Origin of the sequence: Psychroflexus lacisalsi, from assembly GCF_020164495.1 — a bacterium.
GTDB lineage: Bacteria > Bacteroidota > Bacteroidia > Flavobacteriales > Flavobacteriaceae > Psychroflexus > Psychroflexus lacisalsi.
The window spans coordinates 173,015-230,685 of the sequence record NZ_JAIQYZ010000002.1; the positions used below are offsets into that span (position 1 = coordinate 173,015).

Annotated in this window: 62 protein-coding genes, 1 tRNA gene and 1 pseudogene (2 of these 64 running past the window's edge); 26 read left to right on the forward strand and 38 right to left on the reverse strand. The window is 35.9% G+C overall.

All coding sequences use genetic code 11. From position 1 onward, the window contains the following. The 5 genes in view from LB449_RS08055 to LB449_RS14040 are tightly spaced (at most 39 nt apart) and all read right to left on the reverse strand, a layout consistent with a single transcriptional unit that may run on beyond the window. Positions 1–336: the start of an ABC transporter permease gene (locus LB449_RS08055; RefSeq protein WP_224454584.1), read on the reverse strand. The gene continues 771 nt to the left of window position 1, outside the view; only the first 336 of its 1,107 coding nucleotides appear in the window; it begins with the start codon at positions 334–336; its stop codon lies off the left edge, out of view. Continuing rightward, positions 333–1,052, reverse strand: a complete 720-nt coding sequence (locus LB449_RS08060; protein WP_224454585.1) for an ABC transporter ATP-binding protein — start codon at positions 1,050–1,052, stop codon at positions 333–335. Before LB449_RS08060 ends, LB449_RS08055 begins: the two co-directional genes overlap by 4 nt. A gap of 3 nt (positions 1,053–1,055) precedes the next feature. Next, on the reverse strand, positions 1,056–1,961 hold the full coding sequence (locus LB449_RS08065) for an ABC transporter ATP-binding protein (protein WP_224454586.1): 906 nt from the start codon (positions 1,959–1,961) through the stop codon (positions 1,056–1,058). Positions 1,962–1,964: 3 nt separating this feature from the next. Then, positions 1,965–2,423, reverse strand: coding sequence for an OsmC family protein (locus LB449_RS08070; protein ID WP_224454587.1), 459 nt, complete (start codon positions 2,421–2,423; stop codon positions 1,965–1,967). A gap of 39 nt (positions 2,424–2,462) precedes the next feature. After that, complete coding sequence (locus tag LB449_RS14040) at positions 2,463–3,374, reverse strand: HlyD family efflux transporter periplasmic adaptor subunit (protein ID WP_224454588.1); 912 nt, start codon at positions 3,372–3,374, stop codon at positions 2,463–2,465. A gap of 21 nt (positions 3,375–3,395) precedes the next feature. Between LB449_RS14040 and LB449_RS08080 the strand changes: the two are divergent. The 5 genes and pseudogenes from LB449_RS08080 to LB449_RS08100 all read left to right on the forward strand — a co-directional run. Beyond that, positions 3,396–3,917 (forward strand): annotated as a pseudogene (locus LB449_RS08080) (NosD domain-containing protein); the annotation flags it as partial. Then, on the forward strand, positions 3,911–4,618 hold the full coding sequence (locus tag LB449_RS08085; protein WP_224454589.1) for an ABC transporter ATP-binding protein: 708 nt from the start codon (positions 3,911–3,913) through the stop codon (positions 4,616–4,618). The pseudogene LB449_RS08080 and the gene LB449_RS08085, both read left to right, overlap by 7 nt. After that, positions 4,611–5,393, forward strand: coding sequence for an ABC transporter permease (locus tag LB449_RS08090; protein WP_224454590.1), 783 nt, complete (start codon positions 4,611–4,613; stop codon positions 5,391–5,393). The genes LB449_RS08085 and LB449_RS08090 overlap by 8 nt, the downstream gene beginning before the upstream one ends. Positions 5,394–5,472: 79 nt before the next feature. Further along, a complete protein-coding gene (ric, locus tag LB449_RS08095) occupies positions 5,473–6,192 on the forward strand; it encodes an iron-sulfur cluster repair di-iron protein (protein WP_224454591.1) in 720 nt (239 codons plus the stop codon). A gap of 13 nt (positions 6,193–6,205) precedes the next feature. After that, positions 6,206–7,447 carry a hypothetical protein gene (locus LB449_RS08100; RefSeq protein ID WP_224454592.1) on the forward strand — a complete coding sequence of 414 codons (1,242 nt, stop codon included), beginning with the start codon at positions 6,206–6,208 and terminating at the stop codon, positions 7,445–7,447. A gap of 79 nt (positions 7,448–7,526) precedes the next feature. Here the strand turns inward: LB449_RS08100 and LB449_RS08105 are convergent, their stop codons facing one another. Beyond that, positions 7,527–7,826 (reverse strand): chaperone modulator CbpM, encoded by a 300-nt coding sequence (locus LB449_RS08105; RefSeq protein WP_224454593.1) that lies wholly within the window; start codon positions 7,824–7,826, stop codon positions 7,527–7,529. After that, positions 7,813–8,733 (reverse strand): DnaJ C-terminal domain-containing protein, encoded by a 921-nt coding sequence (locus LB449_RS08110; RefSeq protein WP_224454594.1) that lies wholly within the window; start codon positions 8,731–8,733, stop codon positions 7,813–7,815. Before LB449_RS08110 ends, LB449_RS08105 begins: the two co-directional genes overlap by 14 nt. 313 nt (positions 8,734–9,046) lie before the next feature. On the opposite strand from LB449_RS08110, the gene LB449_RS08115 reads away from it, so the two are divergent. Beyond that, on the forward strand, positions 9,047–9,388 hold the full coding sequence (locus LB449_RS08115; RefSeq protein ID WP_224454595.1) for a cupin domain-containing protein: 342 nt from the start codon (positions 9,047–9,049) through the stop codon (positions 9,386–9,388). Positions 9,389–9,438: 50 nt separating this feature from the next. Here LB449_RS08115 and LB449_RS08120 read toward each other — a convergent pair whose 3' ends face one another. From LB449_RS08120 to LB449_RS08135, 4 genes are all read right to left on the reverse strand, one after another. Next, positions 9,439–9,900 carry a hemerythrin domain-containing protein gene (locus tag LB449_RS08120; RefSeq protein WP_224454596.1) on the reverse strand — a complete coding sequence of 154 codons (462 nt, stop codon included), beginning with the start codon at positions 9,898–9,900 and terminating at the stop codon, positions 9,439–9,441. A 30-nt stretch (positions 9,901–9,930) separates the two neighbouring features. Continuing rightward, positions 9,931–10,329, reverse strand: coding sequence for a group III truncated hemoglobin (locus LB449_RS08125; RefSeq protein WP_224454597.1), 399 nt, complete (start codon positions 10,327–10,329; stop codon positions 9,931–9,933). Further along, on the reverse strand, positions 10,329–10,613 hold the full coding sequence (locus LB449_RS08130; protein ID WP_224454598.1) for a hypothetical protein: 285 nt from the start codon (positions 10,611–10,613) through the stop codon (positions 10,329–10,331). The genes LB449_RS08125 and LB449_RS08130 overlap by 1 nt, the downstream gene beginning before the upstream one ends. An 87-nt stretch (positions 10,614–10,700) precedes the next feature. Continuing rightward, positions 10,701–11,297 (reverse strand): Crp/Fnr family transcriptional regulator, encoded by a 597-nt coding sequence (locus tag LB449_RS08135; protein WP_224454599.1) that lies wholly within the window; start codon positions 11,295–11,297, stop codon positions 10,701–10,703. A gap of 86 nt (positions 11,298–11,383) precedes the next feature. On the opposite strand from LB449_RS08135, the gene LB449_RS08140 reads away from it, so the two are divergent. The 7 genes from LB449_RS08140 (at position 11,384) to LB449_RS08170 (ending at position 22,459) form a co-directional block, all read left to right on the forward strand. After that, positions 11,384–11,815: a hypothetical protein gene (locus LB449_RS08140; protein WP_224454600.1), complete on the forward strand. Its 432-nt coding sequence runs from the start codon at positions 11,384–11,386 to the stop codon at positions 11,813–11,815. Between the two features lie 45 nt (positions 11,816–11,860). Further along, the gene (locus tag LB449_RS08145; RefSeq protein ID WP_224454601.1) at positions 11,861–14,158 is read left to right on the forward strand and encodes a TonB-dependent receptor domain-containing protein; all 2,298 of its coding nucleotides are present in this window, start codon (positions 11,861–11,863) and stop codon (positions 14,156–14,158) included. A 273-nt stretch (positions 14,159–14,431) separates the two neighbouring features. Further along, positions 14,432–15,205 (forward strand): superoxide dismutase, encoded by a 774-nt coding sequence (locus LB449_RS08150; RefSeq protein ID WP_317196209.1) that lies wholly within the window; start codon positions 14,432–14,434, stop codon positions 15,203–15,205. A 289-nt stretch (positions 15,206–15,494) separates the two neighbouring features. Further along, a complete protein-coding gene (locus LB449_RS08155) occupies positions 15,495–16,823 on the forward strand; it encodes a TolC family protein (protein WP_224454602.1) in 1,329 nt (442 codons plus the stop codon). Further along, positions 16,813–17,883, forward strand: a complete 1,071-nt coding sequence (locus LB449_RS08160) for an efflux RND transporter periplasmic adaptor subunit (RefSeq protein ID WP_224454603.1) — start codon at positions 16,813–16,815, stop codon at positions 17,881–17,883. The genes LB449_RS08155 and LB449_RS08160 overlap by 11 nt, the downstream gene beginning before the upstream one ends. A gap of 5 nt (positions 17,884–17,888) precedes the next feature. Then, complete coding sequence (locus LB449_RS08165; protein WP_224454604.1) at positions 17,889–21,119, forward strand: efflux RND transporter permease subunit; 3,231 nt, start codon at positions 17,889–17,891, stop codon at positions 21,117–21,119. 230 nt (positions 21,120–21,349) lie between these two features. Beyond that, complete coding sequence (locus LB449_RS08170; RefSeq protein ID WP_224454605.1) at positions 21,350–22,459, forward strand: porin; 1,110 nt, start codon at positions 21,350–21,352, stop codon at positions 22,457–22,459. A gap of 291 nt (positions 22,460–22,750) precedes the next feature. Here the strand turns inward: LB449_RS08170 and LB449_RS08175 are convergent, their stop codons facing one another. From LB449_RS08175 to LB449_RS08255, 17 genes are all read right to left on the reverse strand, one after another. Next, complete coding sequence (locus LB449_RS08175; RefSeq protein ID WP_224454606.1) at positions 22,751–23,521, reverse strand: 3-hydroxybutyrate dehydrogenase; 771 nt, start codon at positions 23,519–23,521, stop codon at positions 22,751–22,753. After that, on the reverse strand, positions 23,518–24,309 hold the full coding sequence (locus LB449_RS08180) for an alpha/beta fold hydrolase (RefSeq protein WP_224454607.1): 792 nt from the start codon (positions 24,307–24,309) through the stop codon (positions 23,518–23,520). Before LB449_RS08180 ends, LB449_RS08175 begins: the two co-directional genes overlap by 4 nt. Before the next feature lie 8 nt (positions 24,310–24,317). Further along, positions 24,318–26,807, reverse strand: a complete 2,490-nt coding sequence (locus LB449_RS08185) for a TonB-dependent receptor (protein ID WP_224454608.1) — start codon at positions 26,805–26,807, stop codon at positions 24,318–24,320. Positions 26,808–26,932: 125 nt separating this feature from the next. Further along, entirely contained in the window at positions 26,933–28,363 is a 1,431-nt protein-coding gene (locus tag LB449_RS08190) for a hypothetical protein (protein WP_224454609.1), read from the reverse strand. Between the two features lie 2 nt (positions 28,364–28,365). Continuing rightward, positions 28,366–29,196, reverse strand: a complete 831-nt coding sequence (locus tag LB449_RS08195) for an alpha/beta fold hydrolase (RefSeq protein WP_224454610.1) — start codon at positions 29,194–29,196, stop codon at positions 28,366–28,368. Between the two features lie 70 nt (positions 29,197–29,266). Next, entirely contained in the window at positions 29,267–30,796 is a 1,530-nt protein-coding gene (locus LB449_RS08200; protein ID WP_224454611.1) for a class I adenylate-forming enzyme family protein, read from the reverse strand. Continuing rightward, on the reverse strand, positions 30,793–32,295 hold the full coding sequence (locus tag LB449_RS08205; protein ID WP_224454612.1) for a sodium/pantothenate symporter: 1,503 nt from the start codon (positions 32,293–32,295) through the stop codon (positions 30,793–30,795). The genes LB449_RS08200 and LB449_RS08205 overlap by 4 nt, the downstream gene beginning before the upstream one ends. Before the next feature lie 200 nt (positions 32,296–32,495). Beyond that, positions 32,496–33,302, reverse strand: coding sequence for an HAD family hydrolase (locus tag LB449_RS08210; protein ID WP_224454613.1), 807 nt, complete (start codon positions 33,300–33,302; stop codon positions 32,496–32,498). A 200-nt stretch (positions 33,303–33,502) separates the two neighbouring features. Further along, on the reverse strand, positions 33,503–33,748 hold the full coding sequence (locus LB449_RS08215) for a hypothetical protein (protein ID WP_224454614.1): 246 nt from the start codon (positions 33,746–33,748) through the stop codon (positions 33,503–33,505). A 3-nt stretch (positions 33,749–33,751) separates the two neighbouring features. After that, positions 33,752–35,008, reverse strand: coding sequence for an NAD(P)/FAD-dependent oxidoreductase (locus LB449_RS08220; RefSeq protein WP_224454615.1), 1,257 nt, complete (start codon positions 35,006–35,008; stop codon positions 33,752–33,754). 89 nt (positions 35,009–35,097) lie between these two features. Beyond that, positions 35,098–35,775, reverse strand: coding sequence for an aspartate/glutamate racemase family protein (locus tag LB449_RS08225; protein ID WP_224454616.1), 678 nt, complete (start codon positions 35,773–35,775; stop codon positions 35,098–35,100). Positions 35,776–35,800: 25 nt separating this feature from the next. Next, positions 35,801–36,160, reverse strand: a complete 360-nt coding sequence (locus LB449_RS08230; RefSeq protein WP_317196213.1) for a zinc ribbon domain-containing protein YjdM — start codon at positions 36,158–36,160, stop codon at positions 35,801–35,803. Positions 36,161–36,241: 81 nt separating this feature from the next. Then, a complete protein-coding gene (locus LB449_RS08235; protein WP_224454617.1) occupies positions 36,242–37,018 on the reverse strand; it encodes a carbonic anhydrase in 777 nt (258 codons plus the stop codon). Further along, complete coding sequence (locus tag LB449_RS08240; RefSeq protein WP_224454618.1) at positions 37,011–38,012, reverse strand: c-type heme family protein; 1,002 nt, start codon at positions 38,010–38,012, stop codon at positions 37,011–37,013. Before LB449_RS08240 ends, LB449_RS08235 begins: the two co-directional genes overlap by 8 nt. A 312-nt stretch (positions 38,013–38,324) precedes the next feature. Then, complete coding sequence (locus LB449_RS08245) at positions 38,325–38,996, reverse strand: peroxiredoxin (protein WP_224454619.1); 672 nt, start codon at positions 38,994–38,996, stop codon at positions 38,325–38,327. A 400-nt stretch (positions 38,997–39,396) separates the two neighbouring features. Then, positions 39,397–40,245, reverse strand: a complete 849-nt coding sequence (locus tag LB449_RS08250) for a TolB family protein (RefSeq protein WP_224454620.1) — start codon at positions 40,243–40,245, stop codon at positions 39,397–39,399. 63 nt (positions 40,246–40,308) lie between these two features. Beyond that, on the reverse strand, positions 40,309–40,482 hold the full coding sequence (locus LB449_RS08255; protein ID WP_224454621.1) for a hypothetical protein: 174 nt from the start codon (positions 40,480–40,482) through the stop codon (positions 40,309–40,311). A 195-nt stretch (positions 40,483–40,677) separates the two neighbouring features. Here LB449_RS08255 and LB449_RS08260 point away from each other — a divergent pair, with 195 nt between their 5' ends. After that, positions 40,678–42,597 (forward strand): DUF294 nucleotidyltransferase-like domain-containing protein, encoded by a 1,920-nt coding sequence (locus LB449_RS08260; protein WP_224454622.1) that lies wholly within the window; start codon positions 40,678–40,680, stop codon positions 42,595–42,597. Further along, complete coding sequence (locus LB449_RS08265; protein ID WP_224454623.1) at positions 42,597–43,196, forward strand: 3'-5' exonuclease; 600 nt, start codon at positions 42,597–42,599, stop codon at positions 43,194–43,196. The genes LB449_RS08260 and LB449_RS08265 overlap by 1 nt, the downstream gene beginning before the upstream one ends. Before the next feature lie 50 nt (positions 43,197–43,246). Here the strand turns inward: LB449_RS08265 and LB449_RS08270 are convergent, their stop codons facing one another. The 8 genes from LB449_RS08270 to LB449_RS08305 form a co-directional block, all read right to left on the reverse strand. After that, entirely contained in the window at positions 43,247–43,621 is a 375-nt protein-coding gene (locus tag LB449_RS08270) for a macro domain-containing protein (protein ID WP_262901853.1), read from the reverse strand. A gap of 4 nt (positions 43,622–43,625) precedes the next feature. After that, positions 43,626–43,775, reverse strand: a complete 150-nt coding sequence (locus tag LB449_RS08275; protein ID WP_224454625.1) for a macro domain-containing protein — start codon at positions 43,773–43,775, stop codon at positions 43,626–43,628. Positions 43,776–43,828: 53 nt separating this feature from the next. Further along, positions 43,829–44,896 (reverse strand): AI-2E family transporter, encoded by a 1,068-nt coding sequence (locus tag LB449_RS08280; RefSeq protein ID WP_224454626.1) that lies wholly within the window; start codon positions 44,894–44,896, stop codon positions 43,829–43,831. A gap of 100 nt (positions 44,897–44,996) precedes the next feature. After that, positions 44,997–46,160, reverse strand: coding sequence for a baeRF7 domain-containing protein (locus LB449_RS08285; protein ID WP_224454627.1), 1,164 nt, complete (start codon positions 46,158–46,160; stop codon positions 44,997–44,999). 433 nt (positions 46,161–46,593) lie between these two features. Then, entirely contained in the window at positions 46,594–47,190 is a 597-nt protein-coding gene (locus tag LB449_RS08290) for a beta-class carbonic anhydrase (protein WP_224454628.1), read from the reverse strand. A 149-nt stretch (positions 47,191–47,339) separates the two neighbouring features. After that, a complete protein-coding gene (locus LB449_RS08295; protein ID WP_224454629.1) occupies positions 47,340–47,663 on the reverse strand; it encodes a hypothetical protein in 324 nt (107 codons plus the stop codon). A 43-nt stretch (positions 47,664–47,706) separates the two neighbouring features. Then, entirely contained in the window at positions 47,707–48,030 is a 324-nt protein-coding gene (locus tag LB449_RS08300) for a hypothetical protein (RefSeq protein ID WP_224454630.1), read from the reverse strand. A gap of 320 nt (positions 48,031–48,350) precedes the next feature. Next, a complete protein-coding gene (locus LB449_RS08305; protein ID WP_224454631.1) occupies positions 48,351–48,626 on the reverse strand; it encodes an acetyltransferase in 276 nt (91 codons plus the stop codon). Between the two features lie 325 nt (positions 48,627–48,951). Between LB449_RS08305 and LB449_RS08310 the strand changes: the two genes are divergently transcribed. After that, positions 48,952–50,187 (forward strand): PorT family protein, encoded by a 1,236-nt coding sequence (locus tag LB449_RS08310; protein WP_224454632.1) that lies wholly within the window; start codon positions 48,952–48,954, stop codon positions 50,185–50,187. A gap of 336 nt (positions 50,188–50,523) precedes the next feature. Here LB449_RS08310 and LB449_RS08315 read toward each other — a convergent pair. Together LB449_RS08315 and LB449_RS08320 are read right to left on the reverse strand one after the other, a co-directional pair. Further along, positions 50,524–50,597: transfer RNA gene (locus tag LB449_RS08315), tRNA-Arg, on the reverse strand. A 59-nt stretch (positions 50,598–50,656) separates the two neighbouring features. After that, positions 50,657–51,106 carry a GatB/YqeY domain-containing protein gene (locus LB449_RS08320; RefSeq protein WP_224454633.1) on the reverse strand — a complete coding sequence of 150 codons (450 nt, stop codon included), beginning with the start codon at positions 51,104–51,106 and terminating at the stop codon, positions 50,657–50,659. Positions 51,107–51,239: 133 nt separating this feature from the next. Here LB449_RS08320 and LB449_RS08325 point away from each other — a divergent pair, with 133 nt between their 5' ends. The 10 genes from LB449_RS08325 to LB449_RS08370 all read left to right on the forward strand — a co-directional run. Further along, the gene (locus LB449_RS08325) at positions 51,240–52,043 is read left to right on the forward strand and encodes a sulfite exporter TauE/SafE family protein (RefSeq protein ID WP_224454886.1); all 804 of its coding nucleotides are present in this window, start codon (positions 51,240–51,242) and stop codon (positions 52,041–52,043) included. 521 nt (positions 52,044–52,564) lie between these two features. Further along, on the forward strand, positions 52,565–53,236 hold the full coding sequence (locus LB449_RS08330; protein ID WP_224454636.1) for a hypothetical protein: 672 nt from the start codon (positions 52,565–52,567) through the stop codon (positions 53,234–53,236). 226 nt (positions 53,237–53,462) lie between these two features. After that, a complete protein-coding gene (locus LB449_RS08335) occupies positions 53,463–53,849 on the forward strand; it encodes a hypothetical protein (protein ID WP_224454637.1) in 387 nt (128 codons plus the stop codon). 217 nt (positions 53,850–54,066) lie between these two features. After that, on the forward strand, positions 54,067–54,417 hold the full coding sequence (locus LB449_RS08340) for a hypothetical protein (protein ID WP_224454638.1): 351 nt from the start codon (positions 54,067–54,069) through the stop codon (positions 54,415–54,417). 218 nt (positions 54,418–54,635) lie between these two features. Then, on the forward strand, positions 54,636–55,484 hold the full coding sequence (locus tag LB449_RS08345; RefSeq protein ID WP_224454640.1) for a TlpA family protein disulfide reductase: 849 nt from the start codon (positions 54,636–54,638) through the stop codon (positions 55,482–55,484). Positions 55,485–55,548: 64 nt separating this feature from the next. Next, positions 55,549–56,268 (forward strand): TlpA family protein disulfide reductase, encoded by a 720-nt coding sequence (locus LB449_RS08350; protein ID WP_224454645.1) that lies wholly within the window; start codon positions 55,549–55,551, stop codon positions 56,266–56,268. An 89-nt stretch (positions 56,269–56,357) separates the two neighbouring features. Continuing rightward, positions 56,358–56,822: a DUF423 domain-containing protein gene (locus tag LB449_RS08355; protein ID WP_224454646.1), complete on the forward strand. Its 465-nt coding sequence runs from the start codon at positions 56,358–56,360 to the stop codon at positions 56,820–56,822. Between the two features lie 95 nt (positions 56,823–56,917). Then, positions 56,918–57,064 (forward strand): hypothetical protein, encoded by a 147-nt coding sequence (locus LB449_RS08360; RefSeq protein WP_224454648.1) that lies wholly within the window; start codon positions 56,918–56,920, stop codon positions 57,062–57,064. Between the two features lie 19 nt (positions 57,065–57,083). Further along, positions 57,084–57,512: a hypothetical protein gene (locus LB449_RS08365; RefSeq protein WP_224454649.1), complete on the forward strand. Its 429-nt coding sequence runs from the start codon at positions 57,084–57,086 to the stop codon at positions 57,510–57,512. Between the two features lie 39 nt (positions 57,513–57,551). Beyond that, positions 57,552–57,671, forward strand: the beginning of a protein-coding gene (locus tag LB449_RS08370; RefSeq protein ID WP_224454650.1) for a DUF5694 domain-containing protein. Its footprint extends 753 nt past the window's final position; 120 of the gene's 873 nt are visible here — the first part of the coding sequence; it begins with the start codon at positions 57,552–57,554; the stop codon falls past the right edge of the window.

Consider the following 57,671-nt stretch of genomic DNA (forward strand, 5'->3'; position numbering starts at 1 on the left):
TTGAAGACGTTGAAGGTTTTTAGCAAAATCTTTTTCAAAAGTAACGACTGCTTTAATTTTTCCTTTTTGAAAGGCTTTTTCAATCTCTTTTTCACTTTGCAGCTCCTCCAAAACATTGAAATACTTGGAGGCCTGAAGATTCTCAATAATTTCTATTGAATTTTTATCGTCAGCTTTATTAAGAACAGCAATATCTACGTTATTGATTTCATTGGAAATGGCAAAACCAAACAGCAAAATTTGAGCGATAGGCATACCGAATAAAATAAAAAGCGAACGTTTATCTCTAAAGATGTGGTAAAACTCTTTTTGTACAAATCCTATAAATTTCTTCATCGTGCAAGTTTTAGAAATACGTCATTTAAGCTACTTACACCAAATTCTTTTTTCAGGACTTTGGGCGTATCCAGAGCTTTAATTTCGCCTTCTACCATAATAGAAATTCGGTCGCAATATTCAGCTTCATCCATATAATGCGTGGTTACAAAAATGGTAGTCCCCTGGTTTGCCGCTTCGTAGATCAATTCCCAAAACTGCCGACGCGTAACGGGATCAACACCGCCGGTAGGTTCATCCAAAAACACTATTTTAGGCTGGTGTAACAGGGCTACCGAGAAGGCTAATTTCTGCTTCCAACCCAGGGGCAAACTTCTTACTAGCTGTTTAGCATAGTCTTGAAGTCCCAAATTTTCGACTACTCTGTTATACTTTACTTCAATTGATTTTGAATCTAACCCGTATATACCGCCAAAAAATTGAATGTTTTCTTTGATGTTCAAGTCATCATATAAAGCAAACTTCTGGCTCATATAACCAATGTTTTTCTTCACCAATTCTGCCTGATTGGATACCTGATATCCCGCAACAACTGCATCGCCGGCTGAAGGTTTGGAGATACCAATAAGCATTTTCATAGCTGTGGTCTTACCAGCTCCATTGGCACCCAAGAAGCCAAAAATCTCACCTTTTTCCACTTCAAAATTGAGCTTATCAACAGCGGTAAAGTCCCCAAAGGACTTCGTTAGATTTGTTGCTTTTATTGTAGTTTCCATGATTTATTCTCTAGAGAGTTCCATAAATATATCCTCAATTTCCGGTGTAATCAACTGGACTTCAACGTCTTCAATTCCTTCATCTTCCAAGTGTTTTTTTATCTCATTCGGATCAAAATCATCTCGAGAATCCATATAATGAAGCGATTCACCAAAAGGATAATTACTATGCGTGTATTGATATTTTCCTAAAACTTGTAAGCTTTTGTAAATCGAATTGGTACGTATATTAATGACTTCTTTAGCAAAGTTCTTCACAATAGCTGAAGGTGTATCAACCTGAAGGATTTCACCCTGGTTGATAAATGCAATGCGATCACACAAAGCTGCTTCATCCATATAAGGCGTGGACACAAAAATGGTGATATCCTTTTTTTGAAGCTTCTTTAACATGTCCCAAAATTCCTTTCTTGAAACTGGATCAACGCCCGTTGTCGGTTCGTCCAGAAACAACACTTTTGGTTTGTGGATCAAAGCACAACTCAGAGCTAATTTTTGCTTCATTCCGCCAGATAAATCTCCAGCTTTCCTCTTTTTGAAAGGCTCTATTTGGATATAGATGTCTTTTATTAAATCGTAGTTTTCCTCAATATTTGTGTCGAAAATTGTAGCAAAAAAATTAAGATTTTCTTCAACCGTTAAGTCTTGATAAAGCGAAAACTTTCCGGGCATATAACCTATATTTTTCCTTAATTTTTTATAGTCTTTAATAACATCAAATCCAGCAACGTTTGCACTACCTTCATCAGGTAAAAGCAAACTTGCCAGAATCCTAAATAGCGTGGTTTTACCAGCACCATCGGGTCCTATCAACCCAAAAAGCTCATTTTCTTTGACTTCAAGGCTGATGTGTTTTACGGCTTTTAAGTCCTTAAAGGATTTGGAAATGTTGTTGATATGAAGGCTCATGACTTAGGATTGTACAGTGACCGTTGGATGAATAGTGATTTCAGATTTCACTGAATTTGAAATAAGGCAGGCTTTCTTTGCTTTCCAAAGTACTTTTTCGGCCTTTTCAATGAATGACTCATCTGAAACAATTACTTCAGGATACAATTGAATTTCACTCATCATCGGGCGCCCATCGACTTTATCTAAAATTCCTTTAGACTTGCAATTAAAGCTAACAAAGTCAAGTTTGGAGTACTCTGCAATCGCAAGAAACGTCGTCATCAAACAACTGCTCACTGCAGACGTAAATAAATGCTCTGGAGTCCACGTGTAAGGGATTCCACCCGAAAATTGAGTTGGAGGTGCAACTTCCATCGCATTTGCGATATTCTCCTTAGCATTATGCAATTCTGGGGAATACATTTTTCCCTTGCGGGTATGCAACCATTCTATGTCAACATTATAAATATGCTCAGTCATTTCTAATCTTGTTTTATTATGAGTTTATTTTAAGATAATTTACTTCAGCCAAACTTCAGCCGGCATGCCTATTTTCAGTTTACCATCGTTTTCAACTTCAACTTTAATGGCATAAACTAAAGCCACTCGCTCCTCCTTGGTTTGGATAATCTTAGGCGTGAATTCAGCTTCATCAGAAATCCAGGTGATAACCCCTTCATAAGAAATCATCCCATTTTGTGAGTCTACTTTCACTTCTACCTTATTTCCCAAACTGAAATCGGTCAACTGGAGTTCTGAGATGTATGCTCTGATTTCTAATCTTGATAAATCAGCAATTTCAAATAGCGGCTTGCCGTATTGCGCCACTTCGGAAGCCTCTGCGTAGGTGTTGAGCACTCGACCATTAATAGGGCTTTTTATCATACTTTTTTGAAGTAAATCCTCCAATTCTTTCAATTGAATTTCAATGAGCTGAAGCTCGGTAAGCACTGAGGTGTTTTTGGACTTCACACTATTTATTTGCTGATTTAAAGCATTGATTTCTCCTTGGATATTATCTAATTGCTGTTGAGTTGCGGCATTTTCACCTAACATCTGTTTGATGCGATTTCGATTTATTTTAGCGGTTTCTAACCTCGCAGAAAGCACACTGATTTCTGCCAACACGCTGCTAGAATTGGCTTGTATGACTTCTTTAAGTTCATTCCATTGGTATACTTGACCTTCTAATTTTTCTTGTGCTTCTTTAGCCTCAGCTGTAGAAGCGAAAGCCGTTAAATTCGCACCCATTGGACTTGGTAAATTTTCACTGATTAAGTAAGCCGAATTTTCAGCTGAAATCATTTCGCCAGGTTGATTATAATTAGCGACAAGCAACTTAGCATTTTCAAAATTTTGTGGCTCTTCTTTTATATAATTCACCATACATTCTATAGCGTCAAACTTTCGTTGTTTGCCTTTTTCTGTCACGAATTGAGCTGAATGTGTTTTTTGAACAATAATGTGTTTAAAAAAAATTGGGGAACCGCTTCTTATGGGTTGTTACTAAAGGAAATCAGTGACGGCGAAATCTACCACAATGCTTTTGAGAACAACACCACAGGAATCACAGCAGATGGTTCTACGAGAATAACATATCGTGAAAATGACTTCATAAATAATGGTTACGCTGTAAAATTCGTAGGTGGTAGCTATCAGAATAATTTTTCAAGAAATAATTTCCTCTATAATAACTTCGATTTGAGTTATTCTGGTGGCTTAAATGATAATAGCTTTGATAAGAATTATTGGAGTGATTATACAGGTTATGATTTGGACAAAGATGGATATGGAGATGTGCCTTATCGCCCTGTGAAGCTATTTAGTTACCTGGTAAATGAAACGCCTGAAAGTATCATTTTATTAAGAAGTTTATTTATAGATATCATCAACTTTTCTGAGAAAGTGACTCCAGTTTTCACTCCAAAAAATCTCACCGATCAACAACCTTTAATGCGCGAAGTACAATGGTAGAATTTAAAGATATTCATAAAAATTTTGGTAAAAATGAGGTGCTCACAGGCATCAATTTAAAGATTCAAAAAGGTAAAACTACCGCTATTTTAGGTCCTAATGGCTCTGGAAAAACCACCTTAATCAAAATATTACTCGGAATGTGTCATTCAAGTAAAGGCGATATTTTAGTGGGTGAATCCAATACCAGAAACAATTGGTCCTACAGAAAAAATATTGATTATTTACCACAAATCGCCAACTTCCCTGGAAACATAAAGGTGAAAGAAATCATAGCAATGATCAAAGATTTGCGACATCAAAAAACACGTGATACAGAATTGATTGACTATTTTGAACTTGAACCCTACCTCAACACCAAACTGAGTCATCTATCTGGTGGTTACAAGCAAAAAGTAAACTTGGTACTTAGTCTTATGTTTGACAGTCCATTTGTTATTTTGGATGAACCCACTTCAGGCCTGGATCCTCTATCCCTGATTAAATTAAAAGACCTGCTCAAAAAAGAACAGGACAATGGAAAAACAATCCTGATAACTTCTCACATCATGAGCTTTGTAGAAGAAATCTCAGACCATATCAGTTTTATTTTAGATGGTAAAGTCTATTTTGACGGAAGTATAGACGATTTAAAATCAAACACAGGAGAAACCGATTTTGAATACGCCATTGCTAACTTATTAAAACACAATCATGCTTAAAATATTAAAATACAGTTTTTTTGATTTGGTAAGAAGCCGTTGGAGCTATGTCTATTTCTTATTCTATCTGCTTTTGAGTTCGGTGTTGTTATTTTTGAACAACGACCTATCAAACACCATTATCACCCTGCTCAATGTTGTGATCGTTTTAGTACCACTCATCGGAACTATTTTCGGGGTAATGTATTACTATGATTCACAGGAATTTACAGAACTGCTTTTAGCACAACCCATTAAAAGGCGGTCAATATTTTTGGGGCAGTTTTTAGGTGTGGCTACTTCCCTATCCTTAAGTGTGTTATTAGGCCTGGGCATTCCCTTTGCGTTGTATGGTTTATTCGAATCCAATGTTATTTTCGATTTTTTAATTCTGATTGTAGTCGCTGTTTTTTTAAGCTTCATATTTAGTGCTTTGGCTTTCAATATTGCCTTGTCCAATACCAATAAAATTAAAGGATTTGGATATGCCATTTTATTATGGTTGTTTTTGGCAGTCATTTATGACGGTACTTTTTTGATTGCCCTCATTTATTTTCAGGAATATCCTTTAGACCAATTTACCCTCATCGCTACGCTGTTTAATCCTATCGATTTATCACGAATTCTAATTTTATTGAAACTTGATATCTCCGCACTACTGGGTTATACAGGAGCTATTTTTAAAGACTTTTTCGGCACTTTAACAGGAAGCCTAGTGTCCTTAGGGGTATTAGCAGTGTGGGTAGTTTTACCTTTATGGCGAATGCTTTGTATAGCCAATAAAAAAGATTTTTAATATCCTGAACTTGATTCAAGTCATAAACTAAGGCCTGATCTAGTCGTAATTTTAAGTTATAATTTAAATCCTAAGCATTATGTCCTTAATAAAAGATAAAACAGTTGCTGAGCTGGTCAGTGAAAATATAAATACAGCTCATGTTTTTAAAAAACACGGTATTGATTTTTGTTGCGGAGGAGGTATCAGCGTTGATAAAGCCTGCGAAAAAAATCAAGTTCAATTAGATGATTTACTAGAAGATCTTCAGAATCTGGAAAACAAAGGCAGAACCTATGATTATAAAAAGTGGGACTTGCATTTTCTGGCTCAACATATTGAAAATGTTCATCACAGCTATGTAGAAGAAACTATCCCGATACTGATTCAATATACCAATAAAGTAGCAAAAGTTCACGGCAGCACCAATCCAGAATTGATCCAAGTGAGAGATTTATTTGTTGAAGTCGCTAATGAGTTAACTCCACATTTGAAAAAAGAAGAGCTGATATTATTTCCTTTTATTGCTAAAATGGAACGCGCATTTAAAGATGCTAAGAAAGTAGAGCGACCTCATTTTGGAACGGTAGAAAACCCTATTGCGATGATGGAAGACGAACATGAAGCCGCAGGAGATCTATTTAAGGAAATTGCTTCTTTAACTCATAACTATACCCTACCAGAACATGCCTGTAATACATATCGAGCTATGTTTCATAAACTAGAAGAATTTGAAAATGATTTACATTTACATATTCATTTAGAAAATAATATCCTTTTCCCAAAGGCTTTAGCTTTGGAAAAGGAAGTCCTTTCATAGTTTGTTTTGATTGATGATGACCCTAAAACAGCACTTTATAAATAGTCTTTACTATTTTCTTATAACAGCTGTTTTAGGGTTTTTTTTGAGACTAGAATCTACAGCGTTCAGCTTTGATATCATAAGCAACTACAAATATGTGGTGCATGCGCACTCTCATATTGCGTTATTAGGTTGGGTCTACTTAGGTTTGAGTAGCTTTATTGTCCATTTTTTTATTAAAAAAACAAAAATTAGGCAATACTACATCAAGATATTCTGGGCCGCACAAGCCTGTTTAATCGGGATGCTTATCGCTTTTCCTATTCAGGGTTATACTTTAGTTTCTATACTATTCTCCACCTTATTTCTAATTGTAAGCTATATATACTTCGGATTTATCATAAGGCATACGCCCTCAAAATTCAAATCTAGAAAATCATACCTTCTCATAAAACATGCTTTGTTTTACATGGTGCTATCATCGGTTGGGCCGTGGGCTCTTGGAGCTATCATGACCACTTTAGGTAAAACCTCAGTATGGTATAAATTGGCTATTTATTTTTATCTGCATTTTCAGTACAACGCTTGGTTTGTACTGGCTATGATAGGGATCTTGGTATTCATTTTGGAGAAGTATAAATTCAAAATTGAAACCAAATCCTTTTCTAAATTTGTTTACCTATTCCATATAGGAATTATCAGCACCTTCTTTTTGTCCACACTTTGGGCAACCTCACACTGGTCGGTCTATCTGCTAGGTAATTTAGGAAGTCTGTTTTTATGGATTGGCTTATTTTACTTATGGAAATCGATTCAAAATCCGTTTAAGGCTTTTTATAGTTCATTGGCTAAACAATCTAAATTTATTCTGAAATTCCTCATATCCGGTTTCATCTTAAAGTTGATCATGCAAACTTTAAGCGGAATTTCTTTTTTTGCTGAAATGGCCACTGCTAACTTAGATGTGGTTATTGGTTATTTACATTGGTTTTTCTTAGGGGTTGTCAGTTTGTTTTTATTGTTTTTAGCTTCTCATTTGAAATGGATCAAGCTTTCAAATTTCAGCTTAAGCCTTTATCTTATTGCTTTTATAGCAACTGAATTTCTAATTTTCTACCGGGCTGGTATGGTCATTTACAGGTGGAGTTATTTGTCAAATTTGAATATTTATTTAGCAATGGCTTCATTTATATTTAGTGTCGCTATCATTATAATTTTGATTCAAAGTTTTTTGATAAGGAAGAATCAAAATCAGATGATTAAAAAAAATTAAGCTAAACGTTTACAGTTAAACGTGAATCTTTAATTTTTAAAAATGGACTTCTCTTCAATTGTCATTTTGATCTCGCTTATCACTCATCCACTTTAAATACTTTCAACTTGCTTTTAGTCATCCTTAATTCTTCCTGTAAATCATCAATTTGATGTAATAAATTATGGATCACGTCAATACCTTCAATATTGATATTGAGGTCATAATGAAACTGAATAGCTCGCTCAAGCGTTTTCAATTGTTCATTTAAAATGTACTTTTTATCATCCACAACAATAATTTCAATAACACCGTATTCATTTAAAGCATTAATAAAAGAAAAGTTGATGTCGCAGTTCGAGCAGAAGTGTTCGACAAGTACTAACTTATTTGTTTCCATGAGATCTGATATTTTGTAATTCGATAATCAATTGCTTTTCTTTATCTGAAAGATTGGTTGGTAATTTCACATTGTAGGTTACAAACAAATCACCAAACTCATTCTCTTTTTTATAGACAGGAAAGCCTTTCCCTTTCAATTTGACTTTGGTACCAGATTGGGTTTCTGGTGCAATTTTAAGTTTGACTTTACCATCAAAAGTATCTATCAAAACTTCTCCACCCAATAGGGCAGTGTAAAGATCTACATCTGTTGTGGTATACAAATGCTTTCCATCTCGTTTAAAGTCTGTATTGCTATTAATTGAAACGGTTATGTATAAATCTCCATTTGGACCGCCATTGATTCCGGGAGCACCATGCCCGTTGATTTTTATAACCTGACCATCTTCAATCCCTGCAGGGAAAGTCAGGCGGATTTTTTTGCTATTGACGGTTAGGGTCTGCTTTTGAGTGGTATAAACATCCTTTAGGTTGAGTTCTAGTTGAGCATTCAGATCCTGACCTCTAAACTTGGTTTGTCTAGTTCTTCCTTGACTACTTTTACCCTGATCACCAAACATCGATTCAAAAAAGTCTGAAAAATCTCCTGAAAATTCTTGCTGATTTGAATATCCTCCAGCATTTTGATAAGCTTGCTGTTGCTGTCTTTGCTGCCGCTGAGCTTCTTTAAATTCATCGGCGTGTTTCCAATCCTTACCAAACTCATCGTACTTTTTCCTTTTCTCAGGATCACTGAGCACTTCGTGAGCCTCGCTGACCTGTTTGAACTTGTTTTCCGCTTCTGGATTGTTAGGGTTTAAGTCTGGATGGTATTTTCGCGCCAGCTTGCGGTATGCAGCTTTTATCTCCTTTTGATTTGTCTTTTTATTAAGACCTAAAGTATTGTAATAATCAACAAATTCCATAGTTTATAGTTGAGCTTAACCATTAATTACCTTTACTAAGGTATAGACTTTTTATGAAAAAATCTGATATATATATATACACTTTAAAACTCGAAGGTGATTAAGATATGCTAAAGTTTAAATTGGATTAAGTTTGACTTTAAATGTTATCTGATTCCTGAACAGATTGAACTAAGTCTACCAGGCTTATTATGGAATTTTTAGTTTTGAAAATTAAAATTTTTGATTCTAGTCCAGTATTTATGACATGACCTTAGTCATATATGAAAAGGACAAGTTTGCTTAACTTTGAATTATTCTGATAAAGATAATTATGAAAAATGCCTCTTTGACTCAAAACCTAAAATTCAATAAGGATAAGCCACTTATCACTATTCTATTCGAAACCGATTTTACTAAGGAAATCAGAATTGCCTTGCACCAAGGCACAACGATGAAAGAACACAAAACATCTTTTCCTATTGTTATAGAAATTCATGATGGCGAAATAGATTTCGGCGTTAGTGGAGAGATTAAGAATATGACAAAAGGAGACCTCATCGCCTTGGAAGCTAATGTGCCTCACGACTTGTTAGCCAAAAAAAACACCATTGTTCGACTAACGTTAACCAAGCAGGATAAATCTGAACGGGTTCAGGATGTTGTCAATCAATAAGAGTATAAGCCATAAAAGCTTATGAAGTCCTTTAGGTCTTCAAAAAACAATCACTTCCAAAACTTGTCAGGCCAAACTTCACATGCTTTTTGTGAATCGTGAATGTCTTGAAATTCTGCGAGCTGTTTTTCATTCATTTGCTCTTGAATCAAATTAAACAACTCCCGCTCTTCCAAACGGATATGCTTTTGAAGTAACTCATAAATAGCTTTGATATCCTCATAAGATTTAGATTCTACTTCAAATAAAGATTTCAATTCCCGGTGTTGTTGTTTTACTTTTTGAACGAGAAGCTGCTCATTACCAAACTTTGGGAATAAATACTTTTCTTCCATTTCAAAATGCGGAATCAAATGATGTTTCCAAAACCAGGTAGCATAAGCTTCCATGCTTTTTAGATTAGCTTTTTTCGCCACTCCCTTTTGTAAACGCAAGGCAAAAATAAGCCCGTCATGATGTTCTCTACTCAAGTTTTTTAAGGCATCATGACGTTTAATTGGTGAATTATTCATGTTCCAAAATAACTAAAAATAAGTGAGATGCTAATCTGAAGCATCTTTCTTTCTATCCATGTACATGGTCATAAATAGGTGTGAAGCCATATTTCTGGCGTTATTTTTCGCACGGTTAGCCAGATCGCCCTCGAAATGCTCGTCTATAGTGGCAAACCATAGATTTAACCAGATACCAAAATGCTTTTGTTCAATACTTTCATTAAAGTGTTTGTCAACATTTTGATGTGCCAATTTGGGATTCCCTTTATAATTTCGTTTAAAAAACAAATTCGTCTCCCAGAAATCAGTTAATTTTTCAAGATGTTCATCCCAATCTAAAATCATTTCATTAAAAAAATGTCCTATGTCTTTATTCTGACGAATTTTTTCGTAAAAATGATGCACTAATTTGGAGACATCTTCTCTTGTTTTTAAGTCGTGACTCATTAGAAAAAGGTATAATAAGCAATTGTAAATACACTTGATAAAACGCTAATCACCTGAAGCAGAAAGGCCATCTTTGGTTTAAAACCAACTAAAACAGCTGCATTATAAACCATGCAGATAATTACAATCCAGCCTAGGTGAACAACATGAAATACTGTATTTCCATCAGCTAGAATCATCATTGCAGCAATAGAACCCAAGCAACTAGAAGCAATAATCCCCAATACAGAATTAGCCATGTAATACTTTTCAAAATCATCTGATAAACTCTTAATTAGATTCATAATTTGTAGTTTTAAATTACTCAAAACTACAAGTATGTCTCACCACTGTTTATGATTTGAATCAATTGAAAACTATTGGAATTCGTCTTACCTAAAAATCTTACGTTTTTTTATTTCAATGTCACCTTTTTTCTCCAAAGCTTTACAAGCTCTTATTACCGTTTCTACGCGTAAACCAGTAAGATCTGCAATCTGTTGACGCGTGAGATCCACTTCCAGAATCTCATGAGTCTCCATCTTTTGAATATGCTTTTTGGTATAGTCCAGCAACCTGATGATGCGATGTTCAGGATCCTGAGATGAAATTTCTGAAGCCATAATTGCTTTGTAGTAAAGTCGCGAGGCCAGTACTTCAGAAATATTAAAATGTGCTTCAGGGTGTTTATTTAACAAATCAAAAAAAACATCTTTAGGCAACCGAAAAACCTCTACATCTGTAATAGTTTCTGCTCCTGCTGGATAGTTTACGTCTGCAAATAAGGGCGGTTCACCAAAGCTTTGATCTGAATAAAAAATCCCTTGAATAAACTCTTTACCATCCCTATTAAAGTTATTCATCTTTACTTCACCCGTTTTGATTTGATAATAATACTGAGCTTTACTTCCGTATTCGAAAATAACGTTGCCTCTTTCAATTTCGAGAATTTCTGCATTAAATTGAATCAATAATTTGGGATCTATCATGAAACTATTTTATAAGCTTAAAGATGTGGATTTTAAAAAAATTAAATGTCTCACAAACAGAATTTTTTAAAATTATATTTGGGAATGTGATTAAAATCACACAACAAAATAAAGGTTCTACTTATTTTTGCGTTGTGCAAAACTGGAAGTTACATATTGCTTTATTCTTAAGCCTCACTGTGCTTTTATTCACCATTAAGTCGGCCTTTTGGCTATCTTACTATATGGTATTTACCGAAAATTTTATAGAAAATTACTGTGAAAATACAGATCAGCCTGAGCTGGAGTGCGACGGTAAATGTTTTCTAAGCGATATGCTTGATAAAAAAGATAAGGATGCTCCAAAAAACACTTCTATTTTTCTGGAAACCGAGCTGGTTTTCACAACCTCTATTTATGATATAGCTCTTGAATTGCAGGAACCTACATTTACGAGTCAACATTCTTTTTTTTACATATCACACTACAATCCTTTCTACTTAGAAAGCAGTTTCAAACCTCCCGCCCTTTCTGTTTAACACCAGTATTTTAAAACACATTTGTTAAACTAGAACTGCTTAAACATGAAATTTATTTTAAGCGCAGTACTCTATACGTTTAGTTTTATGACGCTTTTAGCGCAAACTAAATCTATAGAAGTAAAAGACGCACAAACCCAAGAAACTCTTACTGGCGTATACGCCATCAATCAAAATAACAAAAAAGACTATCGCCTTACCGAAAATAACTTATTGAAGTTAGACTTAGGGGAAGTCTACCTTATAAGTCACATAGGGTATAGCCCTTTATTACTAAAGATTGAAACGACTACTCCAGCAATCATAACCCTAGAAGCTTTAGAAACTAAGCTGGGAGAGGTATTGGTAACTGGACGAATTTTTCAAGACCCGGTTATGAACACTATTACTCCAGACTTGACTGAACGTGTGACGCAACCTAAAAACGTAGCTGACTTATTCAGGGATATTAATGGGTTTGGTCTCATCAAAAGAGGAAATTACGCCATCGACCCCTCCTTTAGAGCTGCACAATATGAGCAACTCAATATTCAGTATGACGGCGGAACTAAAGTGATGCATGCCTGCCCTAACCGGATGGATCCCATTACCACGCACGTCATGCCTGAAGATATTTCAAAAATTGAAGTGGTTCGGGGCCCTTACACTATGCGCTATGGTGCCACGTTTGGCGGTCTTATCAATATGGTGTCCAAGCGACCAGAAGTAGGTAATTATGGGTTATCAGGGAGTGCGTCCACAGGTTATGAAACCAACGGAAACTCGTTGGTCAACATGGTTCGACTGCAATATGCAGAAGAGAAATTTGATGTGGTGGGCATGTATGGCTACAGAGATTTTGGAAATTATGATGATGGAGCTGGACGTGAAATCCCATCCTCCTTTAGAAGTATCGATTATAGCCTCCGCATGGGTTATAATTTCACTAGCCTAGAGCGATTACAATTGCATTGGAGGCAATCTTTTGGCAGAGATGTGCTTCACGCGTCCTTACCAATGGATTCAGACTTTGATGATTCTTCTATGTTATCTCTGGATTATTTCAAAAAGAGACCAGGAAAGACACTTCAAAACATAAAAGCCAAAGCTTATTATTCTTACGTAGATCATCTGATGAGCAATAGCAGAAGAAGCAATTTTGCAGTTGCAGAGGCAGTAGCTCCTGTAGAGGCCACCACAGCTGGAGGTCGATTTGAACTGGAGTGGAAACTCGATGAGTTCTGGACGCTCTTTACCGGGACAGATGCCCTTTTAATTAGTAGAGATGGGCAAAGAAACCGGCTGGTCAAACAAAACATGATGGGCATGCCGCTAGATCCGCCGCTGGCATTTACAGATAAGATCTGGCAAGATTCATTTATAAACAATTATGGTTTCTTTGCAGAATCACGGTATAGACTCAATTCCTCAACAGTACTCAATGCTGGTGTTCGCTATGATTTGGTCAACTCCGATATTCAAGATCCTGAAGCAGATTTTCAGGCTTACTACCCTGGATTAGGAAACAGAACTGAGCATAATTTTAGTGCTACCGCATCGCTTAAGAAACTGCTGGATCCAAATAATCAATTGGAATTTGCCTTTGGCCGTGGGGTACGATCTGCCAACATGATCGAACGGTTCATCAATCATTTTCAGGTAGGTCAGGATTCATTTGAATACATTGGTAATCCCAATCTGGATGCTGAAGTCAATAATCAATTTGAAGTCGCTTATACGGGCAAGAAGATATTAGATGGTGCCATCAATAGGTTAGACTGGGGCGCCTCCGTGTATTTTTCTCATTTTGAAAATTACATCGTGGCCATCATAGACTCTACCAAAACCAGGAAGTTTATGCCTGCACAAGAACCACAAAATCCCAAGGTATTTAGAAATCTTGAAGATGCTTACAAAACAGGGTTTGAAGCTAACTTAAGCGTAGCATTTTTGGACAATTTTCAATTGGATGCAGAGACTGCTTATGTGTATGCCAGAAATGAAGATTTGAGTGAGTCTTTACCGCTCACTCCACCATTGCGAACCAGGTTGAGTTTGCAGTACAACAAAGATAAATTTTGGGCTGCAACAGATGTAAGGTTGGTGAGCCGGCAAGATGAGCTAGCCACATCCTTTGGTGAAAACCAAGCGACTCCTGGTTACGAATTGATAGACTTCCGTTTGGGCTATGAACTATTTCCAGGCTTGGATTTGGGTGCAGCGGTTCTCAATGCATTTGATCAGCAGTATTACGATCACCTTAATTTTGCTTTCAGAAATCAAGCCGATGCTGGCTTGAGTGGTCTGGAACGCTTAACAGATCCGGGGCAGAATTTTACAGTATTTGTTAAGTATGCGTTTTAACTATTTGGACGTTTTACGGGCTGTCCGTTGCAAGTCCGCAGTATAATAGCCAGAAATTTCTAGCAATGGCAGTAGCTTCCTTAAGGTCGCTCTGCCACTGCTTTTTTCAAGGCTATTATCCTTTACGGGCTATCCACTACCATCCCGAACGCAAAAAAATCTGATTAGTAAAAATGAGCTTAATAGTAAACCTAACGTAGAAGTTGCTAATCTAAAAGTTAATAAACATAACTAAATTCATTATCTTAACAATTAAATAAAAATCGAACAATTATGACAACAACAAGAACATTTTATTCTTTTACTCTAATGATAGTCTTAGCTTTTGCAACAATGTCTTGCAATCAAAAATCAGATCAAAAAGAGGATTCGGCAAAAGAAACAGTTATGTCTTCTGATGGGGCAAGTAAAGCAGACAAAAAAACTGAATCAATTGATGCTGAAGCAACGTTCACCTTACCAGACTTACCTTACACTTATGATGCGTTAGCACCTTATATCGACGAACTTACCATGAGAACACATCATGGTAAACACTTTCAAGGCTACACTAATAAACTCAATAAAGCTATTGAAAACACGGAATTTAAAGAAAGCTCAATCACTGAAATTTTAAAATCGGTTGATCCAAATTCTTCTGCGACTCGAAATAACGGCGGTGGATATTATAACCATAAACTATTTTTTGAGAGTCTTTCTCCAGAACCAAAACTAAAGCCTGGAGGTGAATTAATGGATGCCATTGAAACTGATTTTGGTTCTTACGATGCTTTTATAGATGAGTTCTCCAAAACAGCTGGGAGTGTTTTTGGTTCAGGCTGGGCTTGGCTAATCAAAGATGAAAATGGTAAACTGGCAATTGTGGGTACAGCCAATCAGGACAATCCGTTAATGTCTTTTGCAGAGAAACAAGGCTTTCCATTAATGGGCATTGACGTCTGGGAACACGCCTACTACCTCAACTATCAAAATAAAAGGGGCGATTATATTGAAGCTTTTTTTAGCGTTTTAGATTGGGAATATGTTGAGAATAGGTATGCACAATAGAGAAAACTAAAATCGAGAGATAAAATTTAAGGTCTTAACGAAAAAGATTTTAAATACTCGGTTTTTTTGTGCTGTCTTTCACTAGTTCTAAAACATCTAGAAATCAAAAGCAGTGGTAGTCGTTTCCATAGGGAAGTTCTGCCACTGCTTTGTTTTTATGCAGTTATTCTTGAAGAGCTTACCATTCCAAACGCAAAAAAATATTTTTAGCTTCTTACTTATTTGAACATTTGTTACATTCAGTATGAATCTTACTTTCTAATTTTGCACAATCAAATTCAGAAGAAAAATGAATGCATTTATAAAATTATTTTCTCTCATAGCTATTCTATTCAATCTTGGGGTTATGCAAGCTCAGGAAGAAATAAAATTTACGCTGCAAGAACTAAAGATCAAAGTTCTTCAAGACAACAGGTCGCTTCAAGTTAACGACAGTAAATTCAGAAAAATAAGAGCGCGCTATCGACAAACCAATGCGGCATTTTTACCTCAACTAAGTGCTTCTCACAGTTTTTACAGAACCAATAATCCTGTACAGGCTTTTGGAACTTTATTGAATCAAGGTGTTTTTACAGAGCCGGATTTTCAAATCGATAATTTGAACAATCCAAGTGCTATTTCAAACTTCACTACAGCCTTAAGGATTCAACAACCACTTATCAACCTGGATAAATGGGCTCAGCGTTCAGCACTAAATGCTCAAAAGGAAGCACAAGAGTACCAGAATGCATTTGAAGAAAAAGCGCTTTTAGTCGAAGTAGAAAAGCTTTATATGCAACTTCAATTGGCATACAGAGGTGTTGAAGTACTTGAGCAAACGAGAAAGATTGCCAGACAGAATTTTGAAAGTATAAAGAATTTTTATGAAGAAGGTTTATTGGTGATGCCAGATGTATTGAATGCAGATGTAAGATTAAACGAAGTTGAAAATGAATACATCGCCGCATCCAATCAGCTCAAAAATCTTTCTGATTATCTCCTGTTCCTCATGAACAATGATTCCAACGCGGTTATAAAACCAGATTCCAAGCTTGAACTTAAAGTGGTGGCTTTGGAAGAAAATAGTCAAATTGAAACCAGAGAAGATGTTCTGGCCGTCAGTTTGAAAGCAGAAGCCCAATCCAAAATGCAAAAAGCTTCAAAATTGTCTTTTTTACCATCGCTAAATGCTTTCGGAAATGTACAGTGGTTTGCTGACGAGATTTTCACGACAAATTCCAGAAACTTTTTTGTAGGCGCTTCTCTTAATTGGAATATTTTTGAAGGTGGCAAAAACATCGCAAAACTGCAAGAAGAGACTGCAGGCTTGGACCAATCTAAATTGGAAGCCTCCATGTATACCTCTCAATCTTATTTGGAACTGGAAAAAGCCAGGCGACAATTTCGTGAGGCAGAACAGAAGCTCAATAGAAATAGACTTTCCTTGGAACAAGCAGAAAAGGCTTACCAGATTAGAAAAGATAGATTTGATGAAGGTCTGGAAAGAACCACAGATTTACTTCAGGCTGAACAGCAACAATCTTCTATGAGACTCGCTTTTAATCAATCCATATTTGAATTTAATTACGCCCAGCTATACGTTCAATTTTTAGCAAATACCTCTACTTATGAAAACTAAACTATTACCTATATTATTTATTTCATTGCTTACGTTGAGCTTAGCCAGTTGTGGGGAAGAAACACAAAACGAAAAAACTGAACCACAAGCCGTCAATGTCAAAGTTCAAAATCCTACAACTACTTTACCTCAGCGTTTGAGCCATAAGGGGAAAATCCAGTCTTCAAAATCTATTGATATTCAATCCAGAGGGTCGAGCTATGTGGAACAAATTTTTGTAAATGTTGGAGATAAAGTCGAAAAAAATCAATTACTCGTAAAATTAAATAGTGAGGACATCGCTTCAAAACGAACTCAGCTTTTAGCTCAACTTGAGGAAGTAAATGCAAGCCTTGAAAATACTGAAAGAGACTATGAACGCTATAAAAATTTGAGAGAAAAAAATAGTGTTTCAGAAAAGGAACTTGAATCCATAAAACTGAAATTTAAATCTGTACAAAGTCAGAAAGCTGCCGTTGAAAGTCAGTTGAAAGGCATAGAATCAGAATTAAAATATTTCAACATCAAGTCACCATTTGATGGAATTATAACCTCCAAGCATTTGCAAGAAGGTGACTTGGCCAATCCACAGATGCCTATTCTTCAAATGGAAGTCAACAATGCTTTCGAATTTCACTTTTCGGTTTCAGAACGAGAAATTTCCGCTTTGAGAAAAGGACAACTTTCCACGGTTGAAATTTCAAACGATCATCAAAAAATCGATGCGCAAATTTCAGAAATAAGTTCGTCGTCACTCAATTCTGGCGGGCAATACATCATTAAAGCCAAACTTTTAAACAGCGATAATATCGATTTATTTTCAGGTCAGCAAGGCGAAATACAATTGGTAACAGATAAGTTGGACCAGGGAGTTTTTGTTCCTGAATCTGCTTTGATAAGACGCGGAGGCTTGCAAGGCCTTTATGTGGTGAGTGCAGAACAAAAAGCAATGCTAAGGTGGGTAAAAGTTGGAGCTAATAACGGAAAGCATATTGAAATATTATCTGGTATCCAGACTGATGAAAGCATTATTACCTCATCAGACTCCAAACTATACAATGGTATAAACGTAAACTACTAGATCCTATGAAAAATGGTATTGCTGGAAAACTAGCCAACGCATTCCTTACCTCCAAAATCACTATTTTATTGATGGTGGTATTTATGGGAGTAGGTATTTATGCCACTTTACTTATTCCCAGAGAAGAAGAACCACAGATAGATGTACCTATGGCCGACATATTTGTGAGCTATCCTGGTGCAAGTCCCCAAGAAATTGAGTCTAAAGTTATAATTCCCTTGGAACGTATTATTTCTAACATCGACGGGATTGAATATGTTCACACTAATTCCATGCAGGGACAGGCCATGCTCATCGCTCAATTCTATGTGGGTGAAGATATTGAAAGGTCTTATGTGAAACTCCATGATGAGATCATGCGCCATATGGATCAAATCCCAAAGGGTGTTTCACAGCCGCTCATCAAGACACGCTCTATCAATGATGTGCCGGTTGTTGGATTGACTTTGCATAGCGAAAAACATGATGATTTCCGACTTAAGCAAATTGCAGACGAATTGATCATGGAGATCGAAAAGGTTGAAAATGTAGCTTCCACTGAAGTTATCGGCGGTCGAAGCAGAGAATTAAAAATTTATTTTGATCACCAGAAAGCAGCGTCGTATAATCTGGATATTTTAAAAGTGACGCAGTCAATTCAAGCTAACAATTCAAAATTTAAAAGTGGAAACATCCAAAATCAAGATGAGAATATACTTATTACCACTGGAAAATTCATCGAAACTGAAAAAGATTTAAAGCAAATCGTTGTTGGAACTTACCAAGACCAACCGGTATATTTAGATCAAATCGCCAAAGTAGAAGATGGAGCCGAGGAGCCAAAAAATTATGTAGAATTCGGTTTTGGGGCTGGAAGTGCAGAACAGACAAAAATGCCATCCTCTTATTCTGCTGTGACTTTATCTGTCGCTAAGCGAGAAGGGTCGGATGCGATGCAGGTAGCCGACCAGATTTTAGCTCAAAAAGAGCGCTGGGAAAAGTTTATCATACCCCATGATATCGAACTTGAGGTCACAAGAAATTATGGTGAAACCGCTTCAGCTAAAGTATCAGACTTGCTGTTTAACCTTCTCAGTGCTATCATAGCAGTAACGCTAGTCGTTATGATTTCTATGGGTTGGCGTGGCGGACTTGTGGTGTTTATCTCAGTCCCTGTGACCTTCGCTTTGACTATGCTGAGCTATTACCTATTTGATTATACCTTAAATAGAATTACGCTATTTGCCCTCATTTTCATTACAGGAATTGTGGTAGATGACTCTATTATTATTACAGAAAATATGCACCGGCATTTCAAAATGAAGAAGAGGTCCCTGCGAAAAGCGGCTATTTATGCGATCAACGAAGTAGGAAATCCAACTATTTTGGCAGCCTTTATAGTTATTGCTTCAGTGCTTCCTATGGCATTTGTGAGTGGGATGATGGGACCCTACATGAGTCCAATGCCTATTGGTGCTTCTATCACAATGATTCTTTCTTTATTTATAGCCCTTACTATTGTGCCTTATTTAGCCTATCACTTTTTAAAAGGTGATGGAAAAGCAGAAAGTGATGAAGAAGATGATGAGGAAGCGATTAAAGAAGCAGATAAACTTGGTGACGAAAAATTAAAAGAAACGAGAATTTATAAACTCTACGAAAAAATTCAAAGACCACTTCTTGAGAGTTCTAAAAAGCGCTGGCTTTTTATAGGTAGTACATTTGTCATCCTTATCGCCTCGCTACTTTTATTTTTAAATGAATCTGTGTTGGTAAAAATGCTTCCGTTCGATAACAAAAATGAATTTCAGATTGTTATCGATATGCCGGAAGGGACAACTTTAGAACGCACTCAAGCTGTGACTTTAGAAATTGCAGAATACGTTAAGAGCCGTGATGAGGTTGTCAACTATCAAACTTATGTAGGAACCGCTTCTCCAATCACGTTTAATGGCTTAGTGAGACATTACGATTTGAGAAAAGACGCTCACTTAGCCGATATTCAGGTCAATATCACCAACAAAAGTGAACGCAGTGCACAGAGTCATGATATCGCCAAGTCATTCAGAAAAGATGTAAAAGCGATAGCAGATCGCTTTGGCGCAGCTATCAAAATTGTAGAAGTACCACCTGGACCTCCCGTTCTATCAACAATTGTTGCAGAAGTTTATGGACCAGATTACGAAGAACAAATCAAGATTGCCCAAAATGTAAAGAAAATTCTACAGGAAACCCAAAGTGTAGTCGATATAGACTGGCGGGTAGAAGCCGACCAGACCGAAGTTGAATTTATGGTAGACACCGAAAGAGCTAACCTCGAAGGTGTAAGCGCACAGCAAGTGGCAGAAACCATGCATCTGAGCCTTGGTAATGCATCAATCGGCATGGCGTATAGAGAAAATGAACGCGAACAAGTTAGTATCACTTATTACACTCCAAATGTGGATAAATCATCTATTGAAGATTTATTTAAGTTGAAAGTGAGATCTCAGCAAGGCCATATGGTGAATATTGGCGAACTGGTCAATCTAGTAAAGCAACCTATAGAAAAAAGCATTTACAGGAAAAACAAGCGCCGCGTAGTTTACGTTACTGCAGAGATGGCTGGAGAACTGGAAAGTCCTGTTTATGCTATTTTAGGCATGGAAGAGTATCTAAAAGATATGCACCTGCCTGAAGGTTATTCTATAGAAGAACTGTACACCGATATTCCCGTAGATACCGATGACTATTCCGTAAAATGGGATGGAGAATGGCAGATTACGCTCGAAGTGTTTAGAGATCTGGGAATTGCATTTTTAGGGGTTATTTTTATTATCTATATGTTGATTGTTGGCTGGTTTCAAAGCTTCCGTTCTCCTATTGTGATGATGATTGCTATACCGCTTTCCTTGATAGGCATTGTTCTAGCTCACTGGCTTTTCGATGCTTATTTTACAGCGACTTCATTTATAGGAATGATTGCCCTGGCGGGCATTATGGTGCGTAACTCAGTCCTACTTATCGATTTTATAGAAATCAGGCTCAATGAAGGTATTGCTTTTAAGCAAGCCATCGTTGAAGCAGGTGCTGTGAGAACCACCCCTATTTTACTCACAGCTGGGACTGTGGTCATAGGTGCTGTTGCTATCCTTTTTGATCCTATTTTTCAAGGTCTTGCTTTATCATTAATGGGGGGAACTATTGTTTCCACGTTCTTAACGCTGATTCTGGTTCCCCTCGTGTTTTATATGGTGATGAAAAAGAAGTATAACTAATTTGGCCTTCAAACGGGCTGTCCGTTATTAGTCCGCCTCACAGAGCCTAGAGTCTCTTAGATATTGAAGGAGCTTCTCACATCGCTCTACTTTGCCTAGAGGTTCTAGGCTTTTAATTTAACGGGCTATCCACACACATCCCGAACGTATTACTATGTTTTACTATAAAATCTTCTTACTTAATTTTTAGTATCTTAAAATTTTAAACTAAATCTTAATATAATTAGATAATGAAAACGTTTCTGAGTTCTATTGTTTTTTTCCTGATCGCCTCTTATCATGTCAACGCACAACTAGACGTAGCCTGGAAAGAAACACCCACATTGAGTATCTATGGTTTTGCAGACCTTTTTTATGCTTATGATTTTAATGAGCCTCAAGGTAATATCAGGCAGCCATTCCTTTTCAATCATAATAGACATAACGAGTATAATTTAAATTTAGGTCTTTTCAAATTGAACTTGGACCATCCTAGATATAGAGCTAACCTTGCTTTACAAACTGGAACTTATGCCAACGACAACTATGCTCAAGAGCCTGGAGTCTTAAAAAATATTTTTGAAGCCAACATCGGTATCGCCCTTACTGCTGATCAAAAATTATGGCTGGATGTAGGAATCCTACCTTCTCACCTGGGCTTTGAGAGCGCCATTTCTTTAGACAATTTTACCCTTACCCGATCGTTATCGGCAGAAAGTTCTCCCTATTTTCTGGCCGGAGCTAAATTAACTTACCAGCTTAGTGAGAAGCTGGAGCTTGCAGGACTTATGGTCAATGGCTGGCAACGCATTCAGCGGCTGGAAGGAAATTCACTTTCTTCGTTTGGAACACAACTCCTTTACAAAACCTCTGAAAATTTGAGTTTGAACTGGAGTACGTTTGTAGGAACAGACGATCCCGATGACACTCGACGCATGCGCTACTTCAGTAATCTTTACAGCCAATTTCAGATTTCAGAGCGCTTTCAATTTCTAGCTGGATTTGACGTTGGTGCACAGCAATCTTCTAAAGGAAGTTCGAGTTACGATCTTTGGTTTAGCCCTACGCTTATTGGTCAGTATACCATAAATGAAGCCTGGAAAACCGCCTTACGGGCAGAATATTACCAAGATGAAAAAGGGGTGATCATTTCAACTTTAACGCCTAATGGATTTAAGACAACAGGTGTTTCTGCAAATGTGGACTACTCTCCTATTCCTCATCTAGCCTGTAGACTGGAAGCCCGCTGGTTTAATAGTAAAGATGCTGTATTTGAAACTGAAAACGATAGTAAAACGTCTAACTTTTTTGTTGGAGCCTCTATTGCAATTCAATTTATGGAGGTGATTGGTCAGCGTTAATGGGTTGTTTGTTCTCAGTTTTCTGTTGACGGTGATCTGTTAGCTGAGTACTACTTCAGGATTCGGTGTTTCATATTCAACATTTTTTATCAAATAGCCCCGATAGCAATGGAAAGCCTGGAAGACGAATTGCTGAACAAAAGCTAGTTCCAAAAAGCGACCAACGGAAGCTCTTTTGGGACTTTGGTTTTGCCTGCCATTCGCTGAAGTTTTGAAATGTATAGCGGGATAAGCTCCAAAAAAAAAAGCAAGAAATGATTTCCTGCCTTTTTAATAAAACTAAAATTCAATTTATTGCGCAGTCCAGCCGCCATCAAGCGTAAAAGATGAACCAGTGATGGCGGATGAATTTTCTGCTGCCAGAAATAAAGCCAATTCTGAAATTTTTTCTTCTGGGATAAACTCTTTCACTGCTTGCTTTTTCAGCATGACCTTTTGGACAACTTCCTCTTCTGTTAATCCGTGAGCTTTACTTTGATCTTTAATTTGTCCTTCAACCAGCGGCGTTTTGACATACCCAGGACAAATGGCATTACAGGTAATATTTGACCCGGCACCTTCCAGACCAAGGACTTTTGTGAGTCCTATGATACCATGTTTTGCAGAGACGTAAGCGGATTTAAATTCTGATGCCCTTAATCCATGAACAGAAGAAATATTGATGATCCTTCCAAAATTATTTTTCTTCATACCAACCCAAACTGTTTTGGAGGTGATAAATGCTGCAGTAAGATTGATCGCAATAATAGCGTTCCATTTTTCTAAAGGAAATTCTTCTAAGGGAGATACATATTGAATTCCTGCGTTATTGATAAGTATATCTATTGTTTCAAATTTTTTGAATGTTGTTTTTATGAGTTTTTCAATTTCTTCTGGATGCATGAGGTTTGCATTGGAAAAATCTGTTTTTACATTGTATTCCTCTGCTACTTTTCTAGCTATTTCTGAGCCATTAGTTTCCAAGCCATGAAACATCACATTATATCCCTTGCTGGCGAAAGCTCGGGCAATGGTATAACCAATGCCGCTGGTGCTTCCTGTTATGAGTGCTGTTTTAGTCATTTTTCTAAAAAATTTAAAACTATACTATTAAATTGAGTAGGTTGATCCATAGTTACTCCATGTCTTGACTGGCTGACCACTTCAACTTTGGAATCTTTCATTTTTTTGGCATAGGCTTCTTTCAAGGAAACTGGGGTGTAATCCAGATCTGAAGCTATGACCAATGTGGGAACCTTTATGTCCTTAATCTTTTCACCAACTCCCCATTCCATAAGCGTTATAAATGAATTGAAATAGCTTTCTACAGGATTCATTTTTGCTCGATTGTAAAAGGCCTCCCTAAGTTCTAGTTGTTCATCTTCTGGAAACATGCTTTCTGCTATTTGTTTGGCTAGAGGCTCTATTCCAACTGTTTCTAGAATTCTGGTTCGGTCCTTTATCATTTCTTTCCCCATTTCACCTAAATCGTTGAAATCTGGAGCTGTGTTGACAACAATCAGTTTAGAAATCAATTTGGGATGCTTTACGGCCATCTCAAAAGCTATGGCACCACCCATGGAAAATCCAACAATCACACATTGTTTTATGGCTAATTCCTGAAGCAAAAGCTGATTATCTTCTGCACAAAGAGAAATACCGTATTCGCTTCTGTTTTCTGGTTTTGATGAATTCCCATGGCCCCGAAGGTCTGGTGCTATAACCCGATAATGTTTGGAAAAGATGTCAACCTGCATGTTCCAGTCAGCTTTTGTGGATCCCAGACCATGAAGGAGAAGAATTGTTTCTCCTTCCCCCTTGTCAAGGTATTCCAGTTTTATGCCGTTGCTTAGTTTTTTACTTCGGATCATAATTTGGTTTACATTTTGTTCTTTTTATTTTGACCAAACTGATACTTCAATTCTACTAGATATAATCTTCCGATAACTGGTGAGGCCACAAACTCTCTGACTTCAGAATCGAAAATGTTGGTAACAGAAGCACCAAGGCTTAAATTTTCATTAATGTTATATCCGAGGTTGATATCAAAATTTACAAAACCTCCGAGTGGACCATAGTTCCATGTTCTTCCAACTCTTGCGTTTTCAACAATTTCATTGACTCCGTCTCCATTAAGGTCTTGAGTTTCTGCAGCGACATTGATACCTGAGAAAAAATCATATTCCTGCACCCATCTACTAAAAATAGATCCGAAAAATTTATCACCAGTGTAATAATAACCCAGGTTTGCTTTATGCTTTGGCGTATTAATAGGTAAGTCTGTTTTAGTTACAACCCCATCCCTGTTGGCATCATTAGCTGAATCGTTCAGATCGAGATCGTAGTCGAAATATGAATAGTTAAAAGCCAATCTGTTTCTGTCATTTAGGTAATAATTCAATCCAAGATCTGCTCCGTAGGTGTCCACTTTTCCAAAGTTTAAGTAAGTAAGGACAAATCCACCATTGGCTCCAGGAGTAACATCATTGATCGGAGTAGCACCTCTACTTACAACAGGATTGTCAGGTTGTGCAATGTTTAATAATGGGCTAAGGAAATCCTCAGAAACATTATAATATGCGTTAGCGTCAATAAAAAGTTTATCTCCAAAAAGTTTTCCTTTATAACCAGCTTCTAATGACCGTATAGTTTCTACCTTCAATTCAGGGATTTGAGTACCATCCTGTAATGTAAAACCTTCTCCGTTACCCAATACAAGGCCTCCAAAAAGGTTTCCACTTAAATTTAATATTGAGGGCGCTGCTATGCCTTTTCCATAAGTAAGTCTAAAACTTCCAAAATCATAGTTTTTAACAAGGGCAGCTTTTGGAATAAAGTTTCCGCCATAAAGTTCGTGGTCATCATATCTTCCTACCAACAGAACATCAAGGTCGATATCTTCAAAATTATACTCTAGTTGACCGTAGAACCCTGTCTGGTCAATAATTATTACTCCATCCTGATCCAATAAATAAGTTCCTTGTGAATCTGCTCTATCCTGTTGAAATTGAGCACCCGCAACATAAAGAAGATTACCAATCTGATTGTTGTATTGTGCCTCTGCATTCAATCTTCGCGACGCATCCTTAAATACTGCACCTCTCGGAAGAGTTATGCCACCACCTGGTGCACCTTGGATAGGAAAGAAAGCTTCAGTAAAAGAACGGCTTCTAGCCTCTTGTTCACCAAAACCATTTTCGATAAAAGACACATAATTTTGTGTTCTTTGATTCATTGCATAGGTATCTTCTGTATTACTCCAGTGATGATACACATTAGCATAGACACGTGGAGAAACAAATTTCAATTGTGCGTAATCTATGCTCCAATCTTTGATCTGATTTCTACCAGCGTTGGTCACGCCAATATTATTGTTGTTACTGTGTCCATAAGAAGCAATAAGATCTGTTCTGTTATTAAATGAATAATAAGTAGAAGCCCCATATCTTGTAACTGAAAAATCTCTATCCAATTCCAATTCAGGATAGGCTGTTGTTCCAACATAAACAGAATCTACGTAATTGAATTCTTCACCTTGTTGCCTTTCTCCCCAAACTTTGAAAGCAAATTTGTCATTTACAACCTGAGCATGGCGAGCGCGCACGTTAAATTGTTTTTGGTTACCTCCCGCCAGAGCAATTGTTGTTCCTTCTGAAGATCTAGGATCTTTAGTAATAGTACTTATCAATCCATTATGAGCATTCGGTCCGTACAATGCAGCGTTTGGGCCTAAAATGATTTCATTTCTTTCGATATCATCCCTAATAATTGTAGTAAAACTTCCAAAAGGCAAGCCAGTAGCTATAAGAGAGGAAATTCTTCCGTCTTCTACCTGTAGATTTTTACTATTGAAAGCAGAATTAAAACCACGAATATTGATGCCAATTCCCTGAACTCCGGTTCTAACGTAATCCACACCCTTTTGCCTTGCAGCCAACTCTGCAGGATTTCCAGCATACCTTTCAATATCTTCAGAATTAATAATATTAACTGTAGCTGGAGCTCTCGTTACTTTTTGTGGCCTTCTGTTGGCTGAAATCACAACCTCATCGATCATTGCTGAAGACTCAGATAAACTGAAATTTTCAACAAGAGCATCATTATCATTTACGACTATATTACGGGAAATGGTTCCGTAACCAATGTAAAAAACGTCTAAGGCATATTCTCCAGCATCAATATTTTTGAGCAAATATTTACCGTTGGAATCTGTAACCGCACCTATATTGGTTCCTCTTAGCACAACGCTAGTGCCTTTAAGTGGTTCTTGAGTATTTGCATCTGTAACAGTTCCGCTTACGTTGCCTTTTTGAGCATAAGCAGCCATACTGATTAACAGACAAAGGAACATTGACATATGTATCTTCATAACATAGATTTTTAATTGTTTAAGACTAAATTAAGAATTGACTTAAGCCTGTGATGAGAAGAAAAAAAATTACTTCATGTGACTCCTGAAATAAAAAGCTGCTACATGTTAAGTACATAGGGTATTTATTGCCCTGACACCAAGTGCGACTTTATAGAGGAAAAAAGTCCTGGAAAGGTAAATGAGAGTCTTTCCAAAAAATCAGTGAAGTCCAAACGTCCCTTTTTGGAGAAATTTTTGGTTTTTTCTGAAGTTTTTATGAAATCTTTTTTCAATTTTTCTTCGGAAAAATTTCCAACCATGTAGTTGGCAAGACTATGATACCAATGAATTTTAGGAATGAAATCTTCAAGATGCATCACATCAGCTTCTCTTTCTATCAAGTTATATTTTTTGATAGTTTTCAAAACATCTGAGTATTTCTCTTTAGTGATCAGCAACATCAAATAACTAGAAAAAAAATGCCTCCAACGGTGTTCAAAGACATCCTCGTTGTTGTCATTTAGAAAGTTATTAGCAAAATTTTCAGCAGCATTAAGTCGCTTGTTCCTTACCAAGGTTCGAATATAGTGTGTTGCAAAGCCTAACTTATGGTGATGATTATGAGTCTTTTTATATAGATCAAAGTTTTCTACTATTAATTCTAAAGCTTCTTTATTTTTTTCTTTTTTCAACAAAATGGCAATTAAATTATTGAGATAGAAGAGTTTATCACTGTTCTCTTGTTTTACAGAGAGGTAAGCATAATATTCTGCCTTTTCCAAATCTTCAAGATTGGAATGAAGTATAACTCGGTTTGCGTAATAATTGAAAAGAATACGGCGGGAATACATCAACCCTTCCTGGAAGTATTTATCGACTTGGTCAAAAATCGAAGTGGCCTTTTCATATTCCTTGTAATTGAAATACAAAAACACCAGTCTAATAAAAGCATTGTATCTATTGAGTCCGTCAAGGTTTTTACTTCGCATAAATCCCAGAAGTTTTTCCTCCCAGTGCTTTGTATCATGGCTGCCGCTAGTATATTGACGTGTAAGATCTTTGGTTGCAAAAAAAAGTTGCTCTTTTACGTCCACAGCTATAAGGTAATGGTCCCGATTGTCTTTCAAAAAGGATTCTGTCAATTTGCAGTCTTTATATCGAAAACGGATCAACAGAAAATCCTGATACTCCCTTACCAACTCATAAAACTTCTGAAAAAAGAAGGAAGTATGCGTGTAGCTTGTAATCTGGTTTAATAAGTGCTGTTCCTCAAAGGGTTGTATGGTGTCGGTTAAAATCTTATTTTCTATAATCGAGAGGTAGTTGAGATGTCCGTCTACATCTTTACTTTCCAATTTTTTAGAAATCCATTTTTTTATATAAGTATATTTTCTTTTGTCAATATTTTCATCAAAATCATAAGAAACCACTAATGAGCTGGCATTGGAGCAAACCGTATTAAGAATAGATTCTTTCTCCTTATCCCTTATTTTATGATCCTTTAAAAGGTATGAAGCTTCGTGAGGAAGAATTCCTTCAGCAAAATCATTAAATATCTTCAGTTTAGATTTCATTATTAGTTTAAAAATTCCGTAATCAAAGCATTCACCTGTTTTGACTTCTCAAAGTTTACAAAATGTCCAGCTTCGTTAATCAATTCAACTTTTAGATTTCGTATATTTTCTTTAGCCGTTTTTACTAAGGAAGCAATATCTTGGGAAGGATGAAAAAATGTATTGGGTATTAAAAGATCATCTTTACCGTAAATCATCAAGACAGGAATTTCAATGTCGGACAACCTACCGATGATCGGTTCTTCCAGCATCGCATGAATATTATTCACAACGACTTCAGAATAAATTTTCATGTCATCAGCGTTCTTCATCTCAATTCGTTCACGAACCATGAATTCAGCATCTTCAGGAAATTGGTGGAAATTCATTTTAAAATTATTCCTGATTTGTTCTGGTGTGGATTTTTCAACCATCTCAGCAGTGTAAGAAGCTTTCATCAGCGCTGCTTCATTCTCTGAGAATGTTTCTATGCCAGCAGGAGCAATCAGCACAAGACTTTTGAAATTATCCTGAGCGGCCAACAGCGTGTGAACTGCGACCTGACCTCCCATAGAATGACCTACCAAAACCACATCATGAAGGTTCTTTTTTTCGATAAAGCTATTTAAAAAATCAGCATAGTCTTTCAGGGAATACGTCGTGCTGTTTTTTGTGGACTTTCCATAACCCGGAAGATCTATTGCTATACATCTGTACTCATTCTTTAGTCTTGAAATATTTTTATTCCATGACTGCAAATTGCTGGAAAGTCCGTGAATAAACAAAAGTGTGTTTTCTCCTGAACCGACATCCACAAAAGCAATTTTTTCGTTTTCTATTAAAATTTTTTCCACGTTTTCCTCATAGTTTAAAATATCACTAATCTGGTTCTGGCTTAAAGCGCTAAACCAGAACAATAATAGGCTAATACGAAAAATTCTTTTTATCATTATTCATTTTTTTAAATGCGACTTTCAATTCGTTTTTATTGATTTTTCCTAACCCTGACTTAGGTAACTTCTCCATAACTATAATCTGTTGGGGAACTTTGTAGGAAGCCAGGTTATTCTTCAGATAAGCTCTTATCTCTTTTTTCTGAAGTTTTTGATTTTGAAGCACAACAAAAGCAACTCCAGTTTCTCCCCATTTTTCATCCTCTACTCCAACGACTGCTGCCTCCATAATTCCATCTATTTGGTAAAGTGTTTTTTCAATTTCTGAAGGATGAATGTTTTCTCCACCAGAAATATAAATCTGATTTTTTCTTCCAAGAATGTACAAAAACCCATCATCATCTTTGGTGACAACATCCCCAGTGTGTAACCACTCATCTTTAATCTTTAGGAGTGTATAAGAAGTGTTGTTCCAATATCCAGGAGTTACAATTTGGCCTCTTATGCAAAGCTCACCTGCTTCGTTGTTACTCACTTTTTCATTTTCATCGTTTACAATCTTCACATCCACGTAAAAATTAGGCTTTCCTATCGAGCCTTTTTTCCACAAAGCTTCATGCCGGTGCAGAGAAGTAATGGATGGACCTGCTTCTGTAAGTCCATAACCCTGACTGATGAGAATTTCTTTTTTCGCCCAGGCATCTATTAATTGAGTCGACAAATTTTCTCCACCTACAATGAAATAATTGAGTTTTTTTGGCTTGAATGCGGTAAAGGCTTTAGAGTTTACCATCATGCGAAGCATTGTAGGCACTGCTAAAAATAAACTTATCGGTTGTTCCTGCAAATAGCTTAAAACTTTTTCAGGTTTAAATTTGCTTATAAAATCTACTCTTGCTCCTCGATGAAGCATGGGTAATAATAAAACATTCCATCCTGAAGTATGATAAGGAGGCAATGCGTTGAGAGTATGGTCTGCAGAAGTTATTTCTAGTTGAATAGCTGTATTGAGATTGTTCCAAAGCATCATCTGGTTGGTGTAAATGACTCCTTTAGGTTTTCCTGTTGACCCTGAGGTGAAGAAAATAAATATGGGCTGCTCCTTTTCTATTTTAAAATCTGGTTCAAAATCTTCTAAACTTATTGTTTGAGCTTTTTCAAAAAAACTCCCAAAAGAAATAATCTGAGTGTTAACCCTCTCTTTTAAATCAAGAATTTGTGTTTCAAATTTGACATCTTCGGCTATAATGAGAGAAGGACTCACGTCTTTTAAACAATGAAGCATTTCAGTAGATGTATACCGGTAGTTGAGAGGAACCAGAATAATACCCAAACGCTGCGCAGCGATAAAGAGCATTAGGTATTGCGGAGAGTGTTCTGCTATCACCGCCAATCGGTCTCCTTTTTTGAGCTGAAATCTATTAAGAAGATAACTGCCAATCTTCAATGAATTCTTATGGAGTTGCAGGTATGAAAAAGACTGTTTGGTATCCAGACTAAACACCGCCTTTTTATGCGGCGTGTACGATGACCATTTCGATATCCAGTCCAGGTAATTCATGCTTTCTTTTTACTCAATAAATATAGAAAATTAGCCACAATAAAAGATATTACAATGGCAATAGCCGCGGAGACTCCCGGATTATTTACGGGCTCTTGCATGTACTCTGTGATTCTACCGTAATAAATTATAAAATGAAGTGCTACAGCAGAAAAACTGGCGATAAAAACGGCTGTTTTTTTTACTTTTTTAAAATATATTCCAAAAAGTACAGGCACAAAAGCAGCAGCGAAATAGGCGTAAACTCCATTTTGAGCAAAAATGGCAACGCTTACATTTGGATTAACTATCTGATCGTAGCTTAATAAAAAGCTCGCTATAGCTAATGCGACAATCACCATCTTATTTAATGCCACGCCACTTATATTTTTTACAGCAGGAAAAAGTGGTGTGATAAGATCTGTACTTATTGTGGTAGAAAGTGATTGAATTAAATTTTCTAATGTTGAGAGTCCTGCTGAAATCAAACCCGCCACGATAATGACACCAGCACCCGCAGTGAAGGTTTTTACGACATAAGCAGAAACCAGTTCATCCATTTGAAGCGGAACACCATTCAACGTGAGATCTGGAAATAGTATTCTGGCGTACAACCCAACAATAACAACCATAAAGAAAAGAATCATGCATATAATGGCGATCACAAGATATTGATTCACCGACTTCTCACTCTTGAGAAAAAGAGTTTTAGTAATGATGTGAGGCTGACAAACAATGGCAATACCAATTACAATCTGACAGAAAATAATCTCAAAATAATCTCTGAAGAGAAAACTTTTTTCATTTGTAGTCTTGACCAGATTCGGATCAATACTTTTTAATGTAGCCACAAATCCATCAAAGCCTTCGTTGAAGTAGTCTGCACCTGAAGCAAGAAGCATCACAGCAACTATAAACATAAGAATTGCCTGAATAGAATTGGTGTATACCATAGAATTGGCGCCACCAAACATCATATACCCAAATACAAATACAACCAGTCCCATAAGTACCCAGAAGGGTTCCAAATTAAGTGATTTGGAAATAATCTGAGTGAGTCCGACACAAATGAGAACAATAAAAGTAATAAGCAAAAGAGAAAGAATTGCAAAAAATACAGTCATGGCTTTACTATCGTAACGTTTACCAATCCATTGTGCCATGGTAACGGCCTTAACTGTCGATCCATATTTTTGAAAGGCTTTCGTAAAAAAGATGAGTGATGCAAAAATGGCAATCGGCATAACGAATCCAAAAGATATAATTCCTGAAAATCCATAAAGCGCAATAAATCCAGGATTAATAATAAACGTTGCAGCACTAGTCATGGAGGCTGCCAGAGACAAACCAACTGCCCAGGCAGGAAATCCTTTACTGCCTATTGCAAAGTCATTGATGTCCTTTGTTTTTATCATTCCTCTAACCACGAAGAAAATGATAACTATTGCATATATAACAAGTAAAATAGTGACGTAGGTGGACCAAGTATCGCTAGCAAACATATGAAGTATAAATTTCAAATGTGAAATTAGAGTTAAAAAACTGATTCCACATCCTCACTTAATGAATATCAAAGTGTGACCTATTAAAATTTATACTTAAATATATATTCAACTTCAATAATAACGGGTAAATATATAAGTGCGACTTCATTATGAGATACATCGTAAGTACTATAAAAAAACATACATCAGAAAATCCTCAAATGAAACGATCTAATTTAAGAATTAGGAGAAATCAGTTGTTTTAAAACGGACTCTACTCCAAAATCATCATTAGTTGAAGTGTGGTAATTGGCTACATTTTTCACGTTGGGATGTGCATTGGACATTGCGTAGCTAAACTGAGCTAATTTCAACATTTCAATATCATTGTTATAATCACCAAAGACCATAGTTTCTTCGGGAGTAATGTTGAGATGCTTTTGAATTTGCTTCAAAGCATAAGATTTATTTGTCTCTTTATGTGAGATATCCACCCAATTTTGACTAGAAACAGTAACTTGAAATCGATCTGTTATATCTATAACTTTGGGGTATATATATTTCTCTGAGGACTTAAAATGGAACACTGCAATTTTTACAAAATCATCATCTTCTACTTGCGTCAAATCTTTTACATGGCTCACCTCCGAATAATAATTACGAAGTGTAGTAATAAATTCTGAATCATTGGATTCGATATAAGCTGTTTTTCTTCCACATAAAACGATGTAAGAATCGTCTACTTTTCTTAAATGTGTAATACATTCTAAAATTTCATCGCGATTCAGCTTCAGTAAGACTTTGGTTTCCTTGTTAAACATCATAATGGCTCCATTTTCTGCAATCACACTGATATCTTCTTTGATGGAGGACAACTTTTCTAAAATACTCTGAAACTGTCTCCCACTTGCTGCCACAAAATGAATGTCGTTTCTTTTTAATTGGTCGAACTGACTTAAAAACAATGAACTCACTTGATGTTCACTATTCAATAAGGTGCCGTCCATATCTGAAACCACGAGTTTTATTTTTGAAAAATCCATTTTTTATTTAGTATTAATAACTTTTGAAAAGTGTTTATTGAAATAAAGTTTGTTTTGCTAAGCTATTAAAAGATATATCACCCCAAAATTGATTTGACTTTTAATTCTAAAGTTTACATCAATTAATGTCAGTCTTATTCGTAGTCGGGAGTCGGGAGTCGGGAGTTGATAATCGATAATTAAAAAATTAACTTTGATATTTAATTATCAGATTTATTGAAAATTTGAAATTCCAATTTTGAAATCTCCCTAGCCCCGATAGCAATGTAAAGCCTGGAAGACGAATTGCTGTGCAAAACCCAGGTACAAAAAGCGACCAGCGGAAGCTCTTTTGGGACTTTTGGTTTTGCAAGCCGGCGAGGTCGGACTTGAAATGGATAGCGGGATAAGCTCCAAAAAAAAACAGAATCCTTTTGAGATTCTGCTTTTAAATTATTTGGTAACATAAATTATACTTCTACGCCTTTCATCATTTTGTTCCAATACAAGTATGGTAGACCATATTTCTTCAACATCCATAATCTCCAATGTTCTTTGGCTGAATTGAAGACTAACATCTGTTTTAGTTTTGGGTCTGGAGTGAAATTGCCTTCATAGTCAAATTCAGCCAGCGCCATCTTCCCATAACCAGTAACTAATGGACATGAAGAGTAGCCTTGGTAGCTTTTATTGCTAGCGGGTTTATTATTCATCATAAACATCAAGTTTTCTACAACTACGGGCACTTGTTTTCTAATGGCAGCACCAGTTTTGGCGGTTGGTAAAGCTGCGACATCTCCTAAACCAAAAATGTTTGGGTATTGATTATGTTGGAGAGAATTGATGTTCACATCCAACCAGCCCTCTTTGGTTACTAAATTAGACTCTTTAATAAATTTTGGAGCAGTTTGAGGTGGTGCTAAGTGCAACATATCAAATGGCATTTCAATAATGGCGTCGCCAGATATTTTTTCGCCAATGCTTTTGCTTTCATTTTCCACACATTGATTCTCATCGTCTCCTACATACTTGAAAGTGATAATTTTTTTATCAGCATCAATTTTGACTGGAGCATAAAAAGGTTTGAAATGCATACCATAACGATCAACCACTTTGGTAAGTGTATCCCGAATTTCTTTTACACCGAACAAAACGGAGCCAGGTGTAGCAAAAATGACTTGCGCATCAATTTTATTTTTTTTGAAATAATCTGCTGCTAGGTAAGCGATTTTCTGAGGAGCCCCACCGCACTTGATAGGTGTTGTAGGTTGGGTAAAAATGGCGTTCCCTCCTTTAAAATTTTGAAGGACTTCCCAGGTATGCTTGGAATCTGTGTAATTACTACACACCACACCTTTCCCCAGAGAGGATTCTAATCCTTCAATTAATGAAAGGTCCATGATCAAACCTGGTGCAACAACAAGATAATCATAACTGATGTCACCGCTGTTTTGGGTTTTAACTAAATTGTTGTCTGCATCAAATCCAGTGGCGTAATCTTGTATCCAATCTGCACCTTTAGGAATTAGATCTTTCATGGGTTTGGCGGTATCTTCATAATCGTAAGTTCCTGCTCCAACTAGCGTCCATGCAGGTTGATAATAATGTGTATCTGCAGGATCTATAATTCCAATCGACAGGCTTGGGTTTTTCTTTAAAAGTTGCGCTGACGTCATTATACCTGCGGTACCTCCTCCTATGATTAAAACTGAATATTTTGATTTCATGTCCTTAGTTTTGTTTAAAAATAACTAATTAACCCAACTCAGAACGTGACAAAAGTTACACAGGTTTTGATGTATGCTTAAATCTATAATTAATCAATTATAAAATCAACTGCCATTTGTATGTGTAAATCTGTGGTGGCTAGAAATGGTAATTTTGTTGTTTCATTTTTCAGCAAAATTGGTAATTCTGTACAACCTAGTATCACCGCATCTACTTCGTTTTCAAATGTAATAATAAGCTCCTTATAGAAGGTTTTAGCCTCTTCAGTAAATTTCCCCTGAGTTAATTCTTTGGAAACAAAGTGATGAGATTTTTCAATATCAGTTTCATCGGGAATCACAATTTCGAGGCGATGTTTGCTGGTTAAATAATCCTTTAAAAAGCCCTTGGTCATCGTAGGTTTATTGCCGAGTAAAAGTAACTTTTTGAAGTTGTACTTCTTAGAATCTTTAGCCACAGCATTCCCTATATGTAGAAACGGAATCCCTATTTTTGGCTGAACAAAATCCACAGCCATGTGCGGTGTGTTAGCACAAATCAAAAGAGCCTCAGCGCCTGACTGCTCCAAAGTCTTGGCGACTCTAAGGTAGGTTTGATTGATTTCATCTTCGTCCTGTCTTCTCATCACATCAATGTTGATGCTATAGAGCAGTAATTCTGGATTTTGCGAACCTCCCAGTTGGTCAGCCACCTTTGCGTTGATGTCCCGATAATATTCCAGTGTGGAGTGGTAGGATGTTCCTCCAATTAGACCAAGTAGTTTCATAAGAAATAGTTTGAATCTTTATTAGTTATGCTTTTTTGACAAATTCAGATTTTAAAGCCATGGCTCCAAAATCTTTAATTTTGCAATCGATATTGTGATCGCCATCTGTGAGACGAATATTTTTCACTTTTGTTCCTGCTTTCAATGGTTTTGAGAAGCCCTTCACTGGAAGGTCTTTTACAATAACTATGTTATCACCATCTTCAAGTACGTTCCCATTGGCATCTTTTATAAGAAGTTCGTTATTTTCTGCCTCGTTTTCTTCTGGTTTATTTTCTTCGATATTCCACTCAAAACTACATTCCGGACAGTTGTATAAACCTTGCCCTACGGAGTAACCATAAGGTGATTTACAATTTGGGCATTCTTTCATTTCTTCTGACATCATGATTTTGAAATATTATTTTAAGCTCAAAAATGCGATAAACCTTTTACTTCTTAGGCATTGATTAGTTTTTATTCTAGTCTAAAAAGAAGTCGAGTACACTGCTCTACCATGTTGAGGTTGCTCGTCCCTGTAATTGTTGATTGGCATCAGATATTTTAATAATTCTACTTGCTCAAGCGAAACTTCTATAGCTTGCTTGAACACAATCCAGGTCACTTTTTCAGAGCAAGGCGGCGTGGTGAGCGAACCCTGATACGAAAAATAGCCCCTGTTCTGTGGCAGATTTTGAGAAATATCAAAAGGGCGTTGTATCAATTTCATTTCTCCTTTTTGAATAGGAAGGTAACTTTCTAAAAGTTCAAAAGGTTTGCTGTTATTTCCTTCCTTAGCCATCACTGAAAGCACGACAAATTCTTTTGATTCATTTTGGTGAACCAAATGAATTTCCAGAGGATAGCGAACACCTTCAATAAGATGTTCTGCTGGTTCGTGAAAATGAAATTGTTTGAGATGAAAAGTATCCTCTTTATGAATCAAAAAATCACCTCTTTCAAAGTCATACTGAATGGAATGCCCATTATTGGCAACATCATGGAGTATTGTTTTTTCTGAATAATGCAAATCTATAGGCTCAAGGTCCTCTGCAACTTTATAATTTACAAGGTTAATTGGCGATTGGAAATTTCCATTACAATGGGTCTCACCTTCCAGCTCCGCCCAATGCTCCGGACCTGTTTCACCCTCATAACTCCAGTGATTTGATTTATCATTGGTTTCAACCTTTTCTTTTTTAGGTTGATCTTGACAACTTAAAACCAAAACAAGAACAGAAATAGATATAAGAAGTCTATTCATTTTTAGAAAAATTGATGCTCCACATCCCTCTAACTTCGTTCACCCCGTACCCAATAGCCTTATCTTGTGGATACAGCTCTTTGATTTTATCGTAAGTTTCTCTTTCGATTTCCTGACCTGGCGTCCCGTGGCATTTTAAACACATATCATTGGTGACTATAGGATAATAAAAATTTACATTTTCACCTTCTTCTACCACCATAGGTTCCGGTTCTTCCCCATTTTCTAATATCTGCTTGTAAAGCGAAATATATTCCAACTCTACCTCGTTGGCTTTATTTTTTGGATTTCTAAACTTATCGGAGACTCGCTTTATAATCGCGTTGTGTTTGGTTGCCATAGAATCGGTAAGTGGCATCGCCTGGACATTACAAAATGATAAGGCATGCAGGACGCCTTCTTTTTGTATAGCTCCCATCAGGTTTTTACCCAAAGTTTGCTTAGTAGATTTGGCATAAGACATACCGATTTCCGCATAGCTTTGCTCCGGTTCAGCCAAGCTCCCTACAGATTTCCCTTTTTGCTTGTATCCTTTACCATGATTCTTTTTCCAATGCTCTTGAAACCATTCCGGCTTTTCAATTTCATAATCGTACATAAATGCGGCGATAGCTTCAATATCTTTTTGCTGGTAAGGCTGGTAAGGCATCAATCCGAAACGCTTGACCGCTCCTTTTAGTTTTGCTTTTTCATGGGTGGGTTTTTCAACAAAATTCCATAAATCAGCAATAAATTCTTCTTTGGAATCCGCATCGCGGGTATATCTCGCTTTCAAAGCAATCATTGGTGGAGCAATCATGGATTTTTCAGCGGCTTTGGGACTGTGGCAGAGGTAGCATTTGTTCTGCATCAGGGTTTTACCTCTTGCTGCTATTTCTTCTGAATTTAATTCCGTTGACTTTAGTTTGATGTAATTATCATCCTCTTTTTGAGTTGACTTTTTGCAGGATGTCAGGCTCACGGCTATAACTAAAGCGATTAAGGTCCATTTCATGATATTCAAATTTAATAAAGCAATTTAGGCAGAGTCTATATATTGAATGGTAACTAAAGTTACAAGAAAGAATTTAGGTAATAGGCAACAGGCTTTTTAGAGAATTGAGAATTATGATTTTTTTATCCGTGAGTCGTGAGTCGTGAGTCGTGAGTCGTGAGTCGTGAGTCGAAAATTAAAAAAGGAATTTTGAAATTACAAGTTTGAAATACCCCAGATCCCGATAATATTGAAAAGCGGGAATAGCTCCAAACAAAAAAAGCGAAGGCTTACACCTTCGCTTTTAACAATCATTAAAACTTAAAACACTAATTAAAATTGCTTTTTGGCCAGATACCAAGTTGTTTTTTCAATAGAGTCATCTGCTACTCTTTCTTCGTAAGCCTTTAATGTTTTTGGTGGTGGCACTATTGCTTTTTCACCTTTTTTCCAGTCTAGTGGGCAAGCTGCACCATGCTCATCTGAGAATTGAAGAGCTTCCAAACATCTTAAAATTTCGTCCATGTTTCTACCAACATTTAGCGGGTAATACATGATCAATCTTATTTTTTTACTTGGATCGATAAAGAATACAGCTCTTACGGCTGCAGTTTCACTTTCGTTAGGCTGCAACATTCCGTACAGCTTGGATACCTTCATATCGATATCTGCGATAATTGGAAAGTCCATATAGACTCCCGTGTTTTGTTTTACACTGTCTACCCAACCAATGTGCGAGTGAATAGAGTCGATGCTCAATCCTAAAAGCTCAGTGTTAAGAGCTTCAAATTCTTTTTTCCTTACCGCAAAACCACTCATTTCAGTAGTACATACAGGCGTAAAATCTGCTGGGTGAGAAAACATTACCGTCCATTTGTCTGGAGCAAACTCAGACATTTTCATATTACCTGTAGTCGTTACCGCTTCAAAATCTGGAGCTTGATCTCCGATTCTTGGCATCTGAATTGGTTGTTCTGTTTTGTTTATTTCTTTTAAATCTTCCATAGTTAATTTGTTTTTTTATGATGGCACAAATATAAGTTTAAACTATAGTTTTTAAAGTAACGATAGTTACACAGAATAGTATAATGTGGAAATAATTAAAAAAAACTGATTTTATTGAAGTAGAACCTGAAACATCCTGAGTGGTCTTCAAATCAAGAATAAGGCTTAGGGAATGTTTTAAAACTTACTAAAGTAGTTGTTTGCTGAAGGCAAATCAAGCGTCTTAAACACCTTGATTAGGTTGAATAAAGAAATATTGTATACCATTACTAAGTTTAAAATTTGCTTTTTATAAAATCTTTAATTTTTAAAAACAAATCATCTACACACAGTGAATAAACTTTTCAGTAACTCCCGCAGATTTGATTTTACTTTTTGAACAAAACAATTCAGCAACGAATTACTTTTCATAAGAAACAAAAGCAAAACGTTTACCATCTGGCGACCAGGAGGGTACGTTTAGGCTTCCTTGTCCGCCGGTAAATTCGCATAAAGTAGTGATCGCTTGTGTTTTCAAATCGAAAAGTCTTAAGGCTACTCTTTTCAGTGGTGGGTGGGCATCGCCCTGATCTTTGAGATAAGATAAAAACACAAAACAAGAACCGTCTGGAGACGGGTGCGGAAACCAGTTAGAGTATGCATCTTGAGTAAGTTGTGTTTTTTCGCTACCGTCAACCTTCATCCTCCAGATCTCCATACTCCCCGATTGTATGGAGTTGTAGTAAATATAATGGCCGTCGTGTGAATAATCTGGACCATCGTCAAGCCATTCTCCATCTGTAAGTCGGCTCTCTTCACAACCAGAAATATCAATGCTATAAATATCAAACCCCTCATCACGTTTGGCTGTATAGACCAGAGTTTTCCCGTCTGGGGACCAGCCGTGCCAAAAGGAAGACTCCTTGGGCGTGATCAATTCTGGAGTGCCACCAGAGGCTGGGAGTCTATAAATTTTGGAAGTGAGCCAGTGTTCTTTATCCTTTGGTGGGACTGCATCAGCAGAGCTGATTACTATCTGTTTGCCGTCTGGTGAAATACCATGGTCATTATTCAGGTTTTTGACAAAACTTGTATCTAAATCTGTTTTTGCTTTAGTTTTCAAATTCAATTTAAAAAGTTTCCCATCACTATTCAGAAGAAGATACTCATCATCTCGACTCCAGTTGGGCGCCTCAAAATGACCGGTTTCAGTATAGATTACTTCCCTTTGGTGAGTGTCGAGATTATAAGTTTCTAATATGGATTTCATTTTAAAATAATTTAAAGGCATGTCTATATGCGAAGACTTAGAATTAGAAAGCCTTACTTCATATTAATCCTCATCTGACTTTTTCAATTGATTATACCCAGTGACTCCTGTAGCAATAGATAGAAATAACATAATGGGGACGGCGACTTTCCAAAGGGGACAAGAAAAATAGGCGCCGACCATTAGACCTAAAAATAATCCGCTTGCCCAAAATAAAACCATATGTTGCTTGATCATAAGTTTTTTTTTAAAGATATAATTTTTAAAAATTTTAAAATGGTTTTTATAAAATTTGAAAGCTTTACAGGCTTTCCTTTAAGAAGGAATGCAGTCCATCAAAACCTTAATTATAGGTATTCACTTAAGGAGTATTGATTTCTGCAAATGGTTTCTTTTGCTTAACTTTTACATCGAGTTCAAGTCCTCATTTAAATGGAAAATGTAATTGTAGAACGCGTTGCCGATTTTCTGAAGCTATATCCGCCCTTTCAGGATTTGAGTTCAGAAGATTTATACCTTTTGGCTACAAAAGTAAGAGTTCATTACATACCTAAAAGGAATTACGTGTTTAAGCAAGGAGATCCTGCACACAAGGAATTTTATGTGGTGCAGCAAGGAGCAGTTGGATTACGGTCAAAAGAGATGAGCTCATCCAACTGGATAGATATATGTGACGAAGGTGATATCCTGGGCTTACGACCATTGTTTGCAGATCAGACCTACGCTATGGAGGCCATGGCAAAAGAGGAATGCGTGTTGTATGCCATTCCTTTTGAAGCTTTTAAAGAGTTATTACTGAATAACAAAATGGTGATGGATTTTCTTCTGGAAAGCTTTGCTTCCAATACCAGGAACCCAAAAGCTTCAGAATCTAAAGGCAAACTACTCTCCAGCAATTACAATTCAAGCGAAGAGGCAAATTCAGAATTGGATTTTTTTCAACAGGCATTTTACACCAAAAATCCTATATGCCTCACTCCTACTAAAACCGTCCAGGAAGCCGCTTATATCATGAATAAGCACAAAATTAGCTCGCTCATTATTGAAGAGAATAAGCTCCCGATTGGTATCGTGACCGATAAGGATATTCGTCGTTGGGTCGCCAATGGTAGCATGAATAGTGAAGACAAATTAAGTACGATCATGTCCTCTCCTGTAAAATGCGTTCCTCCGCATGTCCATTTAGCCGATGTGCAGGGCTTGCTCTTACAGCATAAAATCGGCCATTTGTGTGTCACCAAAGACGGGTCTCAAGACTCTGAAATTGTGGGAATTTTATCTGAACATGACATTGTTACGGCGCAAGCCAATAATCCTATTGCACTTCTGAAGCAAATTGAACGGGTGAATCAAAAAGAGGATTTGACCAGAATTCGTAAATCTCTGAGTAGTCTTTTAAAGGCCTACCTCAACACGGGCTTACCGATGCCTTACGTTATGAAAGTAAGCCGATTGATCACGCAAGCTTTGATGCATCGGGTTATTGAATTAAGCCTAGAAAAAATAGGTGTTTCTCCAGTCAAATTTTCCTGGCTGGGAATTGGGAGCCAAGGCCGCGGCGAACAATTATTACTGACAGATCAGGATCATGCGCTGGTTTTTGAAGACGTTCCCGATGAAAAATTTGAAAGTACCCAGGCTTACTTTTTGAAATTGGCTGAAGAAATTAGCCGTATTTTCAATGAACTAGGCTATGAGTTTTGCCCGGCAGACATGATGGCCAGCAATCCAGAATATTGTTTGAGTCTGAGTCAATGGAAACAAAAGTTTTCAAATTGGATAGAAGAACCTTCATCTGAAAGCATCATGATGTGTAATATCTTTTTTGATTACGCCAAAGTGTATGGTGAAGATGAACTTTCGAAACAACTGAGTGAACATATTTTCAGAAAATTGAAGGGCAATCAACGTTTTTTCGCTTATTTAGGTGAAGATGCGGTGAAAAATCCACCGCCTCTAGGGTTCTTCAGACAATTTATAATTGAAGACGATGGCAGGCATAAAGATGAATTTGATGTCAAAGCCAGAGCCATACAGCCCTTGGTGGAGGCAGCAAGGGTTTTAATTTTATCTGAAGGTATAGAAGGTAAAAACAATACGATTGAACGTTTTGAAAAATTGATAGAGCTCGAACCTCAAAATGAAGACATCTACGCAGGATGTATCAAAAGCTTTCATGTCTTATCCAGGTTTAGAGCTGTCGAAGGCTTTAAACAAAATTCCTCAGGCAGGTATTTGGAACTGTCCACATTGAGCAAGAGTGACAAAATGAAGCTGAAGCGTTCTTTTAAACCCATAAAAGACATTCAACGCTTATTAAAAAACCGATTTCAACTCACTTATTTTCTCTAATGGGCTGGTTTAAAGACTTATTTAAAAAGAAAGAAGATTATCCTGAGTTTTGGCAAGCTTATGCAGCAGAATTTAAACAATCTGATCTTAGCCGAGTGATTGTTTTAGATTGCGAAACAACAGGGCTCAACCCAGTGGAAGATAAAATTCTATCAATTGGAGCAGTCGCTTTACATGATAACGTGATACATGTAGAAAATCATTTTTCTGTGTTTCTCCATCAAAAACTAAATAAACCTGAAAGTATTGCAGTCCATGGCATCGTAAAAAATAAGATGCAGCCCTTAACTTCTGAAAGCGATGCCATCAAGCAATTACTGAAATTCCTGGGCAATTCTAAAATCCTGGGGCATCACATTCAGTTTGACATTCAAATGATTAATACGGCCCTTGCAACTATGGGATTGCCTAAATTGAAAAACCAGGTAGCAGATACTAATGATTTATATTCAAAATTTAAAGGAGTTGATCAATCGATGCACAAAAGTTTAGATGAATTGTGCGATGAATTCAAGATCCCCAAGAAGGACAGGCATACTGCTCTAGGCGATGCATTTTTGACTGCGCAGGTCTATCAACGTTTAGTGATTTCAGTTTAACTTTCAAATTTAGTCTCACTTTGTAATAAAGGATTAAAATTCAAAAAAGATCATTTCTTATTACTAAGTGCCTTAAGATCGGATAGGATGTCCTGATGAATTTTTAAATCCTTGTCATCAAAAAGCACAAATCGTATGGTCTTGACCGCATTCAATTCGGGAATCACATCCGAAATCGTTTCAGAGGTAATTTTGGTGGCCTCTTTTGTAGGAAACCCAAAAGCAGCAGTCGATATCGCTGGAAAGGCGACGTAATTAATTTTTTTATCCTCTGCAATTTGCAAAGCCTTACGATAACAATTTGCTAAAAGCTGGTCTTCAGGTTGGTCTCTGCCGTAAACCAGGCCTAAACAATGAATGTCACAGTCGTTCGGCAATTGATGTCCTCCTGTAATTACTGCCTCACCGGGTTGTATTGGGACCAATGGTCTACATTCCTTCTCGAGACATGGACCCACCAGCTTTATATAGAGCACCTGCCACTCCACTGCTAATTATCAATTCTGCATTTGCTGCTTTAACAATAGCGAACACATCAGCTTGGGAGGCAACGTCTCCTTTTACACACTCTATTGTCATTCTTAAAATTGCTTTTTCCATACTCACCTATTCTATTTTGAAGTTTTCTTCAACTAATTTTCTTCTGAAGGCTTATCGTTTTCATAACCTATCAAAATCCCTAGGGGTTCTAATCCTGGAGTATGATCAAAAATTATTTTCATAATAGCAAACAGAGGAACAAATAACACCAAACCTGCAAATCCCCAAATCGCACCGCCCAGTACAATTGCTATAATCACAAACAGAGGACTTTGTTTGATCTCAGAACCTATAATAATCGGCTCAAGTACATAACTTTCTATCAGTTGTATCACCAGCACTATGGCTGCAAATGAAATAATCTCTGCAGAACTATCACTAAATACAACCATAAATAGTACCGGGAGTAATCCACTCACAAAAGGTCCGATGTAAGGAACAATTGTAATAAGAACGCCAAAAATGATGAGTAGTGCTGAATATTCCAAGTCATAAGCGAGGAATGTAATGGTATACATTATCGCCAAAGCTATCATCACCTGCACTCTACCCCATAAATACCTATTGGCTACAGTTTTTGATTCATTGATAATTTTTTCTGCGTTACTGTTATTATGACTAGAAGCATACTTCATGAAAAAATTGAAAAATTGATCTCGATACAAAAGGAATAAAAACACATATATCAACATGACGAGAAAATCCATCAGGATATCAACAAAATTATTGAACAAATTGGATAAATGTTTTTGTAACTCCTGGATCATCCCAAAAATTCGATCCTTAAAAACCTCTTCCTGCTGCTCCAGAGTAATGCCTGTTAACTGTACAACCTGCTCACGTAAATTATCAATAAAGCCTAATATATCTTCTTTTCTCTCTAGAAGATCACTCACGAAAATGCTGAATTGTCTAATCAATAAAAAGAAGAGTCCTCCAACTACCAAGAATAAAATAAACGTGCTGACAAAAGATGAAAGCATTCTCCCAAATTTAAATTTATTCTCAAAAACAGAGCTTATGGGGAGAACTAAAGTGGTGAAGAATATTCCAAATGTAAGTGGAATTAAAAATGAAGAGCCATAGTATAACCCTACGATTAAAAGAAAACAAAAGAATAAAACACTATTAATTTTTTGAAGTTTACTGCTTGAGGCCATTATCCAATTTTTGAATACATAAAACTAAAAAATGGCAGGCAACCCATGTTTTTAATCACATTATGACTACCTGTCATTTAAAATTTGATTTTAAAATGAATTAGTATCTATACACCGCATTTACAGTTTTATGATGCTCATCTGGCATATCCTCTTTTTCCATAATAAAAATGGTGCCTCCTTTTTCAAAAACTTTTATCGCGATAAGGTTAAGCAATGAGATGTTATTGTCTGTCAGGTCTTCTTGAATACTTGCTTCTTGGCTAGTATTGTCATAATGACCAAAGATTTCAGCTCCATTTTGCACAAATAAACTGTCAATTCTTCCTTCTATAGCAGACCTTATAATTGCATTTGTATCTGCGGAAGCCTTGCCAGTTCCAATATATTCTGAATATAGATTCAATTTATCCTCACGAGCTTTTTCAAAATGAGGCTGAAGTAGACTCCAGGCTTCTTCATGAAGTTGATCGATGTCTTTGTCCTCTGGATTTCCTGACACATGCTCATCGTGAAGGTTTTGGTATGTATTTACATCCTTGTAGATAGGAAATTGGAAATCCTGACAAGCCATTACAAATGGCGGCTTTTGGTCGTCATGAAGCATGGTCATAATACCGTCGTTCACCGCTCTAAAGTAACGTTTCATTTCATTTAATTCCTCAGCTTTTCCCTCTCCGGCTCCATGGTACATTCCAGATTTGCTGTCACCTTGTTGCCCAGACCGAAACTGAAGATTTTTCTGTTCAAAATCATACCCAACAACATCTTCTAATCTTGATGGGACATCTTCGGGAGTAATGACTTCTGTCATGGAGTAACGAGTTCCTTCATAGAATTTTACCATGTCATTTTTAAGCGATAAAAGGTAAAACAGGCCATCACCATTAAAAAGTGGCATCAGTGATTTGAGGTAAAACTCATCGGATACATAATTAAACTCTTTGAAATAAACAGGAACCGTGTAGGTTTTGAAGGTGTTTTCTGAAAGAAAAATAGCCAGTCCATCTGACTGATGTCTCCAAAATTCACTATCATTTACAAGGTCATATACAGGCTTAACTAATCCTTCAATTTCTTTATCACTTAAACCTCGCTTTTCTAACTTTGCTTTTGCATTTTTAAGCTGAGTTTTGAGTCTGATTTTATCTTGTCCATCCAAAGTTTCTGCACCAGCGCGATGAGTTGGTATATAAATAGAAACATAATTTGGACTTTGTTCGTTTGCTAATTTTAGAACTTCTTGTTTTGTTATCATTGCCATATTAGTAGGTTTTATAGTAATTAATAAAAATTGATCTTGTGATTATCGACAATTTCAAACTATGAAATACATAGTCCTTCCAATTATATTTAAGAATAATTTAAAGATAATTGAATGAATTAAGATTCTAAAATTTATGCTTATTAAATTTTTAGAGAATTCAACACAAAGTTTTACAAGTTTTTTTTGGTTTTGATTGGGGATGGGTTTGGATAGATCACTCGGAGCTAGTCTTTTGGTAATCTGATTGGGAACATGAAGGATTCTAAATAAGGGAAGCTTAGGATTATGTAAACTTCTTCAAAAATCAAAGTGTTTAAGGAAATAATTATTTTAACTAAAACACTACAATACAAAAAAAACTACATTCATGATGTAAAGGTTGATTTTACATCATCAATGTAGTTTTTGTAATAATTTCAATTATATCTTACTAGCTTGGTCTTCCTACTTCAGTAGCCTGAGAAATCTCATTTAGCTTTCCTGTGTGACAGTCATAAATATAACCATAAATAGCAATATCATTGGGAACCATTGAATTTTCCCTTATACGTTTGACGTCCTCAATAACACTTTTTTCGTTGTCGCTTATGGTTAACCAATTTATAAATCGTCCTTCATTGGTTCCGTCTTCAGCACCCGTATCATGCCAGCCGTTCTCATCAACTGTTGCTGGTTTTAGACTTTGAGAGAGTAAATCACCCATAATCTCGTTCGTAAACGTTAACATACCACAATCCGTGTGATGAATAACAAACCACTCACGAGTCCCCAGTAACTTATAGGATATAACCAATGAGCGAATTGCATCATCTGTTGCTCTTCCTCCTGCATTGCGAATTACGTGTGCATCACCTTCAGCGAGTCCAGCATATTTTGCAGGATCAAGACGTGCATCCATACATGTAAGAATAGAAAACTTTCTTCCTGGAGGCATAGGAATATTTGCTTTATCTCCAAAATTATTTGCATATTCCATATTAGCCTTGACGACTTCATTCACTACTTTACTCTTTGTTTCATTACTCATATCTAATATTTTTTATTTGGGGTCTAATTTATGGAACAAATCATTTCATCGACTTTAGAGCGTTAAGAAATAAGTTATTGTTCCCATTTGTTTATCTGAAAACTCTCAAGGTGATTTTAAAGTTTCAGTTGTCTATTTCAAGCTTTAGTTCAGTTGATTTTTTTGTAGCGTGCAAGTACTCGATAAATTCCATTTTTATATTGTGCCAGACACACTTCCTCATTATCAATAACTTCCTTATCGGTCACACAGTGTATTCTGCCATTTTTTCTGGTAAAGTTCCAATGGTCTGATACTCTATAACTCCCCTCGGGTTTAAAACTCCAATCGATTTGATCACTGGAATAAAACGATTCGCTGTAGGGTGATTTGGTAATCACATACCAACTTTTCATCCTTTTCTTAATTTCTTCTGGAATGTTATAGTTGTCTAAATCAATAATATTTAGATAAATTTCTCTTTTAAAAGGCATTAAGATTCAATGAATAATGAAATCGAATTATTGAAATTATTGGTTATATGTTCTTTACTGATTTTTCTGCATGCTCCTTTGATAAGAAGCTTTTTATGTAGAGGTTATAAAAATTATCTTTTGAAAACGTTGCTGGTATTTTCTTTTCATCTACGTGACCAATGATTTCGTTAAAGTCATTTGTGAGTAGTAGCAATTGATTTCCAGTTCTTAGATGATCGGCTTCATATTCAAAAGTCCACCACAGCCCCTTATCCTTATTTAAAGATTCTTTGTACGTGATTAGGTAATTTAGTAAATCATCATGGCTATAATGAAAATCATTAAAAGATCGATTTTCATCTTGAATCTTTAGTTTTACCAGCATAGTTTGAAAATTTATTTTCTGTTACAGTATAATATTGAAAATAATTGCGGTAAAGACTTATTAGGGTTTAAAAATTAAAGTACTTTTTTATAAGTTTCAACGGATAACCGATTTAGTAGCTGATATTGAATTTTTTAAAATTAATATCCGTTTGGGTTTAGAAAATCACATTTTAGTTAATAGTCAATTCGCTCTGATACTTTTAATTGTTTTTAGCTTTATTTTTGATCACAACTATGCCTATAAATTGGACTAAACGCATTAAGCCTATTTGTTTTATTTAAAAACGAAATTGATTACAATTCCGTAAATTTTAAAAGTTATTTCTTACCTCTGTAGGCTAAAGAAATCCTATTGTGCTCTATAAGCAACTGTTCGTCTCCCTTATAGCTTTTTAATAAATGAATGACGTGGTCGAATTGTTCTTCACTTATGTTTTTATAGGCTGGGGCCGGTACGACATCTTTCCATTTAGCTTGCATAGTGTTGTCCAAAGCAATACGCCAATAACAATGATTATCAAAATTCAAATGTCTGTGAATTTTTGGTAACTCATTTCCTAGACTAAAATATAATTTTCTCTTTCCTGTATCCATAGCTAATTCTTATTCTAAAAGAAGCAAAATAATTTAATGCACGGATTTAGATCATTAAACAATTGAAATTAATTTCCTCAATTTTTGATAAGACATAGACTTTCGAAAATTTCGTTTTCGTTTTCGTTTTCGTTTCAGTGAACGTTGTACATTTATCTTAAATAAAATACTTAATCGTGTAGTGTCTAAATTATTTTTAGTTTGATTCACAACTTAGTCTGTATTATTTTAAGTAATTAATCAAAAAAAAATCCAAACTCAATATTTTATTAACGTTTATTTTATATTGCTCAACTAAAAAATATTAATTAAGTTAATCTATAAAATGACTTATAAAATTTCAATCCTCCTTTTATTTTCTTTCTTTTTCACTAGTGCACAAAAAGATTTTAAATCAGGCTATTTCATTGCTGATGGAATAAAAACAGATTGTTTAATTGAAAATAAATTTTGGAATTCTAGTCCCGATGAGTTTGTTTACAAACTCGATAAAGATAGTCCTACCAAAACACGAAATAAATTCAACACCAGTGAATTTGGCTTAAATGGTTATTTTAAATTTATAAGTGCTGATTTAGATATTGATGAAAGTAAATGGGAAACTGATAATTTAGACTACAATAGAGAACCTGAGTTTGAAAAGAAAAGGGTCTTCTTAAGATTAATTATTGATAGTGAAGTCAAATTTTATAATTACACAAGAGGCAAAAATATAAAACGCTATTTCTATCAAATTGGAAATTCTGATATTGAGCAATTAGTTTACAAGAAATATTTAATAAGAGATAAAAACAAACAAATAGGAGAAAATGATGCCTATAAACAATGGTTGTTTAATAATTTAAAGTGTGAAGATCAGTCTCTAAATGATGTCGAGAAATTGAAATATAATGAAACTAGTCTTAAAAAATATTTTATAGAATATAATGAGTGTATAGGAGCAGAAATTAAGTTCATTGATAAAAAACAAAAAGTAGATTTTTTAAAATATCTTGATTTTAGTTTTTCTCTAAAAGGAGGAGTTGAATTTGGCTCAACCAAGGTTGTAAATGCGTTGAGAGAAAACCTAAACACTGATTTAGGCAGCAGTGAAGCTTTTCGTTATGGGGTGGAAGCAGAATTCTATTTGCCATTTTTGAAAAAGCAATTTTCTTTTTACTCTGATCCGAGTTATCGCTCAATTTCTATCTCACTATCTATTCCTGATGAAAGATTGACTGGAAATCTTAAGAATGTCAACTATAATTACAGCTCATTTGAAATACCACTTGGCATTAGATATTATTATTACTTCAATGAGGCTACACAACTATTTCTAAATTATGCATACGTATTTGATAATGTGGGTGATGATTCTTCTGTAGAATTCAGTAGAGCTGATGGAACAAGCCTGGGAGGTTTTAGTAATTTGAAAACAAATGAAAGTCAATATTTCGGTGTAGGTTTAAGAGCTTTCGATCGCTTTAGTGGTGAATTGAGATTCTATACCAACAAGGACATAGGACCAAATATTGAGTATTCAAATTCAATTACCCTAGTGGTTGGATATAAAGTTTTTTAGGTAGTGAATCCAGTTGCATTACACGATACAAATACAACTGAAGATTTTAAAAAGTCATGGTATCTAGAACATAAAAACACTCAAGCAAGCAACTTTTTTCTTTAAAAAAGAACCCACTTCGTGCATCCCAAAGCGTTCTGCTTTGAAAATCAAAACACCCCATTTAAAACTTCAAGCAAGCTTGGTCTTAAATTAAGAACAGACACGGTTCTCAATTAATAGTAATACGTAAGGATTCACTTCGTGCATCCCAAAGCGTTCCGCTTTGAAAATCAAAACACCTTATTTAAAATTTCAAGCAAGCTTGATTTTAAATAAGGTGTTTCTATTTATTCGTGACCGCGGAGGGATTCAAACCCCCAACCCTCAGAGCCGAAATCTGATGCGCTATTCAGTTGCGCCACGCGGCCTCAAATTCCCGCGAAAGCGGAAATATATTTACATTGCAAAATTACAATACTAATCTATCTTAAGACAAGTTCTCTTTTACAATTTTAGAAATAGTTTTGCCATCAGCTCTACCGGCAAGCTTTTGCGTAGCCAAGCCCATCACTTTTCCCATGTCTTTCATCGAGTCGGCGCCGGTTTCAGCAATAATAGCTTTTACCTCCTTCCCCACTTCCTCTTCACTCAATTGTGCTGGTAGAAATTGTTCGATGATTTTAGCCTCTTCCAATTCTGCATCAGCCAGATCTTTACGGTCCTGCTCCAGATACAAGTCAGCACTATCTTTTCTTTGTTTTACCAGTTTTTGAACCAACTTCAACTCATCCGCTTCACTCATGTCTTCCTTATTGGATGAGGCGGTTTTAGCCTTCAAAATTTCACTTTTTATAGATCTTAAAGAAGCTAAAGCAACAGAATCTTTTGCTTTCATCGCTTCTTTCATTTTAGTCATTACTTCTTGTTCCAGTGCCATTATCTATTTTTTGGCTAAGATAATTAATAATCTTTCAAAATCAATTGAAAGCCCTACTTTCAATGTAACCAAAGTTACTGCCTCAGCTTTAGTTGCGTTCTACATTTGTATTTTAAAAAAGGAAATTTACCTCATGGAAATAATAGAGATATTAGGTTTTTTTGGAGCACTCATCATAGGAATAGTTCTTGGGCTCATAGGAGGCGGAGGCTCAATTCTTACAGTTCCAGTGTTGGTGTATTTACTCATGGAAGATCCGGTCACAGCAACCGCCTATTCGCTTTTTGTCGTGGGTACAGCAAGTTTGGTGGGCGCCGTGCGCAATATGCAAAAGGGTCTGGTGGACATCAAAACAGCCACCGTATTTGCCATTCCGGCGTTTATTGCCGTTTATGCGACACGAAAATATGCAGTTCCCGCCATTCCTGACTCCCTTTTTACCGTTGCCGACTTCGAAGTGACCAAAGACGTAGGCATCATGCTGTTTTTCGCACTGATTATGCTTTTGGCCTCTTATTCCATGATCAAAAACAAAAAAGAAGAACTGAACGATATAGAAGTGGAGGTCAAATACAATTATCCTCTCATCATAGTCGAAGGAATTGTCGTTGGATTCCTTACGGGAATTGTAGGCGCAGGAGGAGGATTTCTTATCATTCCAGCTTTGGTGTTGCTTGCCAAACTCCCTATGAAAAAAGCTGTGGCGACCTCATTGCTTATTATCGCCGTCAAGTCCTTAATTGGGTTCTTGGGCGACGTCCAAAATATAGATATTGAGTGGTCCTTCCTGGGAATTTTCACCGGACTCTCCGTCGTCGGTATTTTTCTAGGCATCTGGCTCAACAAATTTATCGACGGCAAAAAGCTTAAAAAAGGCTTTGGCTGGTTCGTCCTCCTCATGGGCATCTACATTGTTTACAAAGAGTTCACCGCTTAAATCAGAATAATCTTCAGGAGCTATTCCCGCTATCCGTTTCAAGTCCAGCTGCATCTGCTGGCAAAAACTAGAAAGACTCAAAGAGCTCATAAAATCGCTTTTGGTCTTGAGTTTTTCAGCGCACCTGCACCTTGGGCTTTTCACTTCTATCGGGGCTAAGGTGGTTTTAATTTAGAATTTGAGATTTAAGATTTGTAATGTCATTCTAATTCACCTTTTAAAACCAAATTTCACGACTCAATCAAGTTATAATTTCACTCTCTCGGCGATATTCAAATTTCTCAAAGATTCATACCAAAGGGTGTTATCCACAATTTCAACTGCATTCCCTCACGGTTTTGGAGATAACTTTCATAAAACTTTTATATCATCTCTTGTCATTAATCATAAGAATACGCTAGTTTAGCTATCAAATAACTAGCGAATCTTACTAAAATCTGTTTTTATCACGTTTCTAAGATGGGATAATGATTGGTTTGGTAATCATATAACCCGTTGTGTTTCATACTAAAAAAAAATAAATGCAATATGATAACTTAACAAAAGAAGAATTACTAATTGAAATTGATAATAAGTCAAAAGCAATTATTAATATGGGAAAACAATTAAAAGCCATTACTCCCAAACTAGAAACATTTGATATTTATTTAATAGCTTCTCTTAATAGAACAGTTAACATTTCCAAAGCATATACAAGTCTAATTAGAGATAATAATTTTATCGCTGCCGCCCCATTAGTTAGAATAAATATTGACACATTATTAAGATTGTATGCATCAATTATTTCGGCATACGATAGAAATACATTTGCATCAAAAGTAATGAATGGTGAATTGATAAATAAAATGAAACTTGGGACGACTAAGCAAAAGCTGAGTGATGTAACTCTTTATACTGAAATGTCTAAAATTGAAAAAATGGAATGGGTTACTAAAATATATAAAGCAGGTAATTCATTTGTCCATTTAGAAAAATCTCATATTTTTTCATCTTTGAAAGTTATCGATAAAAAAGAAAAACTTATTAATATGTCGATAGGTTTTCACGATTCATTTATTCCTGAGAGCGAAAAAATTGGGTCAGCATATTGGATGAATAAAACCATTGACTCAATCATAGAGCAAGCACAAATTTGGATGTATGAAAAGTCTCAAAAAACAGGCTTTGACATTGAAAAATTGAACGACATATAAACTGTCTAAAAGAAAGTACGAAAACACAACACCGCATATAGCAAATGGCTAGGGTTTAGGCTAAACCGAAAATTATTGTATTTTTAAAAAAATTAGTCCTTAACTATAACGCTTGTTTGCAAATCATCGCCAAAAGCTATATGCGCGGACCGTTCTAGCCCCTTTTAAGAAAATGAAAGAAATACAGATAAAAAAATATGTTTTATACTTATTCGGCATATCAATTTTGGCCTTTATTCTAAATAAGTTGTACATCAGAAATTGGATTTTAGAAAACGATATGCCTGAATTCATTAAAATCGTAACATTCTCAATTCCAAATTTGATAGAAGCGATAATTGTAACGCTTATTTCAACAGGAATACTTTTGCAAATGCGTCAACATTTCAGTAAGAAATTCGGTTCAATGAAAATAAAACATGTCCATATACTTGCATCAAGTGTTACAACTATTTATGTTATATCTCAAGAACTGAAATTCCACAACTTAGGTGGAAATAACGTCTATGATCCTTACGACTTAATAGCCTCATTCATAGGATTGATTGGTACATTTGGACTAATACGATTATTTGGATTTGCTGACAAGACAGGAATTGATACAAGAGATTAAACGAGGAAAAATGAAAACGTGTGGCAACATCTAGTATGGACAACAGCTACTATGAGCTAAAACCAAAGTTTTGAAATATTTAGAAACGTATAAGAGAAACCGAAAATTAAGCTAGTACTATGAATCTACTAGCCAAAGTAGCGGAACATTGTGGAAAATTAGGAGTAATTGAAAAAGCTTAACTTAGAATGATTAAATAAATCTAAAACAGATAATTATGAAAACATTTAAACTGATTTTCGCTGCATTTTTAATGTGTGTTACAATAATTAGTTGTTCAACGGCAAAACAATCTTCAGACTTTAATATAGATTATAAATTAGAAAAGGTTGTCTTTGACGTTAAAGATAATAGAGTTAAACAATTATTGGAACGTCAAAAAAATAAAACTGAGTTTAAAAAGGGACAATCTCTAAAAAAATCCACTTTTACTAAAGAAAGATCAAGGATTGTAAAACTAATCCGTGAAAATCACAATTCAAATTTTTCAGTAAATAAAATTCGCTTTGAAATTGACACCACTCTAGCGGATAATAAATTTTCTGTTGTTGCAATAGTTCAAGAATGATATGGGCTAAAGCTTTTAAATAATCTCTTGGATTTCTTGGAAAAACGTTGCAAAACAACATATAAAAACAATCAATAATAAAAAATCGTGCTCGCTTGCTTAGCAGATTGTTATGCGGACAAACACGCCCACCTGCACAGTTTTTGTATAAGACGATATGCATTATTTTAAAAAATATATCGTCATAAACAGATTAACTAAAAATTAAAACCATCATTATGAAAAACCTAATCATTATTCTATTAGTCTTTGTCGCCCCCCTCATCTCTTGTAAAGAGAGTCCAGAAGAAAAAAATGTAGTTAAAAAAGAAGAAGTTATTAGACCCATAAAAAGTTATGATTATTTAATATCCGATTATAAAAATTGGTGGTCTTATCATTACAATGAAATAGCATTAACCTCTGACTTTGAAGCGCTGAATGAAGACTCCGAAAAAATATCAAAAGAAGATTTTTTAAAGAAATTAATATCTGGAGATTACATCACTATCGAGATTGATTCTGAAAAGGACTTAACCGCCTATAAGCTTTATAGGTTACCAAAAGATCTAGATAATGAAATTTCAAATGTTATGAAAAATGATGCCTACAGAGCTTTTGAGCTTTTTAAAATGGAGGGAACTAAATTTCCTGATTTTAAGGTTACTGACGTCAATGGAATAGAATACAGTAATAAAAAATTTGAAGGGAAGACGACAGTCATCAAAACATGGTTTATAAATTGTAAAGCGTGTATAGCTGAGATGCCAGAATTAAATGAATTTGTCGACATTTATAAAAATAAAGATATACAGTTTTTAAGTCTTGCAACAAATGAAAGAGAACCTCTACTGAATTTTCTGAAGAAAAATGAATTCAAATACGATGTTTTACCAAATCAAGAGCATTTAATTGAAAATAAACTTAAGCTTACTGTATATCCAACTCATTTAATAGTAAATGAAAAAGGGATAATTAAAAAGGTTTTTAAAAAAGCTTCTCAAATCATTTCCTACATTGATCAGGATAAATTGATGATTAAAGATGAGAAAACAAATTTAGCCCCACCGCCACCACCAGCTGGATAAATAGCTTTAAAATGCTAATAAGGACTTTTCTCACTATCGCTTCTTGTGGTTGGAAGATAGTCCCATGACATTTGAGGCTTCAGGTTCAGACTTCAAAAAGGCAACGGTGAAAGGTTCAAAAGAGGAAGATTTAAGTCAGCAACTAAGCAAACAAACGGATTCACTACCCAGAAATGAGCGCCTGCAAAAAGACCTGGAGTTTGTAAACAATCATCCCAATAGCCTTCATGCGGCTTATCTTCTATCTGTCTTTTCATCGACTTGGGGAAAAAAGAAATCGAAAGAGCTGTTTGACAACTTTTCAGAGAATAACAAAAACTCCGACTACGGAAAAAGCATTTCAAAATTTATCGAGCTGAATCAGAATCCTGAAATCGGAGACCAGTACATCGATTTCGAAATGCCGGATACCCGTGGCGAAATGAAACGTTTATCGGAAGTTGAAGGTGAATTGGTGCTGTTGGAATTTTGGGCTTCAAACTGTGGACCTTGCAGACAGGAAAATCCAAATTTGGTAAACACCTATAACGAATTCAAAGACAAAGGATTTGAAATTTTTGCGGTGTCTGAGGACATCCAAAAAGAGAAATGGTTAAAAGCTATTGAAGAAGATAATTTACCATGGCTACAAGTAAGTGATTTAAAAAGGAACAATACGGCATCCATGATTTATGGATTAAATGGAATTCCTGACAATTTCCTGATTGACAACGACGGGATTATCGTTGGACGAAATTTACGCGGTGAAAAGCTAAATGAAAAATTGAAAGATATTTTGAATTAGACTTAGTTTTCAACGTCAATTAAAATAAATTACTATTTTCACTTAAAATTTTCATACCCCTGACTGAAACCAATCCTTAAACCAACCTTATGAAAACCTGGAATTTTAAGATAGATGACCACCCCAAAGAGGTAAGTCAAAAACTAAAGTTGGCATTCAGACCTGTTACTGGTTTAGTGTTCAAGATGAACCAGGATAAAAATTCAATAACTTTCAAAATGCGAAGGAGAATTTTATACCCCTGGTACCTGTTTTTTCTCAATAGTATCATTGTGAAAGGAAAATTATCAAAGGCTGAGGCCCCAGACAAGGCTCAGGTAGAAATTTCCTTTAACCAGCATTTTCTATGGGTTTTAGTTATCGCTACAGATATCATTCTGGGTTTAGCACTTTTCATTGCGGTTATTTCAGGTAAAATTGAAGGTAGCTTAGCCTACGGCGTTGCAGCTCTGATTTTAGCGATTGGAATTGTAGTCTGGTTTAGAATTCAGAAGAAATATTCAAGAGATGTTCAGGATTATAAAACTTTAATTTCTGAAACTCTTGGTGTCTAGTTCTATAATTCAGTTTAAAATATGGGATCGATTTTAAGTAAAATAAAAAAATCCATTTTTTTAAAAAATTGAAATTATCCTAAATAACCAAAAGAATGAAAATCAAATCCAGAGACGTAGCCTTCTTCTTTTTAGGCGTATTCACTCTAATTACAATTAACGCTGTCTTGGATTGGGAAGGAACAAAAGAGGCTTATGATGAGGCCTATAAAAACGCACGTTTTGTTGAGTCATCAAATTAACTTAGAAACTTTCTGTAACATGAAATTTAATCTTGCTTTTTGTTTTTTCATTGTTACTTTGTTGCCACAATTGTTATTGAGTCAATCTAACTTCAGGATTGGAACCTCTGATAATGATCGTTTAGTCAAAGCATTAAATGACATTAAACAAGTTGCTGAAAACAAAGAAACCTATCTATCAGTTAGAGTATATATTTTAGATAACGGAATTGGAAGTGCAGGAAACCCAAGCTCTGAGGTTTCACATGATGTACTGGTAGCCGTTTCAGAATTTGATGACGCTCCAATGCAAAATCTATTTGAAATAGGCCCGTTTATAAATCCTAAATTCATTAAATGGGTTGAAGTAAATCAATACAACAAAAGTTTTGAAATAGAACACGGAAACTTTCATGAACGAAAAAGAATAAAGTTTAAAGCCCATATTGATGAAATAATTCAATTATAAAAAATCATCCATTTACCAATTAAATTAACTCCCCCAATCATGATCAAACTTGTCCTCATCCTCATCCTTTACTTGGTAAGTCTTTTTTCTAATGCGCAAACCGACCCAGATCAAATTCTAATCGGAGGTAATAAGCGTCCAGAAGTCCTTCTGGTAGGC

What these genes read in the sequence shown, in the direction of transcription:
- LB449_RS08295 (WP_224454629.1), bottom strand. Translation starts at nt 47,663, where the DNA reads ATGCCTTTTAAAAGAGAAATTTATCTAAATATTATTGATTTAGACAAC.
- LB449_RS08115 (WP_224454595.1), top strand. Translation starts at nt 9,047, where the DNA reads ATGAAAAATGCCTCTTTGACTCAAAACCTAAAATTCAATAAGGATAAG.
- LB449_RS08210 (WP_224454613.1), bottom strand. Translation starts at nt 33,302, where the DNA reads ATGGATTTTTCAAAAATAAAACTCGTGGTTTCAGATATGGACGGCACC.
- LB449_RS08100 (WP_224454592.1), top strand. Translation starts at nt 6,206, where the DNA reads ATGATGACCCTAAAACAGCACTTTATAAATAGTCTTTACTATTTTCTT.
- LB449_RS08260 (WP_224454622.1), top strand. Translation starts at nt 40,678, where the DNA reads ATGGAAAATGTAATTGTAGAACGCGTTGCCGATTTTCTGAAGCTATAT.
- LB449_RS08220 (WP_224454615.1), bottom strand. Translation starts at nt 35,008, where the DNA reads ATGAAATCAAAATATTCAGTTTTAATCATAGGAGGAGGTACCGCAGGT.
- LB449_RS08290 (WP_224454628.1), bottom strand. Translation starts at nt 47,190, where the DNA reads ATGAGTAATGAAACAAAGAGTAAAGTAGTGAATGAAGTCGTCAAGGCT.
- LB449_RS08350 (WP_224454645.1), top strand. Translation starts at nt 55,549, where the DNA reads ATGACATTTGAGGCTTCAGGTTCAGACTTCAAAAAGGCAACGGTGAAA.
- LB449_RS08135 (WP_224454599.1), bottom strand. Translation starts at nt 11,297, where the DNA reads ATGATAGATCCCAAATTATTGATTCAATTTAATGCAGAAATTCTCGAA.
- LB449_RS08160 (WP_224454603.1), top strand. Translation starts at nt 16,813, where the DNA reads ATGAAAACTAAACTATTACCTATATTATTTATTTCATTGCTTACGTTG.
- ric (WP_224454591.1), top strand. Translation starts at nt 5,473, where the DNA reads ATGTCCTTAATAAAAGATAAAACAGTTGCTGAGCTGGTCAGTGAAAAT.
- LB449_RS08310 (WP_224454632.1), top strand. Translation starts at nt 48,952, where the DNA reads ATGACTTATAAAATTTCAATCCTCCTTTTATTTTCTTTCTTTTTCACT.
- LB449_RS08360 (WP_224454648.1), top strand. Translation starts at nt 56,918, where the DNA reads ATGAAAATCAAATCCAGAGACGTAGCCTTCTTCTTTTTAGGCGTATTC.
- LB449_RS08285 (WP_224454627.1), bottom strand. Translation starts at nt 46,160, where the DNA reads ATGGCAATGATAACAAAACAAGAAGTTCTAAAATTAGCAAACGAACAA.
- LB449_RS08255 (WP_224454621.1), bottom strand. Translation starts at nt 40,482, where the DNA reads ATGATCAAGCAACATATGGTTTTATTTTGGGCAAGCGGATTATTTTTA.
- LB449_RS08325 (WP_224454886.1), top strand. Translation starts at nt 51,240, where the DNA reads ATGGAAATAATAGAGATATTAGGTTTTTTTGGAGCACTCATCATAGGA.
- LB449_RS08110 (WP_224454594.1), bottom strand. Translation starts at nt 8,733, where the DNA reads ATGGAATTTGTTGATTATTACAATACTTTAGGTCTTAATAAAAAGACA.
- LB449_RS08320 (WP_224454633.1), bottom strand. Translation starts at nt 51,106, where the DNA reads ATGGCACTGGAACAAGAAGTAATGACTAAAATGAAAGAAGCGATGAAA.
- LB449_RS08105 (WP_224454593.1), bottom strand. Translation starts at nt 7,826, where the DNA reads ATGGAAACAAATAAGTTAGTACTTGTCGAACACTTCTGCTCGAACTGC.
- LB449_RS08240 (WP_224454618.1), bottom strand. Translation starts at nt 38,012, where the DNA reads ATGAAATGGACCTTAATCGCTTTAGTTATAGCCGTGAGCCTGACATCC.
- LB449_RS08345 (WP_224454640.1), top strand. Translation starts at nt 54,636, where the DNA reads ATGAAAAACCTAATCATTATTCTATTAGTCTTTGTCGCCCCCCTCATC.
- LB449_RS08265 (WP_224454623.1), top strand. Translation starts at nt 42,597, where the DNA reads ATGGGCTGGTTTAAAGACTTATTTAAAAAGAAAGAAGATTATCCTGAG.
- LB449_RS08280 (WP_224454626.1), bottom strand. Translation starts at nt 44,896, where the DNA reads ATGGCCTCAAGCAGTAAACTTCAAAAAATTAATAGTGTTTTATTCTTT.
- LB449_RS08065 (WP_224454586.1), bottom strand. Translation starts at nt 1,961, where the DNA reads ATGAGCCTTCATATCAACAACATTTCCAAATCCTTTAAGGACTTAAAA.
- LB449_RS08125 (WP_224454597.1), bottom strand. Translation starts at nt 10,329, where the DNA reads ATGAGTCACGACTTAAAAACAAGAGAAGATGTCTCCAAATTAGTGCAT.
- LB449_RS08225 (WP_224454616.1), bottom strand. Translation starts at nt 35,775, where the DNA reads ATGAAACTACTTGGTCTAATTGGAGGAACATCCTACCACTCCACACTG.
- LB449_RS08090 (WP_224454590.1), top strand. Translation starts at nt 4,611, where the DNA reads ATGCTTAAAATATTAAAATACAGTTTTTTTGATTTGGTAAGAAGCCGT.
- LB449_RS08070 (WP_224454587.1), bottom strand. Translation starts at nt 2,423, where the DNA reads ATGACTGAGCATATTTATAATGTTGACATAGAATGGTTGCATACCCGC.
- LB449_RS08355 (WP_224454646.1), top strand. Translation starts at nt 56,358, where the DNA reads ATGAAAACCTGGAATTTTAAGATAGATGACCACCCCAAAGAGGTAAGT.
- LB449_RS08340 (WP_224454638.1), top strand. Translation starts at nt 54,067, where the DNA reads ATGAAAACATTTAAACTGATTTTCGCTGCATTTTTAATGTGTGTTACA.
- LB449_RS08170 (WP_224454605.1), top strand. Translation starts at nt 21,350, where the DNA reads ATGAAAACGTTTCTGAGTTCTATTGTTTTTTTCCTGATCGCCTCTTAT.
- LB449_RS08300 (WP_224454630.1), bottom strand. Translation starts at nt 48,030, where the DNA reads ATGCTGGTAAAACTAAAGATTCAAGATGAAAATCGATCTTTTAATGAT.
- LB449_RS08200 (WP_224454611.1), bottom strand. Translation starts at nt 30,796, where the DNA reads ATGAATTACCTGGACTGGATATCGAAATGGTCATCGTACACGCCGCAT.
- LB449_RS08330 (WP_224454636.1), top strand. Translation starts at nt 52,565, where the DNA reads ATGCAATATGATAACTTAACAAAAGAAGAATTACTAATTGAAATTGAT.
- LB449_RS08155 (WP_224454602.1), top strand. Translation starts at nt 15,495, where the DNA reads ATGAATGCATTTATAAAATTATTTTCTCTCATAGCTATTCTATTCAAT.
- LB449_RS08245 (WP_224454619.1), bottom strand. Translation starts at nt 38,996, where the DNA reads ATGGAAGATTTAAAAGAAATAAACAAAACAGAACAACCAATTCAGATG.
- LB449_RS08180 (WP_224454607.1), bottom strand. Translation starts at nt 24,309, where the DNA reads ATGATCCGAAGTAAAAAACTAAGCAACGGCATAAAACTGGAATACCTT.
- LB449_RS08165 (WP_224454604.1), top strand. Translation starts at nt 17,889, where the DNA reads ATGAAAAATGGTATTGCTGGAAAACTAGCCAACGCATTCCTTACCTCC.
- LB449_RS08130 (WP_224454598.1), bottom strand. Translation starts at nt 10,613, where the DNA reads ATGAATCTAATTAAGAGTTTATCAGATGATTTTGAAAAGTATTACATG.
- LB449_RS08150 (WP_317196209.1), top strand. Translation starts at nt 14,432, where the DNA reads ATGACAACAACAAGAACATTTTATTCTTTTACTCTAATGATAGTCTTA.
- LB449_RS08215 (WP_224454614.1), bottom strand. Translation starts at nt 33,748, where the DNA reads ATGTTACCAAATAATTTAAAAGCAGAATCTCAAAAGGATTCTGTTTTT.
- LB449_RS08190 (WP_224454609.1), bottom strand. Translation starts at nt 28,363, where the DNA reads ATGAAATCTAAACTGAAGATATTTAATGATTTTGCTGAAGGAATTCTT.
- LB449_RS08230 (WP_317196213.1), bottom strand. Translation starts at nt 36,160, where the DNA reads ATGTCAGAAGAAATGAAAGAATGCCCAAATTGTAAATCACCTTATGGT.
- LB449_RS08305 (WP_224454631.1), bottom strand. Translation starts at nt 48,626, where the DNA reads ATGGATACAGGAAAGAGAAAATTATATTTTAGTCTAGGAAATGAGTTA.
- LB449_RS08120 (WP_224454596.1), bottom strand. Translation starts at nt 9,900, where the DNA reads ATGAATAATTCACCAATTAAACGTCATGATGCCTTAAAAAACTTGAGT.
- LB449_RS08250 (WP_224454620.1), bottom strand. Translation starts at nt 40,245, where the DNA reads ATGAAATCCATATTAGAAACTTATAATCTCGACACTCACCAAAGGGAA.
- LB449_RS08275 (WP_224454625.1), bottom strand. Translation starts at nt 43,775, where the DNA reads ATGACAATAGAGTGTGTAAAAGGAGACGTTGCCTCCCAAGCTGATGTG.
- LB449_RS08085 (WP_224454589.1), top strand. Translation starts at nt 3,911, where the DNA reads ATGGTAGAATTTAAAGATATTCATAAAAATTTTGGTAAAAATGAGGTG.
- LB449_RS08365 (WP_224454649.1), top strand. Translation starts at nt 57,084, where the DNA reads ATGAAATTTAATCTTGCTTTTTGTTTTTTCATTGTTACTTTGTTGCCA.
- LB449_RS08185 (WP_224454608.1), bottom strand. Translation starts at nt 26,807, where the DNA reads ATGAAGATACATATGTCAATGTTCCTTTGTCTGTTAATCAGTATGGCT.
- LB449_RS08060 (WP_224454585.1), bottom strand. Translation starts at nt 1,052, where the DNA reads ATGGAAACTACAATAAAAGCAACAAATCTAACGAAGTCCTTTGGGGAC.
- LB449_RS08145 (WP_224454601.1), top strand. Translation starts at nt 11,861, where the DNA reads ATGAAATTTATTTTAAGCGCAGTACTCTATACGTTTAGTTTTATGACG.
- LB449_RS08175 (WP_224454606.1), bottom strand. Translation starts at nt 23,521, where the DNA reads ATGACTAAAACAGCACTCATAACAGGAAGCACCAGCGGCATTGGTTAT.
- LB449_RS08235 (WP_224454617.1), bottom strand. Translation starts at nt 37,018, where the DNA reads ATGAATAGACTTCTTATATCTATTTCTGTTCTTGTTTTGGTTTTAAGT.